Below are 57,671 nucleotides of genomic sequence, written 5' to 3' on the forward strand. Positions count from 1 at the left end.
AAGGCTGAAAGCAGGATGGGATGAAAAATACCTGTCAACACTTTTACAGGACAGCGCATTTTAATGCGTCGGCCCTGTTTCTCTGTGGGCAGTATTGTTTTACATGTACATCTAAAGCGGTATGACATGCACATGTGGAGCTGCACGACATGCACATCTCGTACTGCTTTACATGTACATCTAAAACAACGTTACATACCGGGGATCAATACGTTACTCTATGAGATAGAACTTTATCAATACCGGAGAAAGAAATAGATGGCAATGGTAGATGGCGCTTTACTCAAAATTGATGGATAATCTGCCAATATACTACTATGTCAATATACAATTGGTATCGTTGTAGCGTTGAAAGGCATTGATGTATTGGCGTATCAGCAAATTATTTAAATTAATCTCACCGATAATTTTGAGATAATCTTAATAGTATTTGGAATAATGCTGCAAAGCAATATAGGAGATATTACCTTTCTTTGCAGAGGTCGAAATATTAATTATTATGAGAAACAATACAAAATTACTTTCTTTAGGAATTGCCTTTACATTGTGTACAGGAGTACTTCAAGCTCAGGAACCCTGGCAGTCAAAACTATTGAAGATGAGCGATGATGGTTCGCTTACCTATGTGCGGGATGCCGACGGGTTTGTTTTGCCAGATTTCAGTCAGGCGGGTTATAAGAACGGGGAACCTATTCCGGTGATCGATTTGCCCGACCGGACAGAGACCATTAGCCCTCTTCCGGATGCTTCAGCAGATAACACGGCACACATACAGGCTGCTATTAATAAGGTAGGGGCTTATACACCCGATGGAAATGGTATACGTGGGGTAGTGCTACTTAAAGCGGGACGATATAATGTAGACGGAACGATTAATATGACTTATCCCGGAGTGATCTTACGCGGTGAAGGCAATTGTTATGCAACGACAGACTCTACAGTGCTTTTTGGAAGAAATGCCAAAGAGAAAGCGAAACGATTGATATTGATGGGAAACAGTTCGGCACATAACTGGGGGAATGGTTCGGGAAGCAACCGTACGAATGTTACCACAGAGAAAGTGATGCCGGGAGATTATAGTTTGGAAGTGGCAGATGCAAGTGCATACAAACCAGGCGATCTTATTTGCGTGAAGTACCCTACAACGGAAGCCTGGCTGGAGGCTGTGTGGTATGGTGGAAATTCGAACCGGAACACCGATGCTTCTATGAAATGGAAGGCAAAGGACGTAGATATGTCCTATCACCGCTATGTGACGAAGGTGGAAGGGAATACCATCACACTGGATGCTCCGCTGTTTTATACACTTGACAAGACGTATTCACAAGCTTATATTTATAAGATAAATAATGCTACAACCATACGTCATAATATAGGTATAGAGAATCTGCATATCTCTTTTGAACGCACACCGAGTAGTTCTAAGGTTAATGCCGATCAGAACTGTATTTACATGAGTTCATTGGAAAACAGTTGGGTGAAGGGAGTATCACTGACCGGATTCATCCATGCAGGAATTAAAATAACTTCTACTACACGTAGTACGATAGAAGATTGTTACTCTATCGACCCGTCGGGATTGTGTACCGGAGGGACTTATTATAATTTTGAAACGTATCATCGTTCCCAATTAGTACTGCTTAAAAACTGCTATGGACGTAACGGACGCCATCATTATCTGTCTAATGGGTGTGCTACAGTAAGTGGTATCGTAGTTCAGAATTTCCGTTCGGAGCTTTCATTGGCATCTTCCGAAGGACACCGGCTTTGGTCGCAGGGAATTTTGTTTGACAACTGGAAAGAAGTAGGTACGGTGAAAAATAATGCAGGTAAAATAGGCATGTTCCTACGTGATAATATGGGTAGCGGACATGGTTGGGGAGGAACCAACAGTGTATTCTGGAATTGCGATGTGCAACAGGGGATGATTTATCTGGATAAAGTACCTACCGGACAGAACTATGCGATTGGTTGTACGGCAAATACTATCCGTAAATACCGTAATACGAGTGTATATACTACCGGATACATAGAAGGACAAAAGAAAAAAGGTTTGCAGCCGCAGTCACTTTACGATGCGCAGTTGGCAGCTCGTAAGAAGGCTACAGGGATAACTATCGCAAAAAACGGTGAACAGCAACCACGTGTATCGGCAGAAAAAGGAAGAGTGGTGATTTCTTCGGAGGATATGGGGCACGTGAATATATATAATGTAAATGGTACGCAGTTGCAATCATTTGCCGTCACTACCGGGGAGGTTGTCAAGAGCCATGTGTTGACTTCAGGTGTCTATGTGGTAAATGTTCAGATAAAAGGTGGGGCGGATTATACTACGAAAGTTTATGTAGAATAAGGGCTCCGGAGCATGTGTGGTTAAGTATCCGGAATATTATTCAGAATCTTTTTCGACAAAAACGCCTGTATAACTCCCCGGAGGAAAAGGTAGACCAGAAAAGCCAGCCATAGAGCATGATTTCCCATTTGGGCGTGGAAAACATAATAGGTAACGAAGAAACTTACGGAAGCCACAAGCATCGAGGCAAGCATTTGCCGGGTGGCTGTGGCTCCGATAAAGATACCATCCCACAAAAAAGCGGAGAAACCAGCCAGAGGGATGGCAAGTACCCAATAGAAATAGTTGCCTGCTTCGTCGATCACTGTAGGCTCATTGGTAAGTAGTTCGAGAAAAGACTTGCCTCCGATAGCATAGAGTAGCGTAAAGACAACTGAAAGTCCTATACCCCAATTGAACAATTGGCGTACTGTCTGATGTAGTGCTATCCGGTTACGGGCACCAATGTATTTACCGGCCAATGCTTCTCCGGCATAGGCAAATCCATCCATAATATAGGAAAAGAGGGTGAATAACTGCATCAGAAGCGTGTTTACAGCAAGTACAATTTCACCTTGTGCTGCTCCGGCCGAGGTGAAATAGATGGTGACAATCACCAGGCAGAGTGTACGAAAGAATATGTCCCGGTTTACAGAAAAAAAACGGGACATTGCCTGCCCTTGCCAGATTCCTTTTAAAGTGATACGTTTTCGCAACGGTTTATAATAATATATCCATAACAGAAGTGCCATGAAGAAACCGGCATATTGGGCAATGAGAGTACCAAGGGCAACACCTTCCACTTTCATCTTCAGCAGGTAAACAAAACTTAGGCTGGCTACAATATTTACTATGTTTTGCGTAATGGCGATATACATAGGAAATCGGGAGTTCTGCATGCCGATAAACCATCCGGCGAAGCCATAAAGTCCGAGCATGGCAGGTGCTCCCCATATGCAGATACGAAAATAGAGAGTAGCGAGTTCTTGTACCTCCCGACTGGTTTTAATAAAGGTAAAGGCCGTTTTCTGGATGGGATATTGAAGTAATAACAGGCAAAAGGCGATAAATAACCCTACACCAACAGAACGTAGTAACAGACGGGTTACTTCGTCCAGATCGCGCTTTCCGTAAGCTTGTGAGGTCATTCCGCTTGTACCCATGCGCAGAAACCCAAAAATCCAATAAATGATATTGAACAGCAGACCACCTACCGCAATCGCTCCGATATAAGCAGGTGCCCCCAGATGCCCCACAATCGTGACGTCAATCAATCCCAGCAATGGGACTGTAATATTGGAAATGATAGAGGGTATCGCAATCTCAAGGATGCGCCTGTTTCCGTTATTGATCGATCTCTTTTTGCTCATTCTGAAGACAAAGTTAGATTAAAAAATATATATCATGAAATTTAACTGAACAATAACTCTATTTAATTGGTTCGTACTTACAAAATGAGAATAAAACGTTATCTTTGCAAGGTGCTTAACTAAATAAGTATTAATGAAATGAGAGCCTTAACTTTACTTTTTACTTTTTTGATTTCTTTTCCGTTTGCACTTTCGGCACAGGTTGCCGGAGATGTGTTGCAGAAGGTTTCGGAAGCGATGGCTGCCGAACAATGGGAGCAGGCTGTCAGCTTGTTCCGTCAGGCTATTCAACTTAATGCTGATAAGTCTGAGATGTTTTATTGGACAAGTGTAGACAAGAATAGCAATGTCAGTGCTAAAATGGCTCAGGAGTTGACGCTTCATTATAAAAATGCACGAAACTACGATAAGGCTTATTTGTTTTGTAAAGAGCTTCTTCAAAAGTTCCCTAATGATATAAAGTGGCTTTTGACTTGTGCAGAGACAGAAGTATGCAGAGGGAAAGAAGAAGAGGCTTTACAGACCTATCAGAAAGTGCTCTCGCTGGATGCAAATAATCTGGCTGCTAATATCTTTGTCGGTAATTATTATTATCTGAAAGCTGAACAGGAGAAGCAGCAGTTGATACGTGATTATAAGAAAATTAATTCTCCCACCCGTATGCAGTATGCTCGTTACAAGGATGGGTTGAGCCGGCTTATGACTGAAAGATATGGTAAGGCGAAAGAATATCTGCAGAACGTAGTCCGCCAGTTTCCATCAACAGAGGTTATGAAAACGCTGGAGAAAATAAGGAAACTGGAAGTTGAAATGAAGTAAGCGGAGCGGGTAGAGAGATTCTTGTTAGCAGCTTATTATATGTCATATTGTACCTCTTTGAATAGATAGGTTCGTTCCGTTCCGATCTGATCTTCAAGAATAAGCCGTCCGTCCGGTTCTACACGTAGAAGGCGGGCCAGAAACTTTCCATTGGCATCGGTGTATCGGTGAAATCCATCTTTACGGAAAAGAGATCCGGCATATCGGTCGGCTATGAGAGTGTTTACACTTTCGTTCTCTGTTTGCAGTAACGCATAGTAGTCTTTTATCCGTCTCATGGTAGAAGCTAATATCTGTTCAGGGCTGTAAGATTGTCCTGTGATTTGTTTTAAAGATACCGGGTTGGGAGCCGGACTGGTAAATGCTTCCTGGTTGATATTGATTCCAATACCCGCAATGCTCCGGCTGATATGAGTTCCTGTCAGATCATTCTCGATAAGCATGCCGCAAATCTTCTTATCTTTCCAGTAAATATCGTTCGGCCATTTGATGGAGACATCAGAAACATGTGTGTCCAGCTCTTCTTTGATGGCCAAAGAGATAATCTGGGAGAGCAGGAATTGTTTGCGGGCTTTCAGGAAGGCAGGATAGAGTACAAAGCTGAACATAAGGTTTTGTCCCCTCTCAGATTCCCAGCTATTCCCACGTTGTCCTCTCCCTGAGGTTTGGAAGTCTGTGGTAACAGTTGTCAACTCTCCGACACACTGTTGGTTACAGATCTCATTCAGGTATTTATTAGTTGACTCTGTCTCTTCCAGATAAATCAGAGACACGGGAAATGATTCAGGGAAGTGCATCATATTCGGCACGCAATTTTTTGGTAAACTTTTTTAAAACTTCTTCGTAAGAATGGTCTATCAGATGTTCTATCAGACGATCGTCTGCATCCTGGTCAAAGCAGACACTGTTCCAGTATTTCTTATTAAAATGATAAGCCCCATTAACTGCAGAATAACGCTCACGAAGCTCGATTGCATATTCCGGGTCACACTTTAGAGAAATGCTATTAGTTCCCTCCAGATCGATCAGAGCAAACATTTTATCCATCACTTTCATAACGAGTGATACATCATCAAAAGGTAAACATTCTGTTACTCCTTTCTTGCTTATACAATATTCTCTTGCTTTTTCTACATTCATACGCTCAAAATATGGGCGGATAAAACGCCTCTTTTATATGTTCTATTTTAAAATCTCCTGCTTTTCCTACAACTGTGATAATATCGAAACGTACCGGTACATCAAGCTGAAAAATCCTGATATAAGTATCTGCCGCTTTTACGGTATGCTTGATTTTCTGCACAGTAACGGCCTCTTCGGGTTGCATGATATTTGCATCACTACGGGTCTTAACTTCCACTACAATAAGTTCATTGTCTTTGGCTGCCACAATGTCAAGTTCAAGATGTCCTTTTCGCCAGTTACGATGACGAATGATATACTCATTCTTTTCCAGATAGGCCACAGCGGCATCTTCTCCGGCTTTTCCTAATTCATTGTGTGAAGCCATAGATTTAGCAGTTAAAATTCGGAATTTGGCAGTTAATATGCAAAAATACTCTTTTTATTCTTTGTTTTTACAGAAGTAAAAGTAATTTTGCAGAGAATATGGGAAAGAGAGCTAAAAAAGGCCTTAAGATGCATGTTGAACTCACTAAACGTGAGCGGCGAATGAGCATTTTACTAAGCGAAGATGAACAATTGATTGTGGATCGTTATCTGGAGAAATATAAGATAACGAATAAATCACGTTGGCTTCGTGAGACGATTCTCATGTTTATTCATAAAAATATGGAGGAGGATTATCCTACTCTTTTTGGTGAACACGATATGAGGCGTTGAAACCCTATGCTGGACGATACTTATTTTATGAAACAAGCGCTCATAGAGGCGCAAAAGGCTGCCGACAGAGGTGAAGTGCCTGTGGGGGCTGTGGTTGTTTGTAAAGAGCGGATTATTGGTCGTGCTCACAACCTCACTGAAACCCTGAATGATGTAACTGCCCATGCCGAAATGCAGGCAATCACTGCTGCTGCCAATGTTCTTGGTGGTAAATATCTGAATGAATGTACGTTATATGTTACAGTGGAACCATGCGTCATGTGTGCCGGAGCCATTGCCTGGGCACAGACAGGAAAACTTGTTTTCGGAGCAGAAGATGAGAAACGTGGTTATCAAAAGTATGCTGCACAAGCATTGCATCCCAAGACAATAGTGGTAAAAGGTGTATTGGCCGATGAATGTGCTGCTTTGATGAAAGAGTTCTTTGCGGCAAAAAGGTGAATAATATGCCAATTATGCTGCGCTATCATCCGCATGGTAATTGGCACATTGGCATATTAGCACATTATTCCTTTATTTCTTCAAAATCAACGTATTCCCCCTCATCTTTAGCGAATATCTTTTTGTGTCTCCGGGGTTGAAAATCATCTTCTGTTACGCTTTCCTCCTCTTGTTCTCTTCTTTGGGAGTTTTGTTGTTGCTGTCTTTCGTTCGTAGTGGTATAAGTACGTGTGCTGGATGTAGAACGACGTCCGAAGCCAAAAAGGGCTCGCAAGATACTTCCTACAATTGAAACGCCAATAACGAGGACGGCTATTATTAGAATAAAAAAGAATCCAAGAAGATTAAACATGAGCTATTAGTTTTATACGTTGTTTGAAACTGATAGTACAACAAACGTGCCAAAAGGAATGTTTATCTATTTTTTCTTGTAAAAAGTGAAAGTATGATATACCACAAGATGATTGCCGCAAATCCACTGATGCCTAAGAAGACCAACAAGGGAATGCATACGATTAAAAAGATAAAACTAACTTTATTGTCTTTCCAGGATAAGTTCTTGAATTTAAGAGAGAACATTGGTATTTCTGATATCAGCAACCATGAAAAAAGCATTACCAATAATAGGATGTATAAAGGGTGGCAGCTTTCGGATATAAGAAAGTCATGAGCTCCAAGGATTAGAGCTCCCCAGAATAATGCATTAGCCGGAACCGGCAGACCGATAAAAGAACTGGTCTGGCGGGTATCGTTATTAAATTTAGCCAATCGTAAGCCTGAAAAAACAGAGATAAGAAAAGCAGCATATGGCAGATAGGGAGCAATCACTTCGATATTTGCCGGATAGTGCATTTCTCTTAATAGTGAAAAGATAACGAATGAAGGGGCTACACCAAAGCTAATATCATCGGCAAGCGAATCAAGGTCTTTTCCGATAGGAGAGTGTGCATTGAGAGTACGTGCCAACATGCCATCAAAGAAATCAAAAACAGCACTTAATATAATAAAAGTAAGAGCCAGGTCATAACGTGCTTCGAAAGCCATGACAGAGGCAATACAACCGGAAAAAAGGTTCAGGCAGGTTACTGTATTGGGTATATAGTTCTTTAGGGCATTTGTCATTGTGACAGTTTTTTATTTCAGTTTGGCGATAACCGTCTGGTTACCGGTGGTTAATTGTCCCATAGTAACACAAACTTCTGTGCCCAATGGGAGATATACATCTACACGGGAACCAAATTTGATAAATCCCATATGTTCGTCAATATAGCATTCTTCACCTACTTCTGCGTAAGTGACGATACGGCGGGCTAATGCTCCGGCAATTTGGCGTGCCATAATTTCCACTCCTTCCGGAGTTTCAATAACTACCGTTGAACGTTCGTTCTCTGTACTGGCTTTTGGCAACCAGGCTTTCAAGAACTTGCCATTGTGATGGGCTACCTTCTTTACGGTTCCATCCACCGGATACCAGTTGGCATGTACATTCAGTACACTCATGAAGATAGATATCATGAGACGACGGTCATGGAAGTATTCGTGTTCGTCTACCTCCTCAATAACCACAATCTTTCCATCAGCCGGCGCAACAACAATCTTCTCGGTTTCTCCTCCGAAAAGACGCTTTGGACAACGGAAGAAGTTTACCATCAATCCGTAGACAATGATACTGGCCAAAGCCACCAGATAAAATGGTATTTTACAGTCTATTCCCCAGTAAAGAGCCGCATTAATTAACAGTAGAAAGATGATACCTCCCCACAGAATATGAGTACCTTCACGGTGAATACGTATTTTTTTTAATTTCTTTAGTCTGCCCATGTGCACTGTTTAATGATAATTGTCTGCAAAAATATAGTTAATTTAAAAATCCAGCAAGTAAATGAGCATAGAAATACAAATGTTGATAACTTTTTGGGCATTATTTTTGTTAGTAACCCCAGAGATTGTAATTTTATGGCTTAAAATCATCAACCTATTCATTATGCAGGATTTCGTTCACTTACATGTTCATACCCAATATTCTCTTTTAGATGGTCAGGCCAGCGTCAGTGCTTTGGTAGATAAAGCCATGAAAAATGGGATGAAGGGAATTGCCGTAACCGATCATGGAAATATGTTCGGTATCAAGGAATTTACTAACTATGTCAATAAGAAAAATGGTGGACCGAAGGGAGAGATAAAAGAGCAGAAAAAACGTATTGCTGCCATCGAATCCGGTAAAGTGGAATGCGAAGATAAAGAAGCGGAAATTGCTGCTTGTAAAGCTAAAATAGCTGAAGCCGAAGCAAAACTGTTTAAGCCCGTCATTGGCTGTGAGATGTATGTGGCTCGTCGTACTATGGATAAAAAAGAGGGAAAGCCGGATCAGAGCGGTTACCACTTAATAGTACTGGCGAAGAATGAAAAAGGTTATCATAATCTTATAAAGCTGGTATCACATGCCTGGACTAACGGATATTATATGCGTCCGCGTACCGACCGGAATGAGCTGGAGAAATATCACGAAGGTTTGATTGTGTGCTCAGCCTGTTTGGGTGGCGAAGTGCCTAAAAAGATAACGCAGGGTTTGCTGGATGAGGCCGAGGAAGCCATCCAATGGTACAAGAACCTCTTTGGAGAAGATTATTATCTGGAACTTCAACGACACAAGGCTACTGTTCCTCGCGCCAATCATGAAGCGTATCCATTGCAGGTAAATGTGAACAGTCATCTCATCGAATATTCTAAAAAGTATAATGTTAAGCTGATTTGCTCTAACGACGTTCATTTCGTGGAGGAAGCACATGCGGAAGCACATGACCGTCTTATTTGTTTGAGTACGGGTAAAGATCTGGATGATCCGAAGCGTATGCTTTACACCAAACAAGAATGGATGAAAACGCGTGAAGAGATGAATGAGCTCTTTGCTGATGTTCCTGAGGCTTTGAGTAATACGCTTGAGATTCTCGATAAAGTGGAGTACTACTCCATTGACCATGCTCCTATCATGCCCACTTTTGCCATTCCCGAAGAGTTCGGAACGGAAGAAGGGTATCGGCAGAAATATACAGAGAAAGATCTTTTCGACGAATTTACGCAGGACGAAAATGGAAATGTAGTACTGAGTGAAGACGCGGCCCTGGATAAGATAAAGCGATTAGGTGGGTACGACAAATTGTATCGTATTAAGCTTGAAGCGGATTATCTGAAGAAGCTGACATTTGACGGAGCGAAGAAATTCTATGGAGATCCTTTAAGCCCGGAGATAAAAGAGCGGCTTGTGTTTGAGTTGCATATTATGAAGACGATGGGTTTTCCGGGTTACTTCTTGATTGTACAGGACTTTATTGCAGCAGGACGCAGTATGGGAGTCTCTATTGGTCCGGGACGTGGATCGGCTGCCGGTTCGGCTGTAGCATATTGTTTGCAGATTACGAAGATTGACCCGATCCGGTATGACTTGCTGTTTGAACGTTTTCTGAATCCGGATCGTATTTCACTACCGGATATTGATATTGACTTTGACGATGACGGTCGTGGCGAAGTACTTCGGTGGGTAACAGAAAAGTATGGGCATGAGAAGGTGGCACATATCATTACATATGGTACGATGGCCACAAAACTGGCAATTAAAGATGTAGCGCGCGTTCAGAAACTGCCTTTGTCCGAATCGGACCGTCTGGCAAAGCTCGTTCCCGATAAAATCCCTGAAAAGAAATTAAACCTGCGTAATGCTATCGATTATGTACCCGAACTGCAAGCAGCCGAGGCGTCGCCTGATCCGTTGGTACGTGATACCTTGAAGTATGCTTTAATGCTGGAGGGTAATGTGCGCGGTACGGGAGTACATGCTTGTGGTACGATCATCTGTCGTGATGATATCACCGATTGGGTACCGGTAAGTACCGCGGATGATAAGGAAACGGGCGAGAAGATGCTCGTAACCCAGTATGAAGGTTCGGTGATTGAAGATACCGGATTGATTAAGATGGACTTCCTTGGATTGAAGACTTTATCTATTATTAAGGAAGCTGTTGAGAATATCCGGTTAAGTAGAAATATTGAACTGGACATTGATACGATTTCTATTGAAGATCCTGCTACTTATAAATTATATAGTGACGGACGAACCATCGGTACGTTCCAGTTTGAATCTGCGGGGATGCAGAAATATCTACGTGAGTTGCAACCTTCTACTTTTGAAGACCTGATTGCCATGAATGCTCTTTATCGACCGGGTCCAATGGATTATATTCCTGATTTTATCGACCGTAAACATGGGCGTAAGCCGATTGAATATGACATTCCTGTTATGGAGAAATACCTGAAGGATACTTATGGTATTACTGTGTATCAGGAACAGGTGATGCTCTTGTCTCGTTTGCTGGCCGACTTTACCCGCGGTGAGTCCGATGCATTGCGTAAAGCGATGGGTAAAAAGTTGCGTGATAAGTTGGATCATATGAAGCCGAAGTTTATTGAAGGCGGACGGAAAAACGGACATGACCCAAAGGTGCTTGAGAAGATCTGGACCGACTGGGAGAAGTTTGCTTCGTATGCGTTTAATAAATCGCATGCTACCTGTTATTCATGGGTGGCTTATCAGACTGCTTATTTGAAGGCGAACTATCCTTCGGAGTATATGGCTGCCGTTATGAGCCGAAGTTTGTCTAACATTACTGATATCACAAAGCTGATGGATGAGTGTAAGGCGATGGGAATACAGGTACTTGGTCCGGATGTGAACGAAAGTAATCTCAAATTTACGGTAAACAAGCAGGGTGATATTCGCTTTGGATTAGGAGCCGTGAAAGGAGTAGGAGAGTCGGCTGTACAAAGTATAATCGAAGAACGCCGGACAAACGGTCCGTTTAAGGGCATTTTCGATTTTGTACAGCGTGTCAATCTGAATGCTTGCAATAAGAAGAATATGGAGTGCCTGGCATTGTCGGGTGGATTTGATAGTTTTCCTGAGCTGAAGCGTGAGCAGTTTTTTGCTGTAAATTCAAAAGGAGAAGTATTCCTTGAAACGCTGATGCGTTATGGTAACCGTTATCAGGCAGATAAGGCTGCAGCGGTGAATTCACTGTTTGGAGGAGAAAACGTGATTGATATTGCTACTCCTGAAATTCTTCCTGCTGAACGTTGGGGAGATTTGGAACGTTTGAACAGGGAAAGAGACCTGGTAGGCATTTATCTTTCTGCACATCCGCTGGACGAATATGCTATTGTGCTCGATCATGTTTGTAATACACATATGGCTGAGCTTGAAGATAAGTCAGCACTCGCCGGGCGTGAGATAACAATGGGAGGAATAGTGACCAGTGTGCGTAGAGGGATCAGTAAGAATGGTAATCCATATGGTATTGCCAAGATAGAAGATTACTCCGGTTCGGCAGAGTTGCCGTTTTGGGGGAATGACTGGGTTACCTATCAGGGGTATCTGGGTGAAGGAACTTTCCTTTTCATTAAAGCCCGTTGCCAACCCAAACAGTGGCGTCCCGAGGAATTGGATATTAAAATCACTTCCATGGAACTACTCCCTGATGTGAAGGAGAAACTGGTTGAAAAGATAACAATTCTGATACCGTTGTCTGTTTTGAATTCAGCTATGATTGCCGAACTGTCTTCACTGACGAAAGATCATCCCGGGAATACCGAGCTCTATTTTAAAGTGACAGACAGGGATGAAAAGATGCATGTTGATTTGATATCCCGTCCGGTAAAACTATCTGTAGGGAAAGAATTAATCTCCTATTTAAAAGAACGACCCGAACTTGAGTTTCGGATAAATTAAGTATATTTGCACCGTAGCATTGGAGGCTATAAACTTCCGGCTACCAATTTCTAACTATTAACTTTTAAAATTATGGCTTTAGCAATTACTGACAGCAACTATAAGGAAATTCTTGCAGAAGGGAAACCGGTTGTTGTTGACTTTTGGGCCCCTTGGTGTGGTCCTTGTAAGATGGTAGGTCCTATCATCGACGAATTGGCAACAGAGTTTGAAGGACAGGTCATTATCGGCAAATGTGATGTCGATGAAAATAGTGACATGGCCGCAGAATATGGTATTCGCAATATTCCTACTGTTCTTTTCTTTAAGAACGGAGAAATTGTGGATAAGCAGGTAGGTGCTGTGGGCAAACCTGTTTTTGTAGAGAAAGTGAAGAACTTATTATAAGCTTTCAACTTAACAAATTAAGATTATGGGACTGGAAGACGATTTTTTACTCGCTGATGCCGATGACGAAAAGACCATCGAGTTCATCAAAAATTATTTGCCTCAGGAATTGAAGGAAAAGTTCTCGGATGACGAGCTTTACTATTTTCTTGATCTGATTGATGAATATTACTCAGAAAGTGGTATTCTGGATGCACAACCCGATGAAGATGGCTTTATTGACATTGATTTGGAAAAGGTGGTGGACTACATCGTGAAGGAGGCTAAAAAGGATGAAATGGGTGAATTTGATCCTGAAGAAATGCTGTTTGTAGTTCAGGGAGAAATGGAATATGGAAACTCTCTGGGACAAGTGGAGTAATTCGTCTCCGGATTTTCTACAGTGAAACCCCGTTAAAGTCCTGATAAAGCTATTACCAGATAACTTTAGAAGGAAACGCAGATTAACGCAAATTATCGCAGATCAGAACTTGATCTTTGCGATATATTTGCGTTAATCTGCGTTTTTATGATGGCTGAGTTAACTTGTGGAGTTATATTTCTTCCAGTGCATAATACTGGTAATCTCTCAATAATGTTTGCAGGAATTTCTCGTCGTTCCCTTCCGTTTGCTTAATGGATAGCAGGGAACGAACTTTTTCAGCCAGTAACCTGACACGACGCGGACGGTCTTTTTTGCCCGATGCCAGTGTTTTGGTTATTACATTGACCTGTTCCAGAGATAAGTCGGCAGCCGATACATATACCGGGTGATAACCTTTGGTCAGATAATCATATTCGTCAAGGCTGACTTGTATTTTCCGGTAGTTCTTTTCTTTTATTACCATAGTGCCGGCGGCAAGGTCGCCCAGACGTTGGTGATTCTTGGTGAGCAGAATGAAAATGACCCCTAAACCTCCTGTAATCGGTAAGTCTATGGGGAATAGTAACCACCGGAGTAAATAAGAACTAAGGCTTGGTGTTGATCCATCCGCCTTGACTACCCGTATATTGAGAAGCCGCTTTCCTAAACTCTGCCCACGATTGAATATTTCACAAAGGAGCGAATAAGTAAGAATCGGCGCATAGATAATCAGGAAAAAGAAGAAAACGGAGAAACCGGAAAAGGCATGTACATTGAGGTAAGCTAACGTGAGACTAAGCCCTACTGCATATATAAATAAAAAGGTATAATCGATCAGCAGAGCAAGCATACGCTCGCCAAGACTCGCAGGCGTTTGGCTGATGCGTACGAACTGTCCTGTAATAATGGTGGATTCTGCCATTTCTTTTTAAACATTTTTGTGATTCCGTTGCAAATATATCATATTTCTCTTACTTTTGCTTCGGATTCGGACAAAACTTCTATCCGGACTCCCCTAAACAATGAAAGAAGTTACGTTTATCCGCCGGAACATTGAAAAATGGAAAGAGACAGAGAAGGTTGTGGAGAAAGCTGACAAGCTTAATCCGGACCGGCTTGCCGACGCATATACGGAACTGACTGCCGATCTGGCTTTTGCCCAGACACATTATCCTTCTTCGCGTATCACTATTTATCTTAATAATCTGGCTTCGGCCCTCCACAATGTGATCTACCGTAATAAACGGGAGAAGTGGACGCGTATCATTACTTTCTGGACGCGCGAAGTGCCTCAGACTATGCACGATGCCCGTAAGGAGCTGTTGGTGTCTTTTCTTATCTTTGCTGCCAGTGTGGTTATCGGTATTATCTCTGCCTGGAACGATCCGGATTTTGTACGGTTGATACTGGGTAATGGCTATGTAGATATGACACTTGAAAACATTGCCAACGGTCAGCCGATGGCAGTATATAATGGTTCGGAAGAGATGCCGATGTTTCTGGGTATTACGCTGAACAATATCATGGTATCTTTCAACTGCTTTGCTATGGGTTTGCTCACAAGTTTCGGTACCGGATACATGCTTCTTTCCAATGGAATCATGCTGGGAGCTTTTCAGACTTTCTTTTACGGAGAAGGGTTGTTGGCCGAATCCATGCTTGCAATCTGGCTGCATGGAACGCTTGAAATATGGGCTATTATCGTGGCGGGAGCTGCTGGGTTGGCTTTGGGAAATGGCTGGCTTTTTCCGGGGACTTACTCCCGTGCAGAGTCTTTCCGCCGTGGTGCGAAGCGGGGATTGAAAATAGTGATAGGTACAGTTCCTGTGTTTATTATGGCGGGGTTTATTGAAGGGTTTCTCACCCGTCATACCGAGTTCCCTACAGTGCTGAGATTAGGTATTATTCTTCTTTCACTTGCATTTATCATATTCTATTATATTTATTTACCAAACAGAAAGTCATATGGAGTCACAGAAAGCTAAAATTGCATTGTATGCGAAGCGTACCTTTGGAGAGAAGATGAACGCCTCGTTCGATTTTATAAAGGAGAACTGGAAGCCTTTGTTTAAGTTTACAACTTACCTTCTATTGCCTTTATGCCTTGTGCAGGCATTAAGTTTGAATGGTTTGATGGACAGTACCATGAGTTTTACCTCCAATATACAGGCTGGTAGTACTAATCCGTTAGCTATATTCGGGGCTATATTTTGGGTAAATTACGGATTAACCATTCTTTGTTATATGATTGGTGTGATTCTGCTTACCGCACTGGTTTATACATTGATGAGAACTTACAATGAGCGCGAAGAACGCCTCGAAGGTATTACGCTTTCTGCCTTGCGTCCTTTACTGATGAAAAATATGGGCAGGATGCTGAAGCTGACTTTATTCTTTTTCATGTTGTACCTTGTTACTTTGGCAATAATAATAGGACTGGTTGTATTGACTCCATTTACTTTGATCATCACGATCCCTTTGTTGGTAGCTTGTGGTATTCCCATGGGACTGTTTGCTGCCATTTATCTGTTTGAAAACGTGAGTATCGTAACAGCTTTCCAAAAGACGTTTCGTTTAGGGTTTGCCACTTGGGGAGGAGTTTTTCTCATCATGTTGATTATGAGTTTTATTGCCAGTATTCTGCAAGGTATTGCCATGTTACCCTGGTATGTTGCTACGATCGTGAAATATTTCTTTGCTATGAGTGAAGGGGGCAATGTAGTTACTGTATCTCCACTCTATAGCTTTTTCCTTTATCTGTTGGGTATTTTGCAGACCTTTGGTGCCTATTTATCAATGATCTTCTCACTTATTGGTCTGGCCTATCAGTATGGTCATGCTTCAGAAGTAGTGGATAGTGTTTCTGTAGAAGAGGATATTGATAACTTCGACAAGCTCTGATTTTCTTTGGATGACTGCACCTGCCGATACTTTAGTTTATGACACCGCAACCGTTGCTATTTGGCAAAGTGGTTCTGAGTACGACTATAACCGTGAATTACAGACCCCCGAAGTCGATCTGATCGGGTGGCTTAATTTGTGGTTAGGGAAGCTGTTGCAGAAAATATTTGGCAGTAAGTTTGCCGAGCAGTATACTGAGATTGTGCTGGCGGGCTTATTTATACTTATAGTACTGTTGTTGATCTGGTTCCTATACAAAAAACGTCCGGAACTCTTTATGCGTTCGGGAAAGAAGTTGGCCTATCATGTCGAAGAAGACACCATTTACGGGATCGATTTTGAGAAGGAGATAAGTGCAGCTATGTTGCGCAATGAGTACCGGGAAGCGGTGCGCTTGCTTTACCTGCAGACACTGAAACAATTGAGTGATGCTGAAAAGATAGATTGGCAACCTTATAAAACTCCGACGGAATATACTTATGAATTAAAGTCAAATGCATTGCGGACTCCTTTTCGCGAACTGACCAACCGTTTCCTCCGGGTGCGGTATGGTAATTTTGAGGCAACCGAAGTACTTTTTCATGAGATGCAGACTTTGCAGAGAGAAATCATGAAAGGAGGCATGTCATGAAAACCAGCCATTGGTTTACTCTCATTATAGTCGTCCTTCTGGCAATAATGTTTCTGGTAGAATACAATTTGCCCAAGAAGTTTGTCTGGAATCCTACTTTCAGCCAGAACGACTATCAACCTTTCGGATGTGCCATTTTTGATGATGTGGTGGCTGACTCCTGGCCTAAAGACTATTACTGCAATGACTGGACTTTCTATAACTTCGCGAATGATACGACAGGCGAACCGCTGGCAATACTTGCTGTGGCCCAGAACTTCCGCTTTACAAAAACTGACAGGAAGGCAATCATGAGTCTTGCCGAGAGAGGAAACAAGGTGATACTGGCAGCTACTGCTTTCTCTTTGTCGGACACATTGGGATATGACATGACATACACCTGGTTCCGTCCGTCCGAACTGAAAAAGTCCGTCAGTGAGTTCAATCGCCGTGATACACTTTATTGGTTGCCTGACTCTGTGAATCCTTACCCGGAAGCGAAGTTTGAGTTTTATTCCCATCTCTGCAATGTATACTTCACAGAGTACGATTCACTTTCCATCCCGTTGGTGAGAAGAGAGTGCAGTGCTGCGTCCAGGACTGGAGATTCGATCACTTTGTCTCTTAATGACGAGATACGGAAAGCATTGAAAGACTCTTTGCCTCAATCACAGGATTCGGCACGATTGGCTGTCAATCTCCCCTGTGGTCCGGTAGCTATTCGTCGTCCGGTGGGAAAGGGAGAAATCATTCTTATTTCCACTCCCTTGCTGTTTACCAACTACGGGATGCTGGATGCAAACAATGCCGCTTATATTTTCCGTCTGCTTTCTTTGGCAAAAGACTTGCCTTTGTATCGCACGGAAGCCTATACCAAAGCTGAATATGAACAGCAATCGCCGTTCCGGTATTTCCTGTCTCAGACGGCTCTTCGCTGGGGATTGTACCTTACCATGTTTACCATTCTGCTTTTTATGATATTCACTGCACGGCGGCGTCAAAGGCCGATACCTGTTATCCGCCAGCCGGAGAATAAGACGTTGGAGTTTACCGAGTTGATCGGTACACTCTATTTCCAGAAGAAAGAGCATGGCGACCTCGTTCGTAAGAAGTTCACTTATTTTGCTGAGGCCTTGCGGCGTGAAATACAGATAGACATAGAAGATGATAGCAATGATACGGTCCTTTGCCGCAAGATAGCGGGCAAGACGGGACTGGAAGAGGAGAAGATTGCCAAACTGTTTGCCAGACTTCGCCCCATTGTCCGGGGAGAGCGGGAAGCTTGGGAACAAGAGATGAAAGACTATATAGATGGTATGAATGAAATATTGAATCGGATATAACAGATAGATTATGAATGATACGAATGAACCTTTAGCAGAAGTTACACCTCCTGCCCTTCCTTCGGAAGAAGTACAGAGCGAGACTCCACGTACTGATCTGACTCTTTTCGGAGAGAAAATAGAAGCTCTTAAGTCACAGATTGCTTCTGTCATAGTGGGGCAGGAACATACTGTAGACTTGGTACTTACAGCTATTCTTGCCAATGGGCATGTACTGATAGAAGGGGTGCCCGGTGTAGCAAAAACATTGCTTGCCCGCCTGACCGCCCGCCTGATTGATGCTGACTTTAGCCGCATTCAGTTCACTCCTGACCTTATGCCGAGCGATGTGTTGGGGACTACGGTTTTCAACATGAAAACAAATGAGTTCGATTTTCACCGCGGCCCTGTGTTTGCCGATATGATACTTGTGGACGAAATAAACCGTGCTCCTGCCAAGACGCAATCCGCCCTCTTTGAAGTGATGGAAGAGCGTCAGGTGAGTATTGACGGCACTACTTACCGGATGGGAGAACTTTACACGATCCTCGCCACCCAGAACCCTGTGGAGCAGGAAGGAACGTATAAGCTTCCCGAAGCCCAACTGGACCGCTTTCTGATGAAGATAACCATGGATTATCCATCCTTAGAAGAGGAAGTCGATATCTTGGAACGTCATCATACAAATGCAGCCTTAGTGAAGTTGGAAGATATCCGTGCGGTAATTACCCGTGATGAACTTCTTACGCTTCGTCGCCTGATGGATCGGGTATTTGTAGATCGCACGTTGTTGCAGTATATCGCTCTTATTGTACAGCAGACCCGCACCAGTAAAGCCGTTTATCTGGGAGCTTCGCCTCGTGCTTCGGTAGCTATGCTGCAATCTTCCAAAGCCTATGCTCTGTTGCAAGGACGTGACTTCGTAACCCCGGAGGATATTAAATTTGTTGCTCCCTACGTGCTTCAGCACCGTCTTATCCTGACAGCCGAAGCAGAAATGGAGGGTTACTCTCCGGTAAAAGTAACGCAACGACTGATTGATAAGGTGGAAGTCCCGAAATAAGCTGAAAGCTTATTTAATTGAAAATTGAAAGTTGAAAATTGAAAGTGAGCTGCACTGTTATGCTGCATAGTAGTTTTCTTTAGCCTTTAGCCTTCGGCTTTATAAGCTCTCAGCTTTCAACCCTAAACTAAATTGTTGATAGTTTAAAGTCATTATACAGCATAACAGCGCAGCTCACTTTCAATTTTCAACTGTCAATTGTCAACTAAATAAGCTTTCAACCAAGTAATCTTTCACCCCCAAACTCAGTCATTAACACTTTAAAGTCATCATACAGCATAACAGCGCAGCTCACTGTCAACTGTCAATTGTCAACTGTCAACTAAATAAGTAATTCCCTATGTTATTCCTATCTCGTCGCTTTTATATGTTTTCTATTCTTGTTATTCTGTTGCTATGCGGAGGATACCTGTTTGGTTCTTTGTTCCTATTGGGACAGATAACATTGCTTTTGCTTGCTCTGGCAGTGGTGGCAGACGGATTTCTTCTTTATCGTACGAAGGGTATCGAGGCTTCCCGTCAGTGTGCCGACCGCTTTTCTAATGGTGATAACAATGAGGTTAAATTAAGAGTGGAGAGCCGTTATCCGTTTCCGGTCCATCTGTCGGTAATAGATGAAGTACCTGTGATCTTTCAGCAGCGTGATATTTGTTTCAAGCTTTCCCTTGATAGCGGACAGGCAAAAACGATTGTTTACTATCTGCGTCCCAACCATCGCGGTGTATATGATTTCGGAATGATTCGTGTGTTTGCCTCTACCCGCCTGGGGTTGATAGAGCGTCGCCTGTCCTGCGGTAAACAGCAGAAGATAAAAGTATATCCTTCTTATCTGATGCTTCATCGTTATGAACTGCTTGCTATGAGCGATAATCTTACGGAATTGGGTATCAAGAAGATCCGGAGAGTAGGACATCAGACTGAATTTGAGCAGATAAAAGAGTATGTGAAAGGGGACGATTACCGTACTATCAACTGGAAAGCCAGTGCCCGGCGGCATCAACTGATGGTGAATGTATACCAGGACGAGCGTTCGCAGCAGATATACAATGTGATTGATAAGGGACGCGTTATGCAGCAAGCCTTTCAGGGAGTGACATTACTGGACTATGCTATCAATGCCTCTCTTGTGCTCTCTTATGTTGCCATGCGCAAGGATGACAAAGCCGGACTGGTTACTTTTAATGAGCATTTCGATACGTTTGTTCCTGCCTCCAAACAGGCGGGGCAAATGCAGACCTTGCTTGAAAGTTTGTATGCACAGGAGACGACGTTTGGAGAAACGGACTTCTCGGCCCTTTGTGTGCATTTGGCCAAACATGTAAACAAACGAAGCCTGTTGGTGCTCTATACCAACTTCGGCAGTCTTGGCAGTATGAACCGTCAATTGGCTTATTTGCAGCAGCTTTCCCGGCAGCATCGTTTGCTGGTAGTGTTTTTTGAAGATGCTGATCTGAAAGAGTATATCTCGAAGAAACCGGTAGATACCGAAGGGTATTACCGGCAAGTTATTGCCGAAAAGTTTGCGTATGAGAAGCGTCTCATTGTTACTACGTTAAAACAGAACGGCATCTATTCCGTACTCACTACCCCCGATAAGTTATCTATTGATGTGCTCAATAAATATTTAGAGATGAAATCCAGGCAACTTATTTAAGACACTCCACAGAAAAAGATTGAAAAAACAGGAAAACAAATAGGAAGAAATCTTAATCTTATTAAAAGAATCGTTATATTTGCGATTGACATAACCTTCGTCTGTCTTCCTTTAAGATTTATCCCTATTATCGGAAATGATACACGTATGTCACCGATCAAGACGCCTCTGTAATTATCAGATATGATATACGTATGTATCTGAAACTAATGCACTTACGCCTACGATAAATAGCTCCTTGATATTGCTCATTGAGACATGCTGATGTTACCTGTTATGACATCACGATGTCACCCGTCATGACATCACGATGTCACCGGGTATGACATCACGATGTTACCGGGCATAACATCACGATGTCACCGGGCATAACATCACGATGTCACTGAGCATGACATTAATGGTGTCACTGAACATGATATTATTGATATCATAAAGTATGACATTATTGGTGTCATAAAGTATGACATTAGCGCGTTTCTGAAAGTAGAACAACTGTGCCTCTTTATATGCCGCACAGACATTATAAACAATTAAAAAGCAGACAAGTTATGCAGAAATTCAATCTTGTACAGAAGGGCGTTCCGGCAAAGCCAGATGCACCTAAAAAGTGGTATGCTGTCCCTCAAACTCGGGAAGCACAAAGTGTTAAAGCAATGACCCGTTCGGCCACAGAGAACACCAGTACTGCTCCCATCGAAATGGAAGCTGCACTGGATTTATTAGGGAAATATGCCAGCGAACAGCTCTTGCAGGGCCATACCGTAAAAGTAGGTGACCTTGGGACACTGCGCATTACCTTCAAAAGTGATGGAGTGGAAAATATCAACGATTTTAATGCCGGGGTGATGATTAAAAATCCCCGTATCCTGTTCACTCCCTCCAAAGAGTTCAGACAGAACATTATCCAGCAACTCAAATATCAGAACGGAGGTGTGCTGGAAGAAGGTGTAAACTATGCCTCACTGACCGATTACCGCAAGGCAAAGGGGATTTCATCCGGTGGTAGCGGCTCCGAAGGCGGTGAAGGCGAAGGGGAGGATCCTTCGGTATAATAGCTTGCCGGAACGTGACGCTGAGCTTCACGAGATGGGATTATTAAAAAGCATATAAACGTAGATTTCCGAAGATAAGAGACGAGGATGCAATATGCTAAAATCATCTTCTTATAGATGGAAATCTGCGTTTATCTGCTTTTTTTATCTACTGCCATCTCTGTTTTCGATCTACTGCCACTTCCTAAAGCCCGGTACTACTCCTGTGGCAAATTCTCCTCTGATTATCTCAGTGATTGAAAGAAGTAGATGGCCATCCCGATCAGTAGTAATCCGAGTGCTCCATACAGAAGTCGTGCACGGGAGCGTCCTATTCGCCGTACTACAGCCTGGGCATTGTGTGCGGTAAAGAACCATCCCCAGTTGAGCACTGCGGCAAGCAATGAAAGGATGCCTGCAAGGGCAAACAGTCCCAGAATAAAATAATGCGGTGTCATCGGTATTAAAGAATAATTTTCCGGCTGCCGTCTTCCAGTTCTTCTATCGTCACCTTTACAGCATCGCCCGGCAGAAGCTCTTCCACCAGTTCCGGCCATTCGATAAAACAGAGGGCACCACTATAAAAGTAATCCTCGTAACCCATATCATATACTTCGCTCAGCTTCTTGATACGGTAGAAGTCGAAATGATAAATCAGTTCTCCGTTCTCATCCGAACGATATTCGTTGACAATAGCAAATGTAGGGGAAGTAATAACGTCCGAAACACCCAATTCCTCACAAAGAGCTTTTACAAAGGTTGTTTTTCCTGCTCCCATCTTTCCGTAGAGGGCAAACACGGTATTATCACCCATCGCAGTAATGAACTCGCGGGCGGCTTCGTGTATCTGATCTAATGATTCAATTTTTATTTCCATAAAGTTATTGATGATTTACTATTTGACGATTTACTATTTACTATTTGGCTGCACTGTACTAAGCAGGACTTCAGATTTAGTCTATATTATGACAACATTCTGTTGAAACGCAAATGATCGCAGATTTTCGCAGATTAAATGGCTGCGCTGTACTATTTACTATTTGACGATTTACTATTTACTATTTACTATTTGGCTGCGCTGTACTATTTACTATTTGACTACTTGCTCTTCTCTTACTGCTATCACCGCTTGGCGAACCTCCCCATGTAGGAAGCATCGCTTGGCGAACCTCCCCATGTGGGAAACATCGGGAAGCATCGCCTGGCGCACCTCCCCGTGCGGGAAGCACCACTCATTTGGGTTTTAGGGTGATGAGGGGGATGATCATTTCTTCCATGGAGATACCTCCGTGCTGGAAGGTATTGGTGTAATATGACACATAGTAGTTGAAGTTGTTCGGATAGGCCAGGAAGTCGTGTCCACTGGCAAAGATGTACTTCGTGCTGACGTTAGGTGATGGCAGCAAAGCATCTGCCGGGCGGCTGATCTCAAATACCTGTTTCGGGTTATAGGACATATTCCGTGATAGCTTATAACGCAGATTCGTATTAATCTCTCCGTTATTGGCCTGTACTTTGATCGGATTGTCTACGCGGATGCTACCGTGGTCCGTGGTGACAACTACACGCACCTTTCGTGCTGCCAGTTCTTTCAGCAGGTCGCGTACCGGCGAATGGCGGAACCAGGATAGTGTAAGACTACGGTATGCAGCCTCTGTCGAAGCCAGTTCACGTATCATTTTACTCTCCGTACGTGTGTGACTTAACATGTCTATAAAATTGAATACTACCACATTCAAGTCATTCTGCATCAGTTGTGGAAGTTGACCCACAAGACGTTCTCCGGCAGACACATCGTTGATCTTATGATAAGAAAAGGTGTGCTGACGGCGGAAACGGTCGAAACAAGTCTGTATCAGCGGAGCCTCGTTGAGGTTTTTGCTTTCTTCCTCATCCTCGTCCACCCACAGATCGGGGAACATACGTGCGATCTGATCCGGCATCAATCCGGAGAAGATAGCATTACGGGCATACTGCGTGGCAGTGGGCAGGATACTGAAATAGAGCTGTTCCTCGAAAGTAAAAAGCTCGGATAGCTCACTGGCAACTACGCGCCACTGATCATAGCGGAAGTTGTCCAACACAAGGAAAAACACTTTCTCCCCCTGATCCAGCAGAGGAAAGATGGTACGTTTCATCAAGTCCGGACTCATCATGGGAGCTTCCTGCACAGCATTTCCTTTGCGTGTGGGATCCATCGTTTTCATCCAGTCGATATAGTTTTTCTTGATGAACTTGGTAAAGGCCGTGTTTGCTTCCGTTTTCTGCATGGAAAGCATTTCGCTCATAGGGCTGTCACTGGCTTCCAGTTCCAGCTCCCAGTATACGAGGCGGCGATAAAGCTCCACCCAATCATCGGCAGTGAGAGAGTCATTGATCTGCATACCTATCTTACCGAAGTTCTGCTGATAGGCTGTTTGTGCTACTTCGGAAACAATATCACGGCGGTGCAGATTCTTCTTTAATGAAAGAAGTATCTGATTGGGGTTGACGGGTTTGATCAGGTAATCGGCTATCTTGCTACCGATAGCCATATCCATGATATCTTCTTCTTCGCTTTTGGTTATCATGATAACAGGTACGGTCGGAGAGATATCTTTGATCTGTGCCAGCGTTTCAAGGCCGCTGATGCCGGGCATATTCTCATCAAGGAAGATGAGATCATAGTCCGTTTCACGGCAACGGTCGAGGGCATCCTGTCCGTTACTGACGGTATGTACCTCGTAGCCTTTCGACTCGAGGAAAAGGATATGGGGACGGAGAAGGTCTATCTCGTCGTCTACCCAGAGTAATCGGTCATTCTTCATCTTGATATTTACTATTTAGCTATTTACTATTTACTATTTGGCTGCGCAATTATTATTGCTATTATTATTCTGCCACCATCGCCTGTCGGTGCTTCCCGCACGGGGAGATACGTCAAGCGATAAACACTATTATACGGCCACCACCGCCTGTCGGTGCTTCCCGCACGGGGAGATACGTCAAGCGATAAACACTATCATACGGCCACCATCGCCTGTCGAACCTCCCCGCGCGGGAAGCGCCGGGAAGCACCGCCTAGAAGTAGTTGGTGCCGGGGGATTGTTGTATCTCTTCGCCTTCATCTTCTTCTGCCGGGGTGGTTCCATCGACCGGTGGAAGGTTCAGTAAGGGTTCATCCAGTGTACTTCCATCGATGGGTACTTCTTCCTCTGTCGGATAAGGATCGAATGTCTTCTTATAGAACACATCATAATCGTCGAAGCTATAGAATTGGTTCAACAGTTCATAATTGGCTTGTGAGATAAGGACGGCCCGCATTCCACTGAGACGTTCGTTCATATGTGGGTCAGCGTAAAGCTGACGTTGGTAATACTGTGCCTCCTCATAGTTGGCAAATGAACTGATGACGAGTCGTCCGATACCCCGGTCGTGGGAGAAGGAGAGGTCAAAGTTCTTCACCATGAAGGATGAGAAGTTGTAACGGGCTACTTCGTAAAGCAGTTGGTTCTCGTTTACTTTTCCTTCTTCGTAGGCCAGTATGAATAAGTAAGGTGTATTACGTTCGGCAGTAAAGACATGCGTACTGTCCATTCCGGCTATACGCGTACTGTCTGCCAGGTCTTCCGCACTTCTGCGCGACCAGATACTACCAAAGGAGATACTGCCTTCTGCCAGCAGACGCCCTTCCTGTACCCCTTTCAGGATGTGGGCGGCAAGATCGGTGATCTCATTTTCCGGGTACTGTTGCACAAGCTCTTTCAGCTCGGCCAGGAATTGCTTCTGATCCCCTACCTGCAAGGCACTTACGGCATGCAGGAACATAAATTTCGGACGATGCTGCCCCATTGGATATTTATTGAAAGAGTATTCCGCATTAGCCACTACCTGTTTGTAATTGCCTACCATGTATTCCTTATAAGTATTGGCATAAAGCGAATCTTCCAGGTGCTTGCCATGTACGGCGATGTAGGCAAAGTCAGGATCGGCGAGCATCTTGGCATACTTGCTATCCGGGAAACGGTCTATAAGTTCCTGCTTGTAAATGTTGGCATCTGCCATGCGATCCATACGTCCCAGCATGAGATAAAGATTATAGTATGCCACATCCAGTTGGCCGAAGTCCGGGAAGTTATGAATCAACCGTCCGAGGGAATGCTCAGCGCGAGGGAAGTTCTCCATCCTGTCTTTGAATATCATTCCCATGTTGAACAGACCGTCTGACAAGATTTCGTTAGAGGCAGCCATTGCTTCCTCCGTCAACGGAATCTGTTGCAGGTAGAAGATCGGATTCTTTTCATCGATAGCAGCGGTAGAAGTCGTATCAGCAGGAAGCTGAGAATCATTCTCTTTATTGCCTGCCGCATCTCCCTCCGTGGATATCTGAGAGCCCTCTTCATTGCTTATCGTATCTTCCTGCGCGGGAAGCGCCGCTTCATCGTAGTTGATCGGTTCGAAATCGTCCAGGGCAACCACTGTTTTGTTTCTCCGCCGCCAGTTATCTTCCAGTTTGCGTCGTCCCCACAGCCGTTGGAAGTCAGCTTTACCTTGTGTTACTGCTTGCGAATTATAGAAATACCAGGAGTCATCTCCCGTAGGTATTGTAGGTTGCGTTGTAGTAGGCTGCTGTGGGGCATTGGCGGCGTTTTCGGCAGCAATAGACTCACGCAGTGCATCCCGTTCGGCTTCTTTTGCCAGCCGTTTCGCCTCCTCTTCTTTCCGGATAACACGGGCTATCAATGTGTCGATCACCACCATCCGTGCGGCACTATCCAGTGATGCCAGATGTTGCAGGCTATCCTGCAACTCCACAGCTGTAGAGTAGGGCACCAGTTCGTCCAGTATTTCAGAACGTTTCGTGATCTCTTCATATTGCGTATGCGTCTTCTCCAGCAACCCGATAGCGTCGGAGTAAGCCGTTTGTGCTTCCACATACCGCCCCATCTCCCAGCAGAGATTGCCCAGCGTGAGTTGCAGAATCCCTTTCTCCACCCCTCCGCGTGTACTCTTCTCCACCCCTAAGTCATATTCCTTAATCGCCTGCACCGTATCCCCCGCCGCCAGGTAAATATTCCCCAGTGCATAATAAATCTGATCCAGGTAATCCTTATTCTTATCACTCCGCGTCATGCGTCGCAGTTTATCCGTCGCCTTCTTTATTTCCGCCGCCTGGCGCACCTCCCCGACCGGGAAGGCCTCTGTTTGGCGGATACGTGCATTTAGCTCCATTTCGTAGGGAGGGCTCAATTTGATAACCTTTCCGTAAGCCTGATAGGCTTTGGCATGATCTTGCAGAAGCTGGTATACTTGTCCCAGGAGATAGTATTGGCGCGCCTTCTGCCGCTTATTCTTTTCATTTTTAATGGTAGTAAGCAGATGCGGGATCGCTTCCCGGTAGCGTTGGCTACCCAGCAGATAATGCCCGTAAGTTCGTGAATAGGCAGGAGCGAGGGTATAGGGCAGACTGTCGTTATTTACTTTTAGAAGAACATCTTCTGCATCATAATACCATCCCATCTGTGTATAGCACTGGGCAAGCCAGATACGTGCTTCTACTGTAATCTTGGGCTGACCGGTGTATAGGCGCGCAATGTATGAGAATGTTGCAGCTGCTTCGGGAAAGTCTCCTTTCTGAAACTGTGCTTTCCCCATTAACATCCAGGCCTTGTGCAGAAAAGGGTTGAATTCCCGGCGTGCCAGCCATTGTTTGTATTCCTCTGTGTAGCGTTTGCCCTGTTTTCGTTGAGGCTTCCGTTTGATGGAATGTACTGCGATAGCCTTCTGGGATTTTTCTATAGCCCGTTCAAAATCACCACTGCCGGTTCCCACAGTTGATTTATTGCCAATAGGATAGAGTGGGATCATCTCCATATAGTTGTCCTTGTTGCCCTGTTCAATAGCTTTGCATCCCGATTTGTATGCTTCATTTCCGTTAAAGTATACGTTATACCGGGTAGTCATTGCATGATAAAAACGGCTTCCCGCTGTGTTCTTCTTGGTAGAACAGCCGGTAAATAATATGCCAATGATAAATAATGTGCCAATGTGCCAATGTGCTAATGTGCTAATTACCTTGCAAATCATAGCGCAGCCCATTACCTTACGGATCATAGCGCAGCCAATTGGCACATTGTCACATTGGCACATTGGCACATTATTCATATTATTCATCTTTTTATCACTTTGCATACGGCATAAATAAGGATAGATACAAATATGATAGAGGCTCCCGAAGGTACTTTCCAGTGATAAGAAACGAACAGCCCACCCAGACATCCCAAAAAGCCGATACCGATAGATAACCAGATGATCCGTTTAAAACTATAAGTGAACAGATTGGCTGTCATTTGTGGAATAGTAAGTAATGAGATAGCCAATACAATACCAACCATGCGCAGGCAAGAAACAATTGTCAGTGCTATGAACATCATCAGCAAATACTCAAATACTGCTACGGGAATTCCCTGGGAGCGGGCAAATTCACGGTCGAATGCTACATAGATAATAGGATGGATGAACAGGCAGAAGAAGATGATAAGTACTATAGCCAGTAATCCCAGCATTAGCAAGTCCCCTCTTGTGATAGTCAGAATATTACCAAACAGATAGGCTGATAAATCCGGTGCAAATCCGGGTGAAAGAAAACTGAACATAATACCTAATGCCATTCCGAGTGTCCAGAATACTGCAATGGCAGAATCTTCACGCATATCTTTTCGCTTACTGAGCCACTCAACTCCGAAAGCTGATAATACCGAAAACACGGCAGCCGAAAGAATGGGCGATATACCTGCAAATAACCCCAGGCCGATACCGCCGAATGAAGCATGTGTAATTCCTCCGCTGATAAACACCAGCCGGCGCGTCACTATGTAAGTGCCGATAATACCGCAGGCTATGCTGGCCAACAGGCTACCCAGGAGGGCATGCTGAAAAAAGGTATATTGTAACAGATCCATTCAGATACTTAACTTACTAATTATTAATAACGGCAGAAAGGTACTACTTATTATAATCAGGGATGCATTCTCCGTTCTCCGATGATAAGGAATACCTCGTCTTTCAGATTATCGGGAAGGTTGATACCTCTTAGTTGCAGGCTACGAACCCAACCGGCTACATCTGTTTCCTGCATCGTATAGAATACATCACGAAACATTTCCATTTCTTCCTCCGTGTATGTTTCCGGTGCCCGGCCAATGAATTGATCCAGTTCCTCATCATCATAATATTCTATCTCCTTACTGACGGCAGCCAGCAAACTGTCTTTTTCGCAGACTTCATGTTGTCCGCAACATTCTATGTCTGCTTCTTTCACTTCGGGAAAGCTTTCCAACTCTCCGTTTTCTATCTTTTTCTGCAACCTTCTGTTGCGGATGTGTCCGGCAATTAATGCTACGAGGGTGAGTAGCAACAGACTTACGATCAGTATCCACATAATTCTAAATCTCTCATTTTGTGCAAAGGTACTGATTTATTTACCACAGAGGATACAGATTAACACAGATTATAGAGAAATGAGAAATTGAGGTAACCTTGTAATGTTTCATTCTTTATTTTCTATTTGGAAACCTGCTTGTTTCAGATTCTCCCAATAAGCAGGATAAGATTTGGAAACAACCTGTGGCTCTGCAATGTACATTTCCGGAAAACGCAGTGCTGCCGGAGCAAAAGCCATTGCCATACGATGATCTTCATAAGTTTGTATTACGGGCTGTGCTTCGGGTTGGCAGCGTTCACCGTCCCAAATCAATATACTGTCTTGTGCATCCTGGAGTATGTATCCCAATTTTCGGAGTTCTGCTTTTAGCGCAAAGATACGGTCGGTCTCTTTTATCTTGAGACTTTGCAATCCTGTGAATCGGAATGGAATGTCGAGCAGGCAACAGGTCACAGCAAAGGTTTGCGCCAGGTCGGGGATATCAACGAAGTCTTCGTTTAGCTGCTCGACAAGTCTGTTGCTCTTTTTGAGAAGTACACCTTCATGAGTAAATTCAGTTGTTATGCCCAGGCGTGAAAATACTTCGGCTCCGCGACTGTCTCCCTGATAACTGTTACGGAACAAACCGATGAGTTCAATTTCTGCCTGTTCGGACAAGGCGGCTATCTGATACCAGTAGGAAGCGGCACTCCAGTCACTCTCTACCATAAAGGATACCGGAGTATAAGGTTTCGGAGCTACCTCGATACTGTTTTCCGAAGTCCATGCGGCTTTTGCACCAAACTCTTTCATCAGTTGTAATGTAAGGTTGATGTACGGGAGAGAGATGATTTCACCGGTAAGATGCAGGCGTAATCCATTTTTCAGAACCGGACCGATCATCAGTAAGGCGGAAATATACTGTGAACTGACATTGCCTTTCAGGGTTAGTTCGTTGCCTTTTAGTTCAGTTCCATGAATACGTAAAGGAGGAAAACCTTCCTTACCGGCATATTCTATTTGTGCACCCAGTTCACGGAGTGCATTGACCAGTATTTGTATCGGGCGTTGTTGCATCCGCTCCGTTCCGGTGAGAATATGTGTGCCTTGTACAGTACTTAGGTATGCGGTAAGAAAACGCATCGCTGTTCCGGCAGCCATGATGTCTATGGTTTCGTTGTTCTCTGCCAGTGCTTTGATCATTACTAATGTATCATCGCAGTCGGACAAATTGCATGGAGGAGTTGTCCCCTGGGCCAGTGCATTAATGATGAGTGCACGGTTACTGATACTTTTGGAGGCAGGGAGTTGTATAGTGGTCCTCACTACAGAGGGAGCTGATAGTTTGTAACGCATGGTCATAATTCGAATAGTGATTAATATATGTGCAAAAATAAGGATTTATTTTTGCATAATTCAACTATCAGGGTAGTAGATGTATTAATATACCTATCTATTGGTAAAATAAGGTCTGTTTTATGAAAAGATATACAATATAGTTGCATATATAGAGGCGGATACATACCTTTGCGACATTCCCTTATTGATGTATTTATAACCCTATAACTTATCAACTTAAAAACAAAGACCCGGTGAAGAGGAATATTAGAAAAAGAGTCTGCATTTCATGGTTGTTGCTTGCAACATTCATGCCTTTCTTTGTGGTGAAGGCACTCCATCATCACGGAGAAGATAATGCTGTATCTTCTTCTTGTTCGGACACTCATCATTCTCACCATTCTCATAATGCTTGTGATGACTGTCTTATCTGTCAATTTTCTCTTTCTCTTTTTACGGAAGCCATATCATTTGATTTTACTCTTATATTACCGCTCATTTCCTATGAACGTGTTACTTACCCCGAAAAGATAGCTTATACGCTTTCTTATTCACATTATTTGCGTGCACCTCCGATGGCATAATTATCTATATAATCTTTTCACAGTATTATAAACAATAAATTGTAAATGATGCGTATCGGAATTATTTCGGGCGTGTTAGGGCTATGCTTTGCCCTGGCTGTCCATGCGCAAAAGTCCGATTCAATCAAGAGTGTGTCTTTGTCTGAAGTGGTGGTTACGGAGTCGTATCAACAACATCAGATGAAAAAGACTGCACTTACGGTAGATGTTGCGAACAAAGACTTTTTGCGGAAGAATTTTACAGGTAATCTTATGCAGGCGATGGCCAATATTCCTGGTGTACAGGCAATGGACATCGGTGTAGGCACCTCTAAACCAATGATCCGGGGGATGGGATTTAACCGGATTGTAGTATTGGAAAATGGTGTGAAACAGGAAGGGCAACAATGGGGTGCAGACCATGGATTGGAATTGGATGCTTTCAACGTGGATGCCGTTAATGTACTGAAAGGCCCTTCTTCACTTCTTTACGGAAGTGATGCTATGGGGGGAGTGATCGATATAACACCTGCTGTTGTTCCCTTGACTAATCAATTCTTTGGTGAAGCGGCACTTTTGGGAAAGTCGGTTAATGGAACGGTAGGAGGTTCTGTTATGTTAGGATTCAGGAAGAATGCATGGTTTACGAAAATGCGTTATTCTGAGCAACATTTCGGAGATTATCATGTGCCGGCAGATACGGTGATTTATCTCACTCAAAAGATGCCGTTGTATGGACGGAAACTAAAGAATACAGCTGGACTTGAACGCAATGTCAGTTTCTTTACTCAGTATCATCACAAGGACTATAAGTCTGATTATGCGGTTAGTAATGTGTTTCAGAAGAATGGTTTCTTTCCCGGAGCACATGGTATACCCGATATTTCCCGTCTGCAAGATGATGGGGATAGTCGTAATATTGAGTTGCCTTTTAGCCAAGTGAATCACTTGAAGTTTACCACCCATCAGCAGTATGCTTGGGAAAGTATACTGCTATCCGGTGATTTTGGCTATCAGAACAATCATCGGGAAGAGTGGAGTGCTTTTCATACACATTATGGAACACAGCCTCTGCCGGAAAAAGATCCTGATAAAGAATTAGCTTTTATGCTTCATACTTTTAGCTCTTCGGTTAAGCTGCGTTTGTTTGGTTCTCCTTCCTGGGAGCATACTGCTGGCTGGGATAGTCAATATCAGCAGAACAGTATTTCCGGATATTCTTTTCTGTTGCCGGAATATCACCGTTTCTCTACCGGATTGCTATGGCTCACTACTTATCGTCCGAATAATACCTTTTCTGTTTCGGGAGGAATACGTTACGATTATGGTACAATTCATATTTCGGCTCATGAAGATAACTATCTGGCAACTTATCTGGAGGGTCAGGGGTATGATAGTGAGCAGGTGGATTTTTATCGCTGGAATAGTCATAAGGTCGATCGTCGTTTCGGAGACTATTCTCTTTCGTTGGGAGTAGTGTGGAATCCGTTACCGGCACATTTGGTAAAAGTGAATTTAGGACGTAGCTTTCGTTTGCCCGGAGCCAATGAACTTGCTTCTAACGGAGTACATCATGGCACTTTCCGTCATGAACAGGGAGATGCTTCACTTGCTTCCGAACAGGGATGGCAACTGGATACTTCTTATCTTTTGGAGCAGAAAGGATTATCCGTGTCTGTTTCCCCATATGTGAGTTGGTTCAGTAATTATATCTTTCTGCATCCCACCGGAGAATGGTCTGTATTGCCTCATGCCGGGCAAATTTATCGGTATACAGGTGCAGAAGCTCTGTTTGCAGGGATAGAAGCATCGTTTAGTATCGATTTCCTACATCGGTTGAATTATCGTTTTTCCGGTGAGTATGTTTATACTTATAATTGTGACGAGCATATACCACTGAGTTTTTCACCTCCTGCTTCTATGCGTAACGTACTAACCTGGCAGAAGAACCTATTTACAGTCTATGCCGAGTGGCAATCTGTTGCTTCGCAAAACCGTGTAGATCGTAATGAAGACCGCACTCCGGGAGCTAACTTGTTTCACCTTGGAGGAACTCTGAATTTTTCGATAGGAGGGACGAAGGTAGAAATAACTCTGACTGCCCGGAATATATTCGATACCCGTTATTACAATCATCTTAGTTTTTACCGGAAGATGGAAATTCCTGAACCGGGGAGAAACTTTCAGTTATTAATCAAAGTACCCATTAAACAGTTATTAAAATGAAAACAAAAATTTATTTCACAACTATATTAGTTATCTCTGTTCTTGCATTTTTTTCTTGTGATAAGGAAGATAGTGATACAACCAAACCGATGATTGACCTTCATGAGCCTGCCGAGGGGCAAGCTTTGTTGATTGGTTCGGAAAAAGGAGTACACTTTGAAATGGATCTTTCGGATGACGTCATGCTGAAATCTTATAAAATAGATATCCATAATAATTTTGATCATCATTCGCATGGAAGAACCAGAGCAGAAGGAGGAATTCCATTTGTTTTTAACCGTTCGTATGACGTTTCCAACAAGAAGAATGTACATATTCATCATCACGATATAGTAATTCCTGCAGATGCAACTCCGGGAGATTATCATTTAATGGTATATTGTACAGATGCAGCAGGCAATGAAAATTATATTGCCCGTAGTATAGTACTTAGTACAACGGCAGACGAAGATCATGACGAGTAGTCTGAAAAAAGCAATTGTTTGAAAGTTGCACTGTTCCTTATTAAAAAGAATGTTATATATACAAAGATTATATAGTGCACTTCCGGATACAATAGCCTAAATAAAAAAGGTTAGTAATCATAAAATTACTAACCTTTTTTTCAATTCAGTCGGGATGACAAGATTCGAACTTGCGACCACACGCCCCCCAGACGCGTACTCTACCGGGCTGAGCTACATCCCGAATTGCGGATGCAAAAGTAGTGCTTTATTTTGAAATAGCAAGGGAATCGAATAAATTATTTTATTTCAAGTCTATTGTGTGTTGAAAATGAGTCAATTGCTAAAGTATAAAGGAGTTGCTAAAAAAACTGTAGTATGTTTCTTTATAAAACTTTAAAGGGTTCCAGTTTGTTTATGAAAGAATCTAAATAGCGTGGACTTTTTTTCTGTAATATAATACCAAGATTCCGGTCTTTGCTATATAAAAGTTGGTTATATTATATTTTTGTGCATTAATACATAATCGGCAAATGACAAACAAAATAAAAAAAGAGATATTAGAGATTAATGCTTTTGGTGAAGAATTCAGAATTTGTAGAAATTTGAAATATCTTCCTTTGACTACTTATCCCTCTTATACCCAGATAGGGCTGATCGTTTTTTGTTTGAAGGGCAGCGCACGTATTAATATACATGATAATGAACATTTATTGTCTGAAAATCAATTGGCTGTTTTTTTTCCGGGGCAGCTTATTTCATGTACAGATATTAGTGATGACTTTTTAACGCTTACTCTCAATCTTTCGTCCACTTTTTATGATGATATTCTAAGTGGGATGCGCCGTTTTTCTCCTCATTTTTTTGTGTATATGAGAAGCCATTTCTGGTTTCCTTTAAATGAACGTGAGGTTGCTGGCTTTTATGGCTATTTTAACTTAATTTCTGATCGGGTAAAGCGGGAACAGTTTGCCTATCGGAGAGAGGCATTGATACATTTGTTGAGGTTCTTTTATCTTGATTTGTATAATACCTATCTTGATAGTTCCTTATTGATGGGAGGAACAAAGCCGGATGCCCGTAAAGAAGAATTGGCTAATCAGTTCTTTAAACTGATTATGTTATATTATAAGGAGAATAGAGAGGTGGCTTTTTATGCTGATAAACTATGCATAACTTCTAAATACCTGTCAGCGGTTATTAAAGAAGTGAGCGGGAAAACGGCTAAAGATTGGATAATTGAGTATATGGTTTTAGAGATTAAAGCTTTGCTTAAGAATTCAACTTTAAATATTCAGCAAATTGCTATTAAGACAAATTTTGCAAATCAGTCGTCACTGGGACGTTTTTTCAGGAAACATACCGGAATGTCACTTTTAGAGTATAGAATGCAGAAATGAAACAAACAAGAGATAATTTTATGTTAAAACGAAGATTTGTATATACAATTGTACTTCTACACTTCTTCCTCCTCAATTCATTTGCGGTAGGTTCGCTTGTGAAAGAGGAATGTATCCTTTTTATCAATGCTAATTCGGCTCTTTCGCCTTTAAGCAATCACATTATTAGTGAACTTATATATAAATTGCCTGTCGAATATAAAGGTATGACTATAGCATCTGAAAACCTTAATTTGATGCGGATATATGATGAACAACGGATGGATACAATCCGAAGGGATTTGTTTGCTAAATATGAAAACAGTAATCCGAGACTTATTATTATTATGGGGGGGAATACATGGGCCCTGATTCATAAAGAGTTGGAGGAGCGGTGGAAAGATACACCGGTTATTTTGTTTACAGAGAAAAACTACATCGGTCCTGTTGATGCTTATTTGCAGAAGACATCTATAACCCGTGAAGAACAAATACCAATACGAAATATTATAAAAGGGCGTAATATAACTTTAGTTTATGCACCGTTTTATGTAAAAGAAACAATTGATTTGATGTATCAGCAGATACCGAATATGAATAAGCTGATCTTTATATCAGATCGTAGATGGTTTAGTGTTCAAAATCGGCAGGAGGTAGCAGAAACTGTGGTGAAATATTTTCCGGATTTGCGATTACGCTTTTTTACTGAAGGACAGGAAAATATAAAAGAGGTAATTGATTCTCTCAAACAAGCTGATAAAAATACGGGAATATTATATTCGGCATGGGAAAACTATGATTCGTCTTCCGCTGATGTGGCGTTGTTACCACGTACCTATAAGAGGATAAATCAATATTCTGCACAACCGATATTTACATTGACTGATATGATTGGGCAGACTGGTTTGTTAGGCGGTTATTTTTCTTTGTCGAAAGATATCAGCAAAGCCATAGCCAATATTAGTCATAAGATATTAAGTGGAGTAAAGGCATCTGATATACCTGCAACGAAGGTTTATGCCGGGCCGGTTTTCAATTATGAAGAATTGCTTAGAGCTAATTTATATCCTGATCTTTGCCCTCCGAACACGTTTTTTTATTACAAGCCTGTGAGTTTTATCGAGAAGAATAAATATATCTTGGCTACTATATTGCTGTGTGTACTTTTTGGAATAATTATCTTATTAGTACGTATCTATTTTCTGAGTAATATTCGTAAAATGCAATCAAAGCAGATTCAGCTGATGAGCAATTACAATAATTTGTTCAATGACATGCCTGTTCTTTATCTGAGGTGCAGATTGATAAAAGGAGAAGATGGGAAAGTTGATGATTATGTAATTAGCGACGTTAATCCAAGTTTTGAAAGACATTTTTATAAGAAAGAAGATGCTTTAAACAAACGGGGGAGTGTATTGAATAGTTCAGAGGTTTTTGCCAAACTAAAAGAATATATGGGGATGGCCGATCGGGAACAAAAACCAGTATCTTTTTCAATGCATGCGATGAATGGGCATAACTATGATGTACTTGTTATGGTTTCCAATCTTCCGGAAGTGGTTAATGTTTTCTGCATGGATACTACAGAACTAATTCATACACGCCAATCCTTACGAACGATTAATCATAAATTGTCTATGGCACTTGGTATTGCTGATATTACTCCTTGGAAATGGAGCTTGAAGGAGGATAATGTTTGGTTTGATAAAAGTAAGCTAATTGAAGACGATGAAAGATTTGTTGTGAAAGAAGGAGCTTTTGCTGTTCCTGTTTCACAAATTATGAAAAGTATTCATAGTGAGGATATAAAACGTGTGAAGAAGTTGTTTCAGGAACTGAAGGATGGTAAAAGAGAAAAAGTGAATGAACAGTTTCGCGTTTTTGCAGCTTCAAAAGGAGACTATGACTGGGTAGAAACGTGGGCTGTAGTTGATGAGGTGGATAAAGAGGGGCAACCACTTGCTCTTATCGGTTCTGTTTTGGTTATTACTGACAGAAAGAAGATGGAGCAAGAACTCATTGTTGCAAAGGAAAAAGCTGAAGAGGCAAACCGGCTTAAGTCGGCATTTATTGCTAATATAAGCCATGAAATACGTACTCCGTTAAATGCTATTATTGGATTTTCCAGCATACTCGATACCGTTCAAACGGAGAAAGAACGTAAGGAGTATTTACGTATCATAGAGCACAATAATCAATTGTTGCTTCAATTGGTTAATGATATTATTGATCTGTCGAAGATTGAGGCAGGAGCATTGGAACTTGTAACTTCTAATGTCTATCTGGATGACATGATGAGAGAGTTGGAAAGAGCTTTTCGTCCGAAAGCTAATACTGCTCATTTATCATTGAAATTTGATGACCAGCATGCCGAGTGTTATGTTAATGCAGATCGTAACAGGCTGATACAGGTATTGAATAATTTAATCTCGAATGCGATTAAGTTCACTGCTGAAGGAAGTGTGCATTTTGGTTTTTCCCGGTTAGATAATGGTATGCTTCGTTTTTACGTCACTGATACCGGACATGGCATCCCGAAAGAATATCAAAAAAAGATATTCGGACGCTTTGTGAAACTGAATAGTTTTGTTCAGGGTATTGGACTGGGACTCTCAATAGGTGAAACGATTGTGAAATGTATGGGAGGTGAAATTGGAGTTGAATCAAAAGAGGGTAAGGGGGCCACTTTCTGGTTTACAATACCCTATCAAGAGGTAAATTTGCAGTAGAAAGAGTAAACTACTGCAAACTTACTTATACATTAAATTTATATTCCCATACATTCCCGATAGAAATCGAACATCTCAAAGATCAGATCTTTATCAGCAGTTTGGTTAATGCTGATATCTCCGATATCTTTCAGCAAAGTAAAGTTAATTACTCCCGCTTTGTTCTTTTTATCGTGTAACATGAAAGCGTAAAGTTGTTCGTATTGTTTACAGTCGAAAGCGAAAATGCCATAGTTCTCCTTTATAAACTGTATGGTTTGTCGCATCTTGTCTTTGGGAAATCCGGCTTTAAGGTGTGACAGATACAGTTCGCAGACAATTCCCCATGCCACAGCATATCCGTGAAGAACAGGACGGTTTTCTGCGAGTGCCAGACTTTCAAATGCGTGTCCTACGGTGTGTCCCAGGTTCAATGCTTTACGTATACCATGTTCAAAGGGATCTTGTTCAACAATATTCTCTTTTACCTGTACAGATTGTCCTACAAGCTGTTTCAGATAGCTGTAATCAATACTTTCTGTATTAAAATTGAGCAATTCTGTCCAGTGAGCTGTATTGCTGATGAGTCCGTGTTTCAACATCTCCGCATAGCCGGAGAAAAAGTTTTGAGTGTCCAGGCTCCGAAGGAATTCTGTTTCGACCAGTACGCAGTTTGCAGGAGCAAATACGCCAACTTCGTTTTTTAGTCCGTTGAAGTTAATCCCGGTTTTCCCTCCAACAGATGCATCTACCATCGCTAATAATGTAGTAGGAACATTAATGTAGGCAAATCCTCTCTTGAAAGTGGCGGCGGCAAAACCTCCCAGGTCTGTTATCATTCCTCCCCCTAAATTAATGAGCAGCGAATGCCGGGTAGCTCCCTTATCACTCAGCACTTGCCATACGGAAGCCAGGGTCTCCAGCGTTTTGTGTATATCACCCGCTCCAATTGTTATTTCGATTGCATCTTTCAGATAAGATACTTCCTTCATTTGAGGCATACAAAGGCGGTGAGTATGTTCATCAGTCAGGATGAACAGGCGGTCGTACGGGCACCTCTCTATGGCCTGACCAAGACTCAACTCCAGATTCTTACATAGGATAACTTCTTGCTTACTCATAATTCAATTTGCTTTTTCTACTGCAAAAGTATATAAAATATCTTTTTTTGCTTACTTTTGTCTCATTAAAACGTCAAATCAATGAAAGCATTACTACCTGTCTATTGCCGTCCTCTGGGATATGTAATCCTGGTCTTCGCTCTTTTTATCCCTTTTATTCTCGTGATGATGGGAAAAGTGACTGATACTAATCTTCTGTTTTACAAGGAATGTACTAAGCTCCTGATGATAGTGGGTGCATTGATGATTATTTTTGCTTTATCCAAAAGTGAGAGTCGTGAGACAGAGCAAATACGTAACTCAGCTACACGTAATGCTATCTTTTTTACCGTATTGTTTGTTTTTGGCGGAATGCTTTATCGGGTAGCTACCGGAGACTTAATAACGGTAGATACTTCTTCCTTTTTGACTTTCCTCATTATGAATGTTCTTTGCCTTGAATTCGGGATGAAAAAGGCAATGGTAGATAAAATATTTAAAAGATAATTGTAGTCTCATTAAACCTTTTGCGTTGCCAATTGTCAAAAAAGCAATTGTTATTATTACAAACGCATAGGCTGATGAAAAAATTATCTATCTGGATGGTACTGTTGCTGCTATGTACCCTCTCCTCATTTGCACAAAACAAAAATATCACCGTCTCCGGACGTGTGATTGAAGAAGACACGAAAGAACCTGTCGAGATGGCAACGGTTCAATTACTTGCTCTACCTGATAGTACTCAGGCAGCGGGCATTACTACACAGAAACAGGGTGCTTTCACATTACCTAAGGTGAAAGCCGGAAAGTATGTGTTGAGAATTTCTTACATTGGATTTATTACTCAGGAATTTCCTCTCCAGCTATCGGATAAGGCACCAGCAAAGAATGTGGGTACTATAACGTTGCATCCCGATGCGGTGATGTTGAGCGAAGCTGTCATTACGGCAGAAGCTCCTCCTGTGGTAGTAAAAGCAGATACTACCGAATATAATGCTTCGGCCTATCGTGTGGCAGAAGGAGCTATGTTGGAAGAACTGGTCAAGAAGATACCGGGGGCTGAAGTGGATAAAGATGGTAAGATTACTCTTAATGGTAAAGAAATTAAGAAGATCATGGTGGATGGGAAAGAATTTTTCTCGGATGATCCAAGTGTCTCTATGAAGAATCTACCCGCTAATATGGTTGAAAAGGTGAAAGCTTATGACAAGAAGAGTGATATGGCTCGTATTACCGGAATTGATGATGGTGAAGAAGAAGCCGTACTTGACCTTACCGTAAAGAAAGGAATGAAAAAAGGTTGGATTGGAAACCTTATAGCCGGTTATGGTAGCGAAGAACGTTATGAAGCAGGAGCAATGGTCAGCCGGTTCAAAGATGATGCAAGTATCTCTATCATTGGTTCGGCCAATAATACGAATAACAAAGGATTTTCTGAATTTGGCGATGCCGGTGCGGGACTGAGCGGAGGGAATGCCGGTTCGGGTATTACTACTGCACGTTCGTTGGGTATTAATTTTGCTAAAGATACGAAGAAGGTACAGGTGGGAGGTAATGTGCAGTATGGTTACTCTGATAACGATGCTCGTCGGAAGACATCTACGGAAACATTCCTTGGAGAGCAGTCTTCATATGGTGCCAGCGAAAATACTTCCCGACGTAAACGTCATGATGTACGTGCTGACTTTCGTCTGGAATGGCGTCCGGATACATTGACCACTATTATCTTTCGTCCTAATGCGAGCTATTCTAAAACTGATTCGGAAAGTGCTTCAGGGTCGGACACTTGGAACAATGTACATGATCCGGTGAACGCTAAGATAGCTTCTTCCTCTTCACATAGCGATAACTATTCACTGAATGGAAGTTTGATGATGTTTCGTCGCTTAAACAATAAAGGAAGAAACCTGTATGTAGGCGCTCGCTTTGGTTATAGCGATGGCGAAACGGACAGCTACTCAGAATCGCGTACAGAATTCTTTGAACTGGATAGTGTTTCAGATATTGCCCGATATACGAATCGTACGAGTGACAGTCGTAACTGGAGTGTATCTGCTTCTTATACCGAACCTGTATTTAAGAATCACTTCCTACAGTTTCGGTATGAATTCTCTCATCGCAAACAGTTGGCCCAATCTTTAGTTTATGATAGTATTAATGTTTATCCCTATCCGGAGTATCTGGAACGGGGATATGATAACAACTTGAGTACCCGTGTAGAAAACTTTTATGATACACATACTGCCAATATCTCGCTGCGTGGTATTCATCCGAAAATGATGTATAGTGCCGGTGTTGGGCTTACTCCTCAATCTTCATTGAGTGAAACAACTATCGGCCCAAATTCAGACAAACATTTACCTCAACAAGATGTGCTGAATTGGGCTCCTTCTGTTATGTTCCGTTATATGTTCACAAAACAGCATGTGCTCACATTCCGTTATCGCGGTCGGAGTAATACTCCTGATATCGAAGATTTGCAGGAAGTAATTGATATCACCGATCCGATGAATTTACGCTATGGTAACCCGAACTTAAAACCTTCATTCAGCAATAACTTTATGTTGTACTATAATAAGTTCACTCCGGAAACAATGCGTAGTTTTAATCTTAATTTATCTTATTCTAATACGCTTAATTCTGTGGCTAACAAGATGACATATGATCCTCAGACTGGTGCTCGTACTTATAGGAAAGAAAATGTGAATGGTAACTGGAATACCCGGGGATATTTTTCGTTTAATACTCCATTGAAGAATAAAAAGTTTATTATATCTACCAATACGAATGCCCGTTTTAGTGATGCAGTCAGCTATACTACTGTGGGAAAAAGTAAAGATGCGAATCAGGAGCTAAGTACTACACACAACTTTGGAGCCGGACAGCGTTTGAATGGTAGTTATCGTTCCGATCTTTTTGATGTGTCACTCAATGGATCGGTTAATTACAATCTGGTGCGCAACAGCAAGCAAGAGAATAGTAATCGTGAAACATTTGATTACTATGTGGGAGGGGATACCAATATAAATCTTCCTTGGGAAATTCATATCTCAACTGATATTAATTGCCGTTTTAAGAATGGATATACCGGAGGATTCAATGACAACGAGCTTATCTGGAATGCACAAATCTCTAAGAACTTTCTTAAGAATAATTCAGCAACGCTTCGGTTTAAAATATACGATATATTGAAACAGCAAAGTAACTTAAGCCGTTCTATCAGTGAAACACAGATGAGTGATACGGAATACAATACATTGGGCAGTTATTTTATGGTGCACTTTGTTTACCGGTTCAATACGCTTGGTGGTAAAGCTGCCGGACGGCGTGGTCCGGGTATGGGACCTGGTGGTGGCAGAGGTCATGGCGGAGGCTATGGTGGAGGGCGCCCCCGTTTCTAAGTTCACAGTAATTGTATAGAGAAAAAAGGTTCATGTTCCTATTATAGGACCATGAACCTTTTTTCTCTATACAATGCCAGTTTTTCTTTTCAAGATGTCCTCCTTTCCCTAGTGAGGAACGATGTACGAGATGTACATCTCGTGCAGTACCAGATGCACATGTGGAGCTGCTCAACATGTGCATCTCATACAGTACGACATGTACATCTCGTACATCGTTCCTTTATGGCTTCTTATCTGTTTGATTATAGCTTCCATTCCCGAAGTCTTAGTTGAATCTAATCTAATGAATCATATACTTTGATATACCAATCCTTTTCTCTACATTTGCTACTATGATTGATTGGAATCTTATATTCAGCCAAATAGCAACAGTGGCTTTCGATATTGTTTATTTCGGAGCCATTATCGGTACGATTATTGTTGTAATACTCGACAATCGTAACCCGGTAAAGACTATGGCCTGGATATTGGTCTTGATGTTCCTTCCTATCGTAGGTCTGGTTTTTTATTTCTTCTTCGGGCGTAGTCAACGCCGTGAACGTATCATTGGAAAGAAAAGTTATGGACGGCTTCTGAAAAAGCCGATGGCAGAATATCTGGCACAGGATCCCTCTATATTACCAGCTGAGTATGATCGTCTCATTAAATTGTTTCAACATACCAATCAGGCTCTTCCTTTTGAAGGAAACCGGGTGGAGGTATTTACCGGCGGATATTCTAAACTCCAGGCTCTGTTGCGCGAGTTGCAGAAGGCTCGGCGGCACATTCATATGGAGTATTACATTTTTGAAGATGATTCAATCGGACGTTTGGTGAGAGATGTACTGATAGAAAAGGCGCGTGCCGGAGTGGAAGTACGGGTGATATATGATGATGTGGGATGCTGGCATGTACCGCATACTTTTTTTGAAGTGATGAGAGAGGCTGGTATTGAAGTGCGTAGTTTCCTGAAAGTACGGTTCCCGTTATTTACGAGCAGAGTGAACTATCGGAATCATCGGAAAATAGTAGTCATTGACGGTGTGGTCGGCTTTGTCGGAGGTATGAATTTGGCCGAGCGTTATATGCGGGGATTGTCCTGGGGAATCTGGCGGGATACTCACATAATGCTTCAGGGAAAAGCTGTGCATGGCTTACAAAGTGCCTTTTTGCTCGATTGGTATTTTGTGGATCGTACGCTTATTACTGCCTCCCGGTATTTTCCGAAAATAGATTCATATGGTGACTCATTGGTACAGATTGTGACGAGTGAGCCTGTGGGTCCTTGGAAAGAGATTATGCAAGGATTGACGATGGCCATTTCGGGTGCAAAAAGGTATTTCTATATGCAGACTCCGTATTTTCTTCCTACCGAGCAAATATTGGCAGCTATGCAAACAGCTGCATTGTCCGGCGTAGATGTCCGCTTGATGTTACCTGAGCATGCTGATAACCGGATTACCCATTTAGGATCTCGCTCTTATTTGGCAGATGTGCTTCAGGCGGGAGTAAAAGTCTACTTCTATAAAAAAGGTTTTTTACATTCTAAATTAATGGTGTCAGATGATATGCTTTCTACGGTTGGATCTACCAATCTGGATTTTCGTAGTTTTGAACATAATTTTGAGGTAAATGCTTTTATGTATGATATGGAGACTGCTTTACAGATGAAGGAGATATTCATGACTGATCAAAGAGAAAGTACTCAGGTATTCCTTAAAAACTGGGTGAAACGTCCTTGGCCTCAGAAAGCATTAGAGTCAGTAGTGCGATTGCTTGCTCCCTTACTTTAATATACACTGTCTCTTCTTTTAGGCTCATCCGACAAATGTATCGTTTGTTAATATTGTTAATTGTCTTTTTAACCATTAGAGGGCTGTTTTGCAAGAGTGTACACTTTAGTATGTCAAGATTGTACACTCTTGTATGACAAAAGTGTACAATTAACACTCGGATAAGTGTACAGTCTTACCGATCATTAAAGTATAGGATTATATTCGCTATAAATCAAGATGTTACATCGGATTAAGTGTCCCTGTCCTAATCTTACATGTATTCTTTAAAAAACGTGTAATTACTTTTTTGACAACTATGCATTTGTCGTACAAACCTTCTTTTTACTGTATAACCTTACCGCCTTAAAACTTTATTTTGCTTTTATCTGAAAAAAGAGAAGTTTACGCTTCCGTATACTCTTCTTTCTATAAAATGCGGATTATCCTCAAAGTTGTTCTGTTTACCATGTTCCAATACAAATAACCCTCCTTCTTTCAGAAGATTATTTTTAAATATCAATTCGGGTATGGTTTCCAGCTCTTTCAAATCATAAGGGGGGTCGGCGAAGATAAAATCAAACTGTTCTCGTGCTCCGTTGATGAATTTAAATACGTCACCACGGATGGGGATACATTTATCTGTCTGCACTTCTTGCATTATTTTGCAGATAAAGGAATGATGATCACGATCCTTCTCTATACTGATCACCCGGTCACATCCCCGTGATACTAATTCTATACTGATACTGCCTGTTCCGGCAAACAAGTCAAGAGCAGTTATTCCTTCTTCAAAATCAATGTAATTGGATAGTACATTGAATAAATTCTCTTTAGCAAAGTCTGTTGTGGGGCGTGCCTTGAACGTACGTGGTACGTCAAATCTTCTTCTTTTATATATTCCGCTGATTACTCGCATGTTAATAGGGCTTGCATATCAATATTAGTTTCAGGACTCATTATGAATGTCTGAAGAATGTATTTTCGTAATTCTTTTATTAGTATTTCTTTATCTGCCAGAATACCGGTAAGATGAAGTTCATCCCGTTCCTGATTAAAATCCAGCTGTTTCCAGGCATAAAGTAAATAATAAATGCGATCGGAAGTACGTTTACATTCAAAGGAGTTAACCAGTAGCAGATGTCCACGTTCATAACAAAACAAATCAATAGCATCTTTACGCAAGGATACATACATTTTTTTACTATTGCCCAACCGGCTTTTGGTTGAAAAGTACTCACTCAATGGACTGGCTTGTGAATAAAATCGTGCTTCGGGATATTGCTCTTTAAGGAATAGAAAAGCACTTTTATCCATTCCGAAAATAATTGTTATATTATTTCTTGGTAAAACATTATAGAGCACTGTTTCATTTTCCTTTTTAGGGTGATTGTGATAAAACAGTGTTTCTATTTGTTCGTTGTCGAAAAGCTCTGAAGGAACAGGAGTAAAACGATTGCCTGCCATCAGGATATTAATCCGTTTGTAAGGTAGGGTTAATAACTCCGTTTCACGAAAGACTTGCTTTAGATTCGCTGTGAGAGACAATGAAGGGGTGATCTCCTTTTCAAAAAAAGAGAGTGAACTTTCGTAAATCGGATTATAGATAGAAAAAGAAAATCCATCCGTACTCAGACGGATGGATAATGTATATTGTTCCGATTTACTATAGTCTATTTTATTATTCCCAGTTTCCGGCACCGTTATTAGGACTTTCAATAGAACCTACCATTAAACCACAGTATTTACCTAACTTAGTCTGAAGATCTTTCAAGTTAGCAATTTCTTGTCTGTCAAGACCATTCAGATAAGTATCGTATGGAGCCTTTACTTCAAACATAAAGATCGGAGCACCTGATTTAGCTGTATCATTCTTGATCGCCATTTCAAACTGAGCGCCATTTCCAAAAGGAATGTATCTCATTGAATCAGCGTTGAAACCTCTCGGATAGATTGTATCCAATACGGCTACCCACATTGTATCACGCTTAAAGTTTGTAAGCCCCATCTTTTCAACTTCGCTGTAATTACCTGTTTTCTTAGCTTTGTTGATGATAGCCATTGCTTTTTTCTCTGTCATACCATCGTCTAACTGCTTATCTGTCAACTCACCAACTTTATAAAGGAAAGGAAGTTTCTTGTTCTTTACAAAGTCAATCAATGTATCAAAGCTGGCAGTATACTGACCTTTGTTTAGATTACGAAATTCCATCTGTGCTTTACGAATGTCGATCAAGCGTGCAATAACTGCCTGATCTCTTTGCTTCTTAGCTTCTTCAAAGTTGATAGGCCCCATGATGCTCGAATAGCAGATATAGATCAAAGCAAGCGCACACAGACCTAATACGATATTAAATACTGTTTTCATGATAAATATGTTTTTTAGTTGTTATATTCGCATCGCAAAATTAAAATAAATAAATCTAAATTCTATAGTTCCGGGAACTTTTTTCTCGTACAAAAATGATAAATAACTATTTAGAAAGGCAAATTAAGGAAAATTTTCCTTATGAACCAACTTTTGAACAAGAAATAGCTGTAAAATCTCTTTCAGAGTTTCTGCTTTCTCAGACCAATGATGCCGTGTTTGTACTTCGTGGGTATGCCGGAACTGGTAAAACTTCATTGGTGGGAGCATTGGTGAGAACAATGGATAAGTTACAGCAAAAATCAGTTTTATTGGCTCCTACAGGACGAGCTGCTAAAGTATTTTCTGCTTATGCAGGACACCCTGCGTTTACAATTCATAAAAAGATATACAGGCAACAGTCTTTTTCGAATGAAATAAGTAATTTCTCTGTGAATGACAATCTTGCTACACATACTTTATTTATAGTAGATGAGGCTTCTATGATTTCTAATGAAGGGTTGTCAGGAGCTATGTTTGGTACAGGACGTTTACTGGACGACCTGATACAGTTTGTTTACTCTGGTACAGGTTGTCGTTTGTTATTGATGGGAGATACGGCCCAGCTTCCTCCTGTAGGAGAAGAGCAAAGTCCGGCACTTTTCACAAATGCATTGAAAGGATATGGCCTTGAAGTGCGAGAGGTGGATTTGACACAAGTAGTGAGACAGGTACAGGATTCTGGTATTTTATGGAATGCCACCCGTCTCCGTGAATTAATAGCGAAAGATGAATGTAATTCTCTTCCTAAAATCCGGATTTCGGGTTTTGCTGATATAAGGACGGTTCCGGGGGGAGAGCTGATCGATACGCTTACTGCTTGTTATGAACGGGATGGTATGGATGAAACGATTGTCGTTTGCCGTTCCAATAAACGGGCTAATATATATAATAAAGGTATAAGGGCACAGATATTGTATCGGGAGGATGAGTTGAATACCGGTGATATGCTTATGATAGCCAGGAATAACTATTATTGGACGGAAAAAAGTAAGGAAATGGATTTTATAGCAAATGGAGAGATTGCTGTTGTTCGTCGTGTACGTCGTACGCGCGAATTGTATGATTTTCGTTTTGCAGAAGTCGTGTTGACCTTTCCGGACCATGAGGATTTTGAGCTGGAAGCAAATTTGTTGTTGGATACCCTCCATTCGGATGCTCCGGCTTTACCGAAAACAGAGAATGACCGTTTATTCTACAGTGTTCTTGAAGATTACGCGGATATTCCTGTCAAACGTGACCGTATGAAGAAAATGAAGATGGATCCACATTATAATGCTTTGCAGGTGAAGTATGCTTATGCAATTACTTGTCATAAAGCGCAGGGTGGGCAATGGCAGAATGTGTTTTTAGATCAGGGATATATGACGGATGAGTATTTGACACCTGATTATTTTCGTTGGCTTTACACTGCTTTTACGCGTGCCACCCAAACGTTGTATTTAGTTAATTACCCGAAAGAACAAATTGTTTGATTGTACGATTTACAGACGAAACAATTACTTTTGTTTGTAAATAACTAAAACTATAACTTTTATGAAGACAAAACTATTACTCTTTCTCTGTTCCCTCCTTTTGGTCTCTTGTCAGGATGATGAGAAGTTTCAGGTTCTTCGGCCATTGGGCGGACAAGTGATTTCCGGTTATCAACCTTGTGCAAGTCTGGATTTGGGAATTCTTAGTCTTGAAGCTTTAGAAGTAAAGGACGGTGGCGATTGGACAGTAGTTTCCAGTGATGAGGCTGTTGTTAAGGCAGAAAAGGTAATTCCGGAAGGCGCATCTTACTCTTATTTATCAGTATATCCTTTAAAACAAGGGAAGGCGGTTGTGACTGTATCCAGTGAGAAAGGTGATAAAATATATATTCCCGTCACTGTAGGAACTTCGGTACGTACATTGGATGTATGGAGTGGAGAGCTGAATCATATAGAAGGGGTGAGTAAGGAAGATAGTTTGCTTATTGTCGAGCATCTTTATGATGATGTTTTTCTGAGAAAGGGTGGTTATTATCGTTTAACTTATTCAGAAAAGAAAAAAGGAAAACTGACAGTCTGTACACCGGATGGAAAGATGGAAGAAGGTACTTTTACGTGTGATCATGAATATTATGATTTGACTTTTGGTGGGAAAAACATTCATTATATGGTAATGTATAGTAAAACCGGGTCTCAAGAGGTCACCCGCACAGAAAACCGGATTCCATTTTATTTGGTGGAAGATGTTACTGACCGGTATAGAGCAGATTATCCTGCTATAAAATTAGTACAACGTGCCCAGAAAGTACGTTTAGCTGTTAATGACTAACTAAACTCTTTATATAAAGATGAAATACATTTATACTATTCTATTGTTAGCTATGTTGGGCTTGAGTATAGCTTCGTGTAGTGATGATAAACGTGATATTGTTTTTTTTACAGGTGATGCTCCTATATATCAGACTGGAACATGTGCTAATTTGATTTCTTCTGTAAGTCTTTATCCAATAAAACCTGAGGGGGAAATTATTGGCATTGATGGTGGGAACGGAGATTATTCAATAGCCGGTAATACGAATGAAGCAGTTGTTGCTGTTGTAATGACTGTTTCTGAGAAGTACAAGAGATTACAAATTACTCCTAAAACATTGGGTGAAGCAACGATAATCATTTCTGATGGCGATGGTAAGACTGCTGTACTGAAAGTTAAAGTCAGAGAGTATGGAAAGAGGATGGTAGTGAATGCTCAAGGAATCATTGTCAATGGAGAGGTGACGGATGAAAAAAAAGTTGAAATAGCCGATGGAATGAAAGAGACTTTTCCGGTTGCAATTAATGGTGGCTTTGAATTGGTGTCTGGGAAATTTGAAACATGGAGGGATGAAGGGCTACTTCGTGTTTATCATGAAAATTTTAAAGAAACTCCCGCTATCGGTAGCTATAGCTGGAAATTGATAATGGTGAATGACAAAGAAAAAATGGGCTTCTCTTTTATATTTGATGATAAGGAATATCAATTTACGACATCTATAAGGGAAGAACCGGAAACACGTAGTACTGATACGAATGCTTTGCAATTGTATGAAGATGTGACATCTCAATGTACTGTGGAATGTCCGGTAGGTACCAGAGTGTATAGGGGATATAAAATATATCTCGAAGACTTATAAGAGAATTTTTTTTATAAGTAATCGTTCAAAATTATATGATACTATTATTGAAACGCAGATTATCGCAGATCCACGCAAAGCATATCATCTCTCAAGTATAGCGCAGCCATTTAATCTGCGAAAATCTGTGATCATTTGCGTTTCAATAAAACGCTGTCACATAGTATGAACTAAATTTGAAATACTACTTATTTTACAGGTTGAATTTATAAAGCAGGTATAAATGTTATGGCCTGTCCTCCTCCTTTAGCCATGATAATTTCCAGAGTGTCATTAACAGTAACCTGATAGGTCATTTGTTTGTCATTAGTCAGACTGAATCATAACCTGATCTTTCCATCCGGTGAAGAAACATCAGAAGAGCAAGAGGGTGTACATGCGCTAAAAATAAAACATGTGACAGATACGATGGCATAAAGTATTTTCATAGTGAATGATATATTATGTTTAAACTATCAAAAATAAGAATAAAGTAGCAAGGAGAAATCAAAAGAGACTGCTTCAACGCATGAAACAGTCTCTTTACTAAAAATGATTTTTTTTAAAGAATCAATCAAGGTTATTTGACGACCACTTTAGCTGTTTGGCTACCATCATTGCCAGTTACTATCAATAGGTAAATACCCTGTGCAATTCCGTTTATCGGGAGTTCTGTTACATTTTCTGTTGCTTGTTTCTGCAACAATACTGCACCTTGCATGGTTACTAATTGAATTGATCTTGCATCAGCAGATTCAACATATAAAGTTTCTCCATTACGTACAGGAGTCGGATAAATGTTCAAACCATTTTTGCCCGATTCGGTGTTGTTTTCAACACCTGTACCTACTGGTATCTCCTTTTTAGCAATAGCGAAAATTGCAGGATATCCTCCGCTTACTTTATTTAATGTTACTGATTGAACTTTCTTAGTAGGATCTACCTGAACCGGACATTCGAATAAACGGAACTGATAACGGGTATCAATCTTATCGGCAGTTGCTTCCGATGTAATACCTGTACCAACACGTCCCAAACCATAAACACCCACTGTAGATTCATTACTTCCGAACCAGTCACCGATAGTAATACTACCTGCTGATGCCGATGTACCGTCTGTGTAGTTCGCTGTCACTGATACTGTAGATGTACCATTGGCACTAATACCCAAGAAGTAAAGACTGTTGGCTCTTTGTTCCGTTTCAAACTCTAATGTTGCACTATTTGCTTCTTTTAAGAGTGTTGCATTATTTTGTGTATAATCTGCCAGCTGGTATTCAATACCATTTTTAGATGTAACGGCACCATTAGCGGGTAATGAGCCTTCGTCCTGTACGTTTGCTCCGTAGAGAATCCATCCCTGATCATCGAGTCCATCGCTGAACAGACCGGATACAGGAGTTGCTTCTGCCACTACGTCTACATTGAAACCAGAATTTATATTGATGGATGCAAAGATAGGTTCTTCCGGTAATTCACCTTCATACAACTTGCCATAAGCTTCTATTTCTGCTACTTTGAAGTAAGCATACGCTGGTGCGGTTACAACCAATTTCAGATATCTTCCGAACATATCGTTTGTCATTACACTTGAAACCTCACTGGTAGGAGTGTAGTTTGCAGCTAATTCATAAGAATCATCCGAGTTCTTGATTCCAATATACACTTTTATAGCTGAGGCTATCTGCTGTGCTTTAAAGGCTACTTTTGCGAAGTTATATATTTCACCACAGTCAAATGTGATAATTACATTCTCGCCACTTGTGTAACACAAAGCATCCCATGTTGTTGAAAGATCATTGTCTGTTAATACTGGTGTATCTGCACTTTGCCAGGTTGAACCGTAATACCAGTATGATGCCGAAGCTGTTTTTCCGGATAATACATTGGTATATGCCGGATCCTCTACTTCAACTTTGCATATCTTTTCGTTTTCCCATTCACCATTTGTCATTTTCACAGAGAGGTTTGTTGCACCCATTTTCTTGGCAGTAAGTTTAAAGGTAACTGTCTGAGTTGCTTTGTTTATATTGAAGTCGCTTATAGCTGCAATATCTTCGTTGTCTGAGGATACTTTTACGCCAAAGTTATCTGTTTCTTCGTCTCCGTTCAAATCATATTTTATCTCTATATCTTCAGTGGTATTGATATCTATTGTCTTATCTGCCGGCAAAGAGAAGAGCGGACCACCTTCAAGACCGAATACTTCGAATTCCCATATACGTATTGTGATTGGGGCATCCTCATCGTAAGGCATGAATTTTACATAACGCCCTACTATTGGTGCAATGTAATCATCTTTAGTGTTCTCAGGACGTCCCTTTTCGTCTACTACCGGTTCGGTCCATGTTTCAGCATCATTACTTACCCAAATCCTGAAGTTCTTGAAGTTGTCAGAATAATTTTCTTTATGTCCACAGTCGAATATACGGAAACGGTAAATCTGGTAGGACTTTTCAAGGTCGATAATTACCCAATGTTCTTTCTTGCCACCAATACACCATTTATCTCTGGTACTACCAGGTACTTCTACTCCGTCAATCAAGTTTGTAGGATCTTCCGGAGGAAGCGAACCGCTGGCAGAATGAATTGTTTTGCCAACCGAAATAATACTTAATGCTCCCGCTTTGGCGTCTGACACTTCAATCAGATTCTGAACGGTTTTCTCGGTTGTTCCTTCACTATTGCTGACTGCTACAGTGATGTTGTATATGCCTTCTTTATTAAATTTCAGTGTTAGCGTATTATCTTCCTGAGATACTTTTTCTGTGTTTTCAGGAATAGTCCATTGGTAAGATTCCGGGAAGTTAGTGGCATTGGCTGTAATTGTAATCTCTTCGCCCGCGTTTAACAATGTTTTGCTTGCCTTCAGGCTTACTACCGGCTTATCCAGAGCAGGATACTCAACAATTGTAGTTATTTCATTGCCTTCTTTAAGGTCATTCGTTACAGCTGTTACTGCTACTGTAACACTTTTTTCTTCGATGGAAGTGCGTGCAAACTTAGAAATATAGAATCCTTCGTTACGAGTTTGACCAACCAACTTCTTCTCTCCGTTACGAGTCATGTATACATTGTAATGGTGTACATCTTTAGAAGTTGAGGCATCCCATACGGCACGAATGTCACCACCATCTTGTGTCAGTTCATTCAATATAGTAAGATTGGATATTTGGGTTGAAGCCGGTGCATAGTTTGCTGGCAAGATACCTAATTGTCCTAATGTCAGTTCGTAAGCTTGTTGGGTAGCAGATTTAAAGTTCAATGCGATAACTGAAACAGTCTTTCCTGCCAGTGACGAAAGGTCTACTGTAGCCACATTCCAACCGTTGGATGTTGTGGCTGATCCTAAGTTGAATGTAGTAAATTCGTTGTTGTTTTCTGCAACCCCAAGTTTTACTTGTATCGTTGAGGCCGTTGCGCCTTTGAATACGAGCTGCAATTTATCGCCATTGGATATTGATAATTTTGTCTTATACAGGCGGGTCAGGTAATCAACATTGGCAGCTAAGGTACCTTTAACATTGATACTTGTTCCCATATTGTAGGCATCATCCCAGTTCAGTGAAAAAGCAAGGTCGTTTTTACGATCAGCTGCTACGTCTACCCACCATCTCCATGTTGGCATGATATCCTGCATACCCCGATGGTACCAGTCTTGTGTTCCTTTTTTCTCTCCGTTAACGAAGCGGTGTTTTCCTAAACCGGCACTGAATGAAGTTATGAACGGTAAATTCTGAATAGTAGAACGTTCGATAAGTGCATTTGCAAATCCCGGGAAGTAACCACCATCACGTGCGGCTGTATTGGAGGGGTCATGTTGCTCATTGGTCCAGTAGCGAGATTCATTGCTGAATACTTTATTCATAGCCGTATATGCTTTTGTACCGCAAGCATCTGCTGTTCCCAGATAATCTTTTACGACTTCTTTCCAGATAGGCTCTTCCGGATTGAAAAGGTCTATGGAACCATTATGTTTATCTGCCGGGAAAAGATTCTTGAAATAACTGGCATTTCCGTTCATACCACCTTGTGCTACTTCAATACCAAAATACAGTTTGCTGAAACACTCTTCTTTAGAGAAACCTAATCCTTCCATAGCTGCCATCTGTGAAGATATGTTGCTGCTTGAAGGGCTACCGTAATTCAAGAAATAAGATGTATTATGTAATTTCATCATATCTCCATAGCCTCCGATTGAAGTTCCACAGTCATACCATTGAATTTCCATTTCCGGATGACCGCCTTCCTGGGCACATTGATTGAAGTAATCAACCCATGCAGTCCACTCAGAAGAACTACCGCCGCCGGTTTCTTCATTGACAAACCAACCATCGAAACCATAGTAAGCAGCAATTTCATACATCTTCTTAGCGTATGGATATGTGCCACCTTCGTTAGTTAACATTTGTTTTACCCATTCAACTTGTCCTCCGAATGCTCCGGGAGGGAAGAATAACTGTCCCAACACTTTGACACCATTTAAGTGTGCTATGTCAGTAACAGGTGCTGATGGAGGAATGATGATACCTTCACCTGCAGAACCACCCCACCAGATAAGCAGGTCCATGTATTGCCAATAAGTTGGGTTATAACCAATGAAGTTATCGGCTCCCTGTGACGGAGTCTGGCTACACATCGGATTCATTGTCAGACAAGCTGCAACTTTTCCTTCTGTATGCTGGTTGGCATTTGCTTTGATGGAGGCATCGAGGAATCGTGGTTGCAAAGGTACTGTGCTGCGGTTGAACTTGGCATCCGGATCTTTTTCCGGTGACCAGTCTTTAATATTATCCGGATGCCAACATCCACCATACGGTTGTTGTGCCACGGCTACACAAAATACTGCAAATAGCATGATTAATGCAGAGAGTAATCTTTTGGTGCTCATAATACTTAAATTAAGAAATTAATAATAGGTATTGATTATTTGTTTCCTGCTTTGCCTTACCTAATAGCAAAGCAGGACTTTTTTTATTTATTAGCGAAAGTTATTGGGAGTCATTCTTTCCCCTCTGTCGTTGTTAGTATCGGCAATATCCCACCATACCCGTGTCGATTGCTTATTTTTACTTTCCGGCTTATTGGGATTGTCTTTTTCACTATATGGATATAGGACTCTCTTTATAAACTTCCCGGTAGGTACATCTTCGGAGTTGTTGTTCAGAATGTTTCTAAGACGTGGGTAGTCTGTTCTGCGAAACTCTGCCCATCCTTCATTGCCATTAGGGAAAACTGCTAACCATTTTTGAGTGATAATCTGCTCCAGCATACCTTCTTTGTTGTTGGTCGTAAATGGGTTCTCTACATCGCTTCCGTAAATTTTAAGACCATTAATATAACTTTCTGTATCGGCAGATGATATTTTGTAATAATTCATAGATGCCCGTATGCCGTCTTCAAAATACTGTTGAGGTGATTTGCCGGCACCCGACCAGTTTCTCAGGGAGGCTTCTGCCAACAGGAATTGTTGTTCGGCATAGCTCAACCACACTGATTCACGTGCATAACTGAACCATTTCAGAGGATCAAGTACTTTTGAGTTCTTTATATCTGTACGGGTAACACTGTATTTTGCTACGGTTTCTGTATGGCTGATATTATAGCTTCCGATTTCACATCCTGTGAAGTCATCAAAAGGCCGTTCCATATTGTTCTTCAGTTCATCCAGGGGTGTTGGTCTCCACCATGATATTGCACAACGTGGATCTATTACCTTTTCCTGCGGACCGGTTGCCATATCAATGATAACATATTTGGTACCTCCGGAACTTTGTTCTTTGTATCCCAGTTCCAGATCTTTAGCCAAAACACAATCTCCATTGTATGCAAAACTGCACATTGCCAGAACATTCTCCTGACCACCGTCATTGATTCCTCCTTGTTCAACCGGTGCATGGCGTGGAACAGTGCGCATATTGTCGGCATCACTTTGCATCAATCCCCATGAGTTGCTCATGGCAGCTTCTCCTTCCTGACGGGCTCTTTCGGGATCTACGTTAGAGATACGGAGTGCCAGGCGTAAACGTAGGGTATTGGCAAAACGTAGCCATTTTTCTTCGTCCCCGCTATAACATTTATCGTCGGCTGGGTTGAATTTGAATGCACACGCATTGGGTACAATACTGTCTACTGCCTGTTCCAATAAACGGAATATAATATCGTATGCTTTTTCCTGAGTATCATAGGGGACATCTCCTTCTACCACTTTGGCCTGTACATAGGCCGACAAAGGAATATCTCCATAGGTATCAGTTTGCATAGATGCCAGAAACGCCCAGTATATACGTGTAATATAAAATGCGTTTTTATATTTTTCGTAGTCTACGAATTTAAAAGTTTTCAGTAGATGAGAGTATTCACGTACGGTTCTGTCCGCATAAAAATGATCCCAACGTTTTGCCGACCAGCCATCTGTATAAGCATAGTTTGGTGAGTTAAACCTGAAGTTAGGATTATTGTTGGCTATGTATCCGCTGTACATATCATGTGTCAGGTTGGTTGTGATCTGATAGTCGTTGTAGCAACCCTCATAGGTCAATGAGCTGAAAATTGTTCCTGCATTGGCCTGTCCTTCTTTTAACTGCTGGATATCTTCGTCTGATATTTTATAGTTAATATTTAAGTCTGCATATTTTCCCTCCGGTTCTGGTTCGGGATCCGGGTCTGGCTGTTCTTGTCCTTCCACGTAGGGAGGATTGTACAGATCCTGATTTAAGTCAGAGAAGTCGTGACAACCTGTTAATACCGGGAAAAGTATAGAAGCGATGAGTAACTTCTTTAAATTGGATTTATATTGTAACATAACTATTTGTTTTTAGAATTTTAGAAACCAACATTGATACTGAAACCAAAAGTACGTGAGTAGGGCAGTGACGAGAAATCAAGTGCCTGTGAGAACATACTTGTGTCATATCCACCTTCCGGGCTTGTTCCGGGGGTATGTTTCATCAGATATGCCAGATTTCGTCCAACGAATGATACTCTCAGACTGGAAACAGGCGTTTTTCTTAAAAGTAGGCTTGGGAAAGAGTATCCAAATGAAATTTCTTTCAGACGAATGAAAGATGCATCATAAACAAATTCTTCTGCAACAGCCTGCTGACGTCCGCCTACTGCCTGATAAAATAGTTGGGCATCAATTCTTTGTGTGTTGACAGTACCATCTTCATTCACTCCCGGCAATAGTAGTTCGCCTCTTTGTTCCGTACGTTTGGAAATACCATGGCTGGTAGCGATTGCTTCGGATACGGAAACCACATCTCCTCCGAATTTCATGTCGAATAAAGCCGACAGGGTGAAGCCTTTATAAGTGAAGCTGGGAGTTACAGACATTAGTAAGTCCGGCTGTATGTTACCAATCGGATGGTCGAGGCTGTACTGCTCATCTGTTGTAAATACAGGTACTCCGTTCTTCATTATTATCTGACCGTTTTCGTCTCTTTTATACATTCGCTTGGCATAGATATCGCCTAATTTGCCTCCTTCTACTGCACCCACATATACAGGCATGAATTGATCGCCTTCAAAATAGATATGCTTTTTCTTTTCATTCAGTTCCTTTACAGTCGATGTGTTGTGAGAAAGATTTACGTTCAGATTGAATGTGAAATCTTTTGTTTGTACAGGAGTCGCATAGATCATGGCTTCGACACCTTTATTGACGATTAATCCGGAATTGATCCAGCGGAGCTTCCAGGGAGCAGCTTCCGGAATCGTCATAATCTGGTCAGTAGTTCGGGTATAATAATAGGTAAAGTCGAATCCTAAACGATTATTTAAGAATTTCATATCTAACCCGGCTTCGTAAGACCAGGATGTTTCAGGTCTCAGATTGTTGTTGGCCTTGGTCGATGATAATTCCGGTTTTGTAGCCTGTCCTTTCAGATATCCACCTTCCCATCGGTTATAAATTGCGTATGGAGGAGC

At 41.7% G+C, this 57,671-nt stretch carries 47 protein-coding genes and 1 tRNA gene (1 of these 48 running past the window's edge); 25 read left to right on the forward strand and 23 right to left on the reverse strand.

The window, feature by feature from the left end; all coding sequences use genetic code 11:
* The first annotated feature begins 499 nt into the window (after positions 1-499).
* On the forward strand, positions 500-2,353 hold the full coding sequence (locus HCG69_RS12775; RefSeq protein ID WP_221650345.1) for a T9SS type A sorting domain-containing protein: 1,854 nt from the start codon (positions 500-502) through the stop codon (positions 2,351-2,353).
* 20 nt (positions 2,354-2,373) lie between these two features.
* On the opposite strand, the gene HCG69_RS12780 is transcribed toward HCG69_RS12775, so the two are convergent.
* Positions 2,374-3,702 (reverse strand): MATE family efflux transporter, encoded by a 1,329-nt coding sequence (locus tag HCG69_RS12780; protein WP_221650346.1) that lies wholly within the window; start codon positions 3,700-3,702, stop codon positions 2,374-2,376.
* 138 nt (positions 3,703-3,840) lie between these two features.
* Between HCG69_RS12780 and HCG69_RS12785 the strand changes: the two genes are divergently transcribed.
* Positions 3,841-4,521: a lipopolysaccharide assembly protein LapB gene (locus tag HCG69_RS12785; RefSeq protein WP_221650347.1), complete on the forward strand. Its 681-nt coding sequence runs from the start codon at positions 3,841-3,843 to the stop codon at positions 4,519-4,521.
* 35 nt (positions 4,522-4,556) lie between these two features.
* Here HCG69_RS12785 and HCG69_RS12790 read toward each other — a convergent pair whose 3' ends face one another.
* From HCG69_RS12790 to HCG69_RS12800, 3 genes are read right to left on the reverse strand one after another with little or no spacing between them, the layout of a single operon-like run.
* The gene (locus HCG69_RS12790; RefSeq protein WP_221650348.1) at positions 4,557-5,321 is read right to left on the reverse strand and encodes a biotin--[acetyl-CoA-carboxylase] ligase; all 765 of its coding nucleotides are present in this window, start codon (positions 5,319-5,321) and stop codon (positions 4,557-4,559) included.
* Positions 5,305-5,661 (reverse strand): MmcQ/YjbR family DNA-binding protein, encoded by a 357-nt coding sequence (locus HCG69_RS12795; RefSeq protein WP_221650349.1) that lies wholly within the window; start codon positions 5,659-5,661, stop codon positions 5,305-5,307. The genes HCG69_RS12790 and HCG69_RS12795 overlap by 17 nt, the downstream gene beginning before the upstream one ends.
* Positions 5,662-5,665: 4 nt before the next feature.
* Positions 5,666-6,031, reverse strand: coding sequence for a YraN family protein (locus tag HCG69_RS12800; RefSeq protein WP_221650350.1), 366 nt, complete (start codon positions 6,029-6,031; stop codon positions 5,666-5,668).
* A 98-nt stretch (positions 6,032-6,129) separates the two neighbouring features.
* On the opposite strand from HCG69_RS12800, the gene HCG69_RS12805 reads away from it, so the two are divergent.
* Positions 6,130-6,363, forward strand: a complete 234-nt coding sequence (locus HCG69_RS12805; RefSeq protein ID WP_002559234.1) for a hypothetical protein — start codon at positions 6,130-6,132, stop codon at positions 6,361-6,363.
* Between the two features lie 6 nt (positions 6,364-6,369).
* Positions 6,370-6,804 carry a nucleoside deaminase gene (locus HCG69_RS12810; RefSeq protein WP_221650351.1) on the forward strand — a complete coding sequence of 145 codons (435 nt, stop codon included), beginning with the start codon at positions 6,370-6,372 and terminating at the stop codon, positions 6,802-6,804.
* A 64-nt stretch (positions 6,805-6,868) separates the two neighbouring features.
* On the opposite strand, the gene HCG69_RS12815 is transcribed toward HCG69_RS12810, so the two are convergent.
* From HCG69_RS12815 to HCG69_RS12825, 3 genes are all read right to left on the reverse strand, one after another.
* Complete coding sequence (locus tag HCG69_RS12815; protein ID WP_221650352.1) at positions 6,869-7,156, reverse strand: DUF4834 family protein; 288 nt, start codon at positions 7,154-7,156, stop codon at positions 6,869-6,871.
* 62 nt (positions 7,157-7,218) lie between these two features.
* Entirely contained in the window at positions 7,219-7,926 is a 708-nt protein-coding gene (gene pssA / locus HCG69_RS12820; protein WP_221650353.1) for a CDP-diacylglycerol--serine O-phosphatidyltransferase, read from the reverse strand.
* 12 nt (positions 7,927-7,938) lie between these two features.
* Positions 7,939-8,625 carry a phosphatidylserine decarboxylase family protein gene (locus HCG69_RS12825; protein ID WP_002559238.1) on the reverse strand — a complete coding sequence of 229 codons (687 nt, stop codon included), beginning with the start codon at positions 8,623-8,625 and terminating at the stop codon, positions 7,939-7,941.
* A 163-nt stretch (positions 8,626-8,788) separates the two neighbouring features.
* Between HCG69_RS12825 and dnaE the strand changes: the two genes are divergently transcribed.
* The 3 genes from dnaE (at position 8,789) to HCG69_RS12840 (ending at position 13,331) form a co-directional block, all read left to right on the forward strand.
* Positions 8,789-12,583 (forward strand): DNA polymerase III subunit alpha, encoded by a 3,795-nt coding sequence (gene dnaE / locus HCG69_RS12830; RefSeq protein ID WP_221650403.1) that lies wholly within the window; start codon positions 8,789-8,791, stop codon positions 12,581-12,583.
* Between the two features lie 72 nt (positions 12,584-12,655).
* The gene (gene trxA, locus HCG69_RS12835; RefSeq protein WP_007484014.1) at positions 12,656-12,970 is read left to right on the forward strand and encodes a thioredoxin; all 315 of its coding nucleotides are present in this window, start codon (positions 12,656-12,658) and stop codon (positions 12,968-12,970) included.
* Between the two features lie 25 nt (positions 12,971-12,995).
* Positions 12,996-13,331, forward strand: coding sequence for a hypothetical protein (locus HCG69_RS12840; RefSeq protein WP_002559241.1), 336 nt, complete (start codon positions 12,996-12,998; stop codon positions 13,329-13,331).
* Positions 13,332-13,503: 172 nt separating this feature from the next.
* Here the strand turns inward: HCG69_RS12840 and HCG69_RS12845 are convergent, their stop codons facing one another.
* Positions 13,504-14,235 (reverse strand): RDD family protein, encoded by a 732-nt coding sequence (locus HCG69_RS12845; protein ID WP_025867536.1) that lies wholly within the window; start codon positions 14,233-14,235, stop codon positions 13,504-13,506.
* Between the two features lie 100 nt (positions 14,236-14,335).
* On the opposite strand from HCG69_RS12845, the gene HCG69_RS12850 reads away from it, so the two are divergent.
* The 7 genes from HCG69_RS12850 to HCG69_RS12880 all read left to right on the forward strand — a co-directional run bounded on the left by HCG69_RS12850 (position 14,336) and on the right by HCG69_RS12880 (position 21,918).
* Positions 14,336-15,298, forward strand: a complete 963-nt coding sequence (locus HCG69_RS12850; RefSeq protein WP_195571464.1) for a stage II sporulation protein M — start codon at positions 14,336-14,338, stop codon at positions 15,296-15,298.
* Positions 15,279-16,214 carry a hypothetical protein gene (locus HCG69_RS12855; RefSeq protein ID WP_221650354.1) on the forward strand — a complete coding sequence of 312 codons (936 nt, stop codon included), beginning with the start codon at positions 15,279-15,281 and terminating at the stop codon, positions 16,212-16,214. The genes HCG69_RS12850 and HCG69_RS12855 overlap by 20 nt, the downstream gene beginning before the upstream one ends.
* Positions 16,215-16,224: 10 nt before the next feature.
* Positions 16,225-16,845, forward strand: coding sequence for a DUF4129 domain-containing protein (locus HCG69_RS12860; protein ID WP_221650355.1), 621 nt, complete (start codon positions 16,225-16,227; stop codon positions 16,843-16,845).
* Complete coding sequence (locus tag HCG69_RS12865; RefSeq protein WP_221650356.1) at positions 16,842-18,167, forward strand: DUF4350 domain-containing protein; 1,326 nt, start codon at positions 16,842-16,844, stop codon at positions 18,165-18,167. The genes HCG69_RS12860 and HCG69_RS12865 overlap by 4 nt, the downstream gene beginning before the upstream one ends.
* Positions 18,168-18,177: 10 nt before the next feature.
* Complete coding sequence (locus HCG69_RS12870; protein ID WP_255585913.1) at positions 18,178-19,209, forward strand: MoxR family ATPase; 1,032 nt, start codon at positions 18,178-18,180, stop codon at positions 19,207-19,209.
* A gap of 340 nt (positions 19,210-19,549) precedes the next feature.
* On the forward strand, positions 19,550-20,863 hold the full coding sequence (locus tag HCG69_RS12875) for a DUF58 domain-containing protein (protein WP_221650357.1): 1,314 nt from the start codon (positions 19,550-19,552) through the stop codon (positions 20,861-20,863).
* A 551-nt stretch (positions 20,864-21,414) separates the two neighbouring features.
* Positions 21,415-21,918 carry a hypothetical protein gene (locus HCG69_RS12880; protein ID WP_221650358.1) on the forward strand — a complete coding sequence of 168 codons (504 nt, stop codon included), beginning with the start codon at positions 21,415-21,417 and terminating at the stop codon, positions 21,916-21,918.
* 224 nt (positions 21,919-22,142) lie between these two features.
* Here the strand turns inward: HCG69_RS12880 and HCG69_RS12885 are convergent, their stop codons facing one another.
* From HCG69_RS12885 to aroA, 7 genes are all read right to left on the reverse strand, one after another.
* A complete protein-coding gene (locus HCG69_RS12885; protein ID WP_221650359.1) occupies positions 22,143-22,355 on the reverse strand; it encodes an immunity 17 family protein in 213 nt (70 codons plus the stop codon).
* A 5-nt stretch (positions 22,356-22,360) separates the two neighbouring features.
* Positions 22,361-22,774: a tRNA (adenosine(37)-N6)-threonylcarbamoyltransferase complex ATPase subunit type 1 TsaE gene (gene tsaE / locus HCG69_RS12890; protein ID WP_221650360.1), complete on the reverse strand. Its 414-nt coding sequence runs from the start codon at positions 22,772-22,774 to the stop codon at positions 22,361-22,363.
* Positions 22,775-23,129: 355 nt separating this feature from the next.
* Positions 23,130-24,704 (reverse strand): bifunctional response regulator/alkaline phosphatase family protein, encoded by a 1,575-nt coding sequence (locus HCG69_RS12895; RefSeq protein ID WP_221650361.1) that lies wholly within the window; start codon positions 24,702-24,704, stop codon positions 23,130-23,132.
* A 253-nt stretch (positions 24,705-24,957) separates the two neighbouring features.
* Positions 24,958-28,050, reverse strand: coding sequence for a tetratricopeptide repeat protein (locus tag HCG69_RS12900; protein WP_221650362.1), 3,093 nt, complete (start codon positions 28,048-28,050; stop codon positions 24,958-24,960).
* The gene (locus HCG69_RS12905; protein WP_007484033.1) at positions 28,047-28,838 is read right to left on the reverse strand and encodes a metal ABC transporter permease; all 792 of its coding nucleotides are present in this window, start codon (positions 28,836-28,838) and stop codon (positions 28,047-28,049) included. The genes HCG69_RS12900 and HCG69_RS12905 overlap by 4 nt, the downstream gene beginning before the upstream one ends.
* Positions 28,839-28,894: 56 nt before the next feature.
* On the reverse strand, positions 28,895-29,317 hold the full coding sequence (locus HCG69_RS12910; protein WP_195350515.1) for a phospholipase: 423 nt from the start codon (positions 29,315-29,317) through the stop codon (positions 28,895-28,897).
* A gap of 108 nt (positions 29,318-29,425) precedes the next feature.
* The gene (gene aroA, locus HCG69_RS12915) at positions 29,426-30,655 is read right to left on the reverse strand and encodes a 3-phosphoshikimate 1-carboxyvinyltransferase (RefSeq protein ID WP_221650363.1); all 1,230 of its coding nucleotides are present in this window, start codon (positions 30,653-30,655) and stop codon (positions 29,426-29,428) included.
* 236 nt (positions 30,656-30,891) lie between these two features.
* Between aroA and HCG69_RS12920 the strand changes: the two genes are divergently transcribed.
* Genes HCG69_RS12920 through HCG69_RS12930 form a run of 3 tightly spaced genes read left to right on the forward strand, consistent with a single transcriptional unit; the run spans position 30,892 to position 33,890 of the window.
* On the forward strand, positions 30,892-31,221 hold the full coding sequence (locus HCG69_RS12920; protein ID WP_289297176.1) for a hypothetical protein: 330 nt from the start codon (positions 30,892-30,894) through the stop codon (positions 31,219-31,221).
* Positions 31,222-31,269: 48 nt separating this feature from the next.
* Positions 31,270-33,426 carry a TonB-dependent receptor gene (locus HCG69_RS12925; RefSeq protein WP_221650405.1) on the forward strand — a complete coding sequence of 719 codons (2,157 nt, stop codon included), beginning with the start codon at positions 31,270-31,272 and terminating at the stop codon, positions 33,424-33,426.
* Positions 33,423-33,890: a DUF4625 domain-containing protein gene (locus HCG69_RS12930; protein WP_221650364.1), complete on the forward strand. Its 468-nt coding sequence runs from the start codon at positions 33,423-33,425 to the stop codon at positions 33,888-33,890. The genes HCG69_RS12925 and HCG69_RS12930 overlap by 4 nt, the downstream gene beginning before the upstream one ends.
* 149 nt (positions 33,891-34,039) lie before the next feature.
* On the opposite strand, the gene HCG69_RS12935 is transcribed toward HCG69_RS12930, so the two are convergent.
* Positions 34,040-34,113: transfer RNA gene (locus HCG69_RS12935), tRNA-Pro, on the reverse strand.
* Positions 34,114-34,402: 289 nt separating this feature from the next.
* Here HCG69_RS12935 and HCG69_RS12940 point away from each other — a divergent pair.
* Both HCG69_RS12940 and HCG69_RS12945 read left to right on the forward strand, forming a co-directional pair.
* A complete protein-coding gene (locus HCG69_RS12940; protein WP_221650365.1) occupies positions 34,403-35,269 on the forward strand; it encodes an AraC family transcriptional regulator in 867 nt (288 codons plus the stop codon).
* 20 nt (positions 35,270-35,289) lie between these two features.
* Positions 35,290-37,977 (forward strand): ATP-binding protein, encoded by a 2,688-nt coding sequence (locus tag HCG69_RS12945; protein WP_221650366.1) that lies wholly within the window; start codon positions 35,290-35,292, stop codon positions 37,975-37,977.
* Positions 37,978-38,015: 38 nt separating this feature from the next.
* Here the strand turns inward: HCG69_RS12945 and aroB are convergent, their stop codons facing one another.
* The gene (aroB, locus tag HCG69_RS12950) at positions 38,016-39,077 is read right to left on the reverse strand and encodes a 3-dehydroquinate synthase (protein WP_221650367.1); all 1,062 of its coding nucleotides are present in this window, start codon (positions 39,075-39,077) and stop codon (positions 38,016-38,018) included.
* Between the two features lie 81 nt (positions 39,078-39,158).
* Here aroB and HCG69_RS12955 point away from each other — a divergent pair, with 81 nt between their 5' ends.
* The 3 genes from HCG69_RS12955 (at position 39,159) to cls (ending at position 44,232) form a co-directional block, all read left to right on the forward strand.
* Positions 39,159-39,563 carry a hypothetical protein gene (locus HCG69_RS12955; protein ID WP_221650368.1) on the forward strand — a complete coding sequence of 135 codons (405 nt, stop codon included), beginning with the start codon at positions 39,159-39,161 and terminating at the stop codon, positions 39,561-39,563.
* A 74-nt stretch (positions 39,564-39,637) separates the two neighbouring features.
* The gene (locus HCG69_RS12960) at positions 39,638-42,457 is read left to right on the forward strand and encodes a TonB-dependent receptor (protein WP_221650369.1); all 2,820 of its coding nucleotides are present in this window, start codon (positions 39,638-39,640) and stop codon (positions 42,455-42,457) included.
* 335 nt (positions 42,458-42,792) lie between these two features.
* Positions 42,793-44,232 carry a cardiolipin synthase gene (cls, locus tag HCG69_RS12965; protein WP_221650370.1) on the forward strand — a complete coding sequence of 480 codons (1,440 nt, stop codon included), beginning with the start codon at positions 42,793-42,795 and terminating at the stop codon, positions 44,230-44,232.
* A 364-nt stretch (positions 44,233-44,596) separates the two neighbouring features.
* Here the strand turns inward: cls and HCG69_RS12970 are convergent, their stop codons facing one another.
* Genes HCG69_RS12970 through HCG69_RS12980 form a run of 3 tightly spaced genes read right to left on the reverse strand, consistent with a single transcriptional unit; the run spans position 44,597 to position 46,579 of the window.
* Complete coding sequence (locus HCG69_RS12970) at positions 44,597-45,130, reverse strand: RsmD family RNA methyltransferase (RefSeq protein ID WP_221650371.1); 534 nt, start codon at positions 45,128-45,130, stop codon at positions 44,597-44,599.
* Positions 45,121-45,930 carry a DUF3822 family protein gene (locus HCG69_RS12975; protein WP_255585918.1) on the reverse strand — a complete coding sequence of 270 codons (810 nt, stop codon included), beginning with the start codon at positions 45,928-45,930 and terminating at the stop codon, positions 45,121-45,123. Before HCG69_RS12975 ends, HCG69_RS12970 begins: the two co-directional genes overlap by 10 nt.
* Positions 45,893-46,579, reverse strand: a complete 687-nt coding sequence (locus tag HCG69_RS12980) for a hypothetical protein (protein WP_221650372.1) — start codon at positions 46,577-46,579, stop codon at positions 45,893-45,895. The genes HCG69_RS12975 and HCG69_RS12980 overlap by 38 nt, the downstream gene beginning before the upstream one ends.
* A gap of 95 nt (positions 46,580-46,674) precedes the next feature.
* On the opposite strand from HCG69_RS12980, the gene HCG69_RS12985 reads away from it, so the two are divergent.
* From HCG69_RS12985 to HCG69_RS12995, 3 genes are all read left to right on the forward strand, one after another.
* Entirely contained in the window at positions 46,675-48,093 is a 1,419-nt protein-coding gene (locus tag HCG69_RS12985; protein WP_221650373.1) for an ATP-dependent RecD-like DNA helicase, read from the forward strand.
* Positions 48,094-48,154: 61 nt separating this feature from the next.
* On the forward strand, positions 48,155-48,922 hold the full coding sequence (locus HCG69_RS12990) for a hypothetical protein (RefSeq protein ID WP_221650374.1): 768 nt from the start codon (positions 48,155-48,157) through the stop codon (positions 48,920-48,922).
* A gap of 19 nt (positions 48,923-48,941) precedes the next feature.
* Positions 48,942-49,763 carry a hypothetical protein gene (locus tag HCG69_RS12995; RefSeq protein WP_221650375.1) on the forward strand — a complete coding sequence of 274 codons (822 nt, stop codon included), beginning with the start codon at positions 48,942-48,944 and terminating at the stop codon, positions 49,761-49,763.
* A gap of 559 nt (positions 49,764-50,322) precedes the next feature.
* On the opposite strand, the gene HCG69_RS13000 is transcribed toward HCG69_RS12995, so the two are convergent.
* From HCG69_RS13000 to HCG69_RS13010, 3 genes are all read right to left on the reverse strand, one after another.
* Positions 50,323-54,633 (reverse strand): discoidin domain-containing protein, encoded by a 4,311-nt coding sequence (locus tag HCG69_RS13000; RefSeq protein WP_221650376.1) that lies wholly within the window; start codon positions 54,631-54,633, stop codon positions 50,323-50,325.
* A 90-nt stretch (positions 54,634-54,723) separates the two neighbouring features.
* Positions 54,724-56,547 (reverse strand): SusD/RagB family nutrient-binding outer membrane lipoprotein, encoded by a 1,824-nt coding sequence (locus tag HCG69_RS13005; protein WP_221650377.1) that lies wholly within the window; start codon positions 56,545-56,547, stop codon positions 54,724-54,726.
* 20 nt (positions 56,548-56,567) lie between these two features.
* On the reverse strand, positions 56,568-57,671 hold the 3' end of the coding sequence (locus tag HCG69_RS13010) for a SusC/RagA family TonB-linked outer membrane protein (protein WP_221650378.1). 2,271 nt of this gene lie beyond the right edge of the window; the window shows 1,104 of its 3,375 coding nt (coding positions 2,272-3,375); its start codon lies off the right edge, out of view; the stop codon is at positions 56,568-56,570.

Source organism: Bacteroides sp. K03 (assembly GCF_019734355.1).
GTDB classification, from domain to species: Bacteria; Bacteroidota; Bacteroidia; order Bacteroidales; family Bacteroidaceae; genus Bacteroides; species Bacteroides nordii.

Coding starts and splice junctions, on each gene's coding strand:
- HCG69_RS12775 (WP_221650345.1), top strand. CDS start 500: ATGAGAAACAATACAAAATTACTTTCTTTAGGAATTGCCTTTACATTG.
- HCG69_RS12780 (WP_221650346.1), bottom strand. CDS start 3,702: ATGAGCAAAAAGAGATCGATCAATAACGGAAACAGGCGCATCCTTGAG.
- HCG69_RS12785 (WP_221650347.1), top strand. CDS start 3,841: ATGAGAGCCTTAACTTTACTTTTTACTTTTTTGATTTCTTTTCCGTTT.
- HCG69_RS12790 (WP_221650348.1), bottom strand. CDS start 5,321: ATGATGCACTTCCCTGAATCATTTCCCGTGTCTCTGATTTATCTGGAA.
- HCG69_RS12795 (WP_221650349.1), bottom strand. CDS start 5,661: ATGAATGTAGAAAAAGCAAGAGAATATTGTATAAGCAAGAAAGGAGTA.
- HCG69_RS12800 (WP_221650350.1), bottom strand. CDS start 6,031: ATGGCTTCACACAATGAATTAGGAAAAGCCGGAGAAGATGCCGCTGTG.
- HCG69_RS12805 (WP_002559234.1), top strand. CDS start 6,130: ATGGGAAAGAGAGCTAAAAAAGGCCTTAAGATGCATGTTGAACTCACT.
- HCG69_RS12810 (WP_221650351.1), top strand. CDS start 6,370: ATGCTGGACGATACTTATTTTATGAAACAAGCGCTCATAGAGGCGCAA.
- HCG69_RS12815 (WP_221650352.1), bottom strand. CDS start 7,156: ATGTTTAATCTTCTTGGATTCTTTTTTATTCTAATAATAGCCGTCCTC.
- pssA (WP_221650353.1), bottom strand. CDS start 7,926: ATGACAAATGCCCTAAAGAACTATATACCCAATACAGTAACCTGCCTG.
- HCG69_RS12825 (WP_002559238.1), bottom strand. CDS start 8,625: ATGGGCAGACTAAAGAAATTAAAAAAAATACGTATTCACCGTGAAGGT.
- dnaE (WP_221650403.1), top strand. CDS start 8,789: ATGCAGGATTTCGTTCACTTACATGTTCATACCCAATATTCTCTTTTA.
- trxA (WP_007484014.1), top strand. CDS start 12,656: ATGGCTTTAGCAATTACTGACAGCAACTATAAGGAAATTCTTGCAGAA.
- HCG69_RS12840 (WP_002559241.1), top strand. CDS start 12,996: ATGGGACTGGAAGACGATTTTTTACTCGCTGATGCCGATGACGAAAAG.
- HCG69_RS12845 (WP_025867536.1), bottom strand. CDS start 14,235: ATGGCAGAATCCACCATTATTACAGGACAGTTCGTACGCATCAGCCAA.
- HCG69_RS12850 (WP_195571464.1), top strand. CDS start 14,336: ATGAAAGAAGTTACGTTTATCCGCCGGAACATTGAAAAATGGAAAGAG.
- HCG69_RS12855 (WP_221650354.1), top strand. CDS start 15,279: ATGGAGTCACAGAAAGCTAAAATTGCATTGTATGCGAAGCGTACCTTT.
- HCG69_RS12860 (WP_221650355.1), top strand. CDS start 16,225: ATGACTGCACCTGCCGATACTTTAGTTTATGACACCGCAACCGTTGCT.
- HCG69_RS12865 (WP_221650356.1), top strand. CDS start 16,842: ATGAAAACCAGCCATTGGTTTACTCTCATTATAGTCGTCCTTCTGGCA.
- HCG69_RS12870 (WP_255585913.1), top strand. CDS start 18,178: ATGAATGATACGAATGAACCTTTAGCAGAAGTTACACCTCCTGCCCTT.
- HCG69_RS12875 (WP_221650357.1), top strand. CDS start 19,550: ATGTTATTCCTATCTCGTCGCTTTTATATGTTTTCTATTCTTGTTATT.
- HCG69_RS12880 (WP_221650358.1), top strand. CDS start 21,415: ATGCAGAAATTCAATCTTGTACAGAAGGGCGTTCCGGCAAAGCCAGAT.
- HCG69_RS12885 (WP_221650359.1), bottom strand. CDS start 22,355: ATGACACCGCATTATTTTATTCTGGGACTGTTTGCCCTTGCAGGCATC.
- tsaE (WP_221650360.1), bottom strand. CDS start 22,774: ATGGAAATAAAAATTGAATCATTAGATCAGATACACGAAGCCGCCCGC.
- HCG69_RS12895 (WP_221650361.1), bottom strand. CDS start 24,704: ATGAAGAATGACCGATTACTCTGGGTAGACGACGAGATAGACCTTCTC.
- HCG69_RS12900 (WP_221650362.1), bottom strand. CDS start 28,050: ATGAATAATATGAATAATGTGCCAATGTGCCAATGTGACAATGTGCCA.
- HCG69_RS12905 (WP_007484033.1), bottom strand. CDS start 28,838: ATGGATCTGTTACAATATACCTTTTTTCAGCATGCCCTCCTGGGTAGC.
- HCG69_RS12910 (WP_195350515.1), bottom strand. CDS start 29,317: ATGTGGATACTGATCGTAAGTCTGTTGCTACTCACCCTCGTAGCATTA.
- aroA (WP_221650363.1), bottom strand. CDS start 30,655: ATGCGTTACAAACTATCAGCTCCCTCTGTAGTGAGGACCACTATACAA.
- HCG69_RS12925 (WP_221650405.1), top strand. CDS start 31,270: ATGCGTATCGGAATTATTTCGGGCGTGTTAGGGCTATGCTTTGCCCTG.
- HCG69_RS12930 (WP_221650364.1), top strand. CDS start 33,423: ATGAAAACAAAAATTTATTTCACAACTATATTAGTTATCTCTGTTCTT.
- HCG69_RS12940 (WP_221650365.1), top strand. CDS start 34,403: ATGACAAACAAAATAAAAAAAGAGATATTAGAGATTAATGCTTTTGGT.
- HCG69_RS12945 (WP_221650366.1), top strand. CDS start 35,290: ATGTTAAAACGAAGATTTGTATATACAATTGTACTTCTACACTTCTTC.
- aroB (WP_221650367.1), bottom strand. CDS start 39,077: ATGAGTAAGCAAGAAGTTATCCTATGTAAGAATCTGGAGTTGAGTCTT.
- HCG69_RS12955 (WP_221650368.1), top strand. CDS start 39,159: ATGAAAGCATTACTACCTGTCTATTGCCGTCCTCTGGGATATGTAATC.
- HCG69_RS12960 (WP_221650369.1), top strand. CDS start 39,638: ATGAAAAAATTATCTATCTGGATGGTACTGTTGCTGCTATGTACCCTC.
- cls (WP_221650370.1), top strand. CDS start 42,793: ATGATTGATTGGAATCTTATATTCAGCCAAATAGCAACAGTGGCTTTC.
- HCG69_RS12970 (WP_221650371.1), bottom strand. CDS start 45,130: ATGCGAGTAATCAGCGGAATATATAAAAGAAGAAGATTTGACGTACCA.
- HCG69_RS12980 (WP_221650372.1), bottom strand. CDS start 46,579: ATGAAAACAGTATTTAATATCGTATTAGGTCTGTGTGCGCTTGCTTTG.
- HCG69_RS12985 (WP_221650373.1), top strand. CDS start 46,675: ATGATAAATAACTATTTAGAAAGGCAAATTAAGGAAAATTTTCCTTAT.
- HCG69_RS12990 (WP_221650374.1), top strand. CDS start 48,155: ATGAAGACAAAACTATTACTCTTTCTCTGTTCCCTCCTTTTGGTCTCT.
- HCG69_RS12995 (WP_221650375.1), top strand. CDS start 48,942: ATGAAATACATTTATACTATTCTATTGTTAGCTATGTTGGGCTTGAGT.
- HCG69_RS13000 (WP_221650376.1), bottom strand. CDS start 54,633: ATGAGCACCAAAAGATTACTCTCTGCATTAATCATGCTATTTGCAGTA.
- HCG69_RS13005 (WP_221650377.1), bottom strand. CDS start 56,547: ATGTTACAATATAAATCCAATTTAAAGAAGTTACTCATCGCTTCTATA.